This window comes from Streptomyces sp. RGM 3693 (genome assembly GCF_050471125.1).
Taxonomy (GTDB): Bacteria; Actinomycetota; Actinomycetes; order Streptomycetales; family Streptomycetaceae; genus Streptomyces.
This window is the reverse complement of record NZ_JBMPPQ010000003.1, coordinates 461,231-517,228: the sequence shown is the minus strand read 5'-3', so window position 1 is coordinate 517,228 and position 55,998 is coordinate 461,231. Positions and strand designations below refer to the sequence as shown.

General features: G+C 69.0%; 56 protein-coding genes and 4 pseudogenes (2 of these 60 only partly in view). 27 read left to right on the top strand and 33 right to left on the bottom strand.

The window, feature by feature from the left end:
- The 4 genes from ACO0M4_RS30945 to ACO0M4_RS30930 form a co-directional block, all read left to right on the top strand.
- Positions 1-560, top strand: the 3' portion of a protein-coding gene (locus ACO0M4_RS30945; RefSeq protein ID WP_430374376.1) for an EamA family transporter. Its footprint begins 277 nt before the window's first position; only the last 560 of its 837 coding nucleotides appear in the window; its start codon lies beyond the left edge, outside the window; its stop codon occupies positions 558-560.
- A 383-nt stretch (positions 561-943) separates the two neighbouring features.
- On the top strand, positions 944-1,651 hold the full coding sequence (locus tag ACO0M4_RS30940) for a B3/B4 domain-containing protein (protein ID WP_430374375.1): 708 nt from the start codon (positions 944-946) through the stop codon (positions 1,649-1,651).
- A gap of 138 nt (positions 1,652-1,789) precedes the next feature.
- Positions 1,790-2,503, top strand: coding sequence for an NADPH-dependent F420 reductase (locus tag ACO0M4_RS30935; protein WP_430374374.1), 714 nt, complete (start codon positions 1,790-1,792; stop codon positions 2,501-2,503).
- Positions 2,504-2,505: 2 nt separating this feature from the next.
- Positions 2,506-2,901, top strand: a complete 396-nt coding sequence (locus tag ACO0M4_RS30930; protein ID WP_430374373.1) for a VOC family protein — start codon at positions 2,506-2,508, stop codon at positions 2,899-2,901.
- A 109-nt stretch (positions 2,902-3,010) separates the two neighbouring features.
- Here ACO0M4_RS30930 and ACO0M4_RS30925 read toward each other — a convergent pair whose 3' ends face one another.
- The 5 genes from ACO0M4_RS30925 to ACO0M4_RS30905 all read right to left on the bottom strand — a co-directional run bounded on the left by ACO0M4_RS30925 (position 3,011) and on the right by ACO0M4_RS30905 (position 8,823).
- Positions 3,011-4,750, bottom strand: a complete 1,740-nt coding sequence (locus ACO0M4_RS30925) for a CASTOR/POLLUX-related putative ion channel (RefSeq protein ID WP_430374372.1) — start codon at positions 4,748-4,750, stop codon at positions 3,011-3,013.
- Positions 4,699-4,971: a hypothetical protein gene (locus ACO0M4_RS30920; RefSeq protein WP_430374371.1), complete on the bottom strand. Its 273-nt coding sequence runs from the start codon at positions 4,969-4,971 to the stop codon at positions 4,699-4,701. The genes ACO0M4_RS30925 and ACO0M4_RS30920 overlap by 52 nt, the downstream gene beginning before the upstream one ends.
- Before the next feature lie 216 nt (positions 4,972-5,187).
- Positions 5,188-6,093 carry a polysaccharide deacetylase family protein gene (locus tag ACO0M4_RS30915; RefSeq protein WP_430374370.1) on the bottom strand — a complete coding sequence of 302 codons (906 nt, stop codon included), beginning with the start codon at positions 6,091-6,093 and terminating at the stop codon, positions 5,188-5,190.
- A 74-nt stretch (positions 6,094-6,167) separates the two neighbouring features.
- Positions 6,168-7,316 (bottom strand): maleate cis-trans isomerase family protein, encoded by a 1,149-nt coding sequence (locus tag ACO0M4_RS30910; protein WP_430374369.1) that lies wholly within the window; start codon positions 7,314-7,316, stop codon positions 6,168-6,170.
- A 187-nt stretch (positions 7,317-7,503) separates the two neighbouring features.
- A complete protein-coding gene (locus ACO0M4_RS30905; protein ID WP_430374368.1) occupies positions 7,504-8,823 on the bottom strand; it encodes an MFS transporter in 1,320 nt (439 codons plus the stop codon).
- 165 nt (positions 8,824-8,988) lie between these two features.
- Between ACO0M4_RS30905 and ACO0M4_RS30900 the strand changes: the two genes are divergently transcribed.
- The 4 genes from ACO0M4_RS30900 (at position 8,989) to ACO0M4_RS30885 (ending at position 12,797) form a co-directional block, all read left to right on the top strand.
- On the top strand, positions 8,989-9,696 hold the full coding sequence (locus tag ACO0M4_RS30900; protein ID WP_430374367.1) for a GntR family transcriptional regulator: 708 nt from the start codon (positions 8,989-8,991) through the stop codon (positions 9,694-9,696).
- Between the two features lie 190 nt (positions 9,697-9,886).
- Complete coding sequence (locus tag ACO0M4_RS30895; protein ID WP_430374366.1) at positions 9,887-10,444, top strand: hypothetical protein; 558 nt, start codon at positions 9,887-9,889, stop codon at positions 10,442-10,444.
- On the top strand, positions 10,441-10,707 hold the full coding sequence (locus ACO0M4_RS30890) for a hypothetical protein (RefSeq protein WP_430374365.1): 267 nt from the start codon (positions 10,441-10,443) through the stop codon (positions 10,705-10,707). The genes ACO0M4_RS30895 and ACO0M4_RS30890 overlap by 4 nt, the downstream gene beginning before the upstream one ends.
- Positions 10,708-10,733: 26 nt before the next feature.
- Positions 10,734-12,797: a M48 family metalloprotease gene (locus tag ACO0M4_RS30885; protein ID WP_430374364.1), complete on the top strand. Its 2,064-nt coding sequence runs from the start codon at positions 10,734-10,736 to the stop codon at positions 12,795-12,797.
- Between the two features lie 55 nt (positions 12,798-12,852).
- On the opposite strand, the gene ACO0M4_RS30880 is transcribed toward ACO0M4_RS30885, so the two are convergent.
- A complete protein-coding gene (locus tag ACO0M4_RS30880) occupies positions 12,853-13,278 on the bottom strand; it encodes a nitroreductase family protein (RefSeq protein WP_430374363.1) in 426 nt (141 codons plus the stop codon).
- Between the two features lie 37 nt (positions 13,279-13,315).
- Here ACO0M4_RS30880 and ACO0M4_RS30875 point away from each other — a divergent pair, with 37 nt between their 5' ends.
- Positions 13,316-15,697 carry a molybdopterin cofactor-binding domain-containing protein gene (locus tag ACO0M4_RS30875; RefSeq protein ID WP_430374362.1) on the top strand — a complete coding sequence of 794 codons (2,382 nt, stop codon included), beginning with the start codon at positions 13,316-13,318 and terminating at the stop codon, positions 15,695-15,697.
- 45 nt (positions 15,698-15,742) lie between these two features.
- Positions 15,743-16,219, top strand: coding sequence for a (2Fe-2S)-binding protein (locus ACO0M4_RS30870; protein WP_100601953.1), 477 nt, complete (start codon positions 15,743-15,745; stop codon positions 16,217-16,219).
- A gap of 141 nt (positions 16,220-16,360) precedes the next feature.
- Here the strand turns inward: ACO0M4_RS30870 and ACO0M4_RS30865 are convergent, their stop codons facing one another.
- Complete coding sequence (locus ACO0M4_RS30865) at positions 16,361-18,091, bottom strand: serine/threonine-protein kinase (RefSeq protein ID WP_430374361.1); 1,731 nt, start codon at positions 18,089-18,091, stop codon at positions 16,361-16,363.
- 329 nt (positions 18,092-18,420) lie between these two features.
- Between ACO0M4_RS30865 and ACO0M4_RS30860 the strand changes: the two genes are divergently transcribed.
- Positions 18,421-18,579, top strand: coding sequence for a hypothetical protein (locus ACO0M4_RS30860; RefSeq protein WP_430374360.1), 159 nt, complete (start codon positions 18,421-18,423; stop codon positions 18,577-18,579).
- Positions 18,580-18,583: 4 nt separating this feature from the next.
- Here ACO0M4_RS30860 and ACO0M4_RS30855 read toward each other — a convergent pair whose 3' ends face one another.
- Positions 18,584-19,774, bottom strand: coding sequence for a PucR family transcriptional regulator (locus ACO0M4_RS30855; RefSeq protein WP_430374359.1), 1,191 nt, complete (start codon positions 19,772-19,774; stop codon positions 18,584-18,586).
- Positions 19,775-20,025: 251 nt separating this feature from the next.
- On the opposite strand from ACO0M4_RS30855, the gene ACO0M4_RS30850 reads away from it, so the two are divergent.
- The gene (locus ACO0M4_RS30850) at positions 20,026-20,925 is read left to right on the top strand and encodes an SGNH/GDSL hydrolase family protein (RefSeq protein WP_430374358.1); all 900 of its coding nucleotides are present in this window, start codon (positions 20,026-20,028) and stop codon (positions 20,923-20,925) included.
- Between the two features lie 446 nt (positions 20,926-21,371).
- Here the strand turns inward: ACO0M4_RS30850 and ACO0M4_RS30845 are convergent, their stop codons facing one another.
- A complete protein-coding gene (locus tag ACO0M4_RS30845) occupies positions 21,372-21,974 on the bottom strand; it encodes a hypothetical protein (RefSeq protein ID WP_430374357.1) in 603 nt (200 codons plus the stop codon).
- A gap of 253 nt (positions 21,975-22,227) precedes the next feature.
- Here ACO0M4_RS30845 and ACO0M4_RS30840 point away from each other — a divergent pair, with 253 nt between their 5' ends.
- A complete protein-coding gene (locus ACO0M4_RS30840; protein WP_430374356.1) occupies positions 22,228-23,685 on the top strand; it encodes a hypothetical protein in 1,458 nt (485 codons plus the stop codon).
- Between the two features lie 240 nt (positions 23,686-23,925).
- Here ACO0M4_RS30840 and ACO0M4_RS30835 read toward each other — a convergent pair whose 3' ends face one another.
- Positions 23,926-24,465, bottom strand: coding sequence for an adenine phosphoribosyltransferase (locus tag ACO0M4_RS30835; protein WP_430374355.1), 540 nt, complete (start codon positions 24,463-24,465; stop codon positions 23,926-23,928).
- Between the two features lie 426 nt (positions 24,466-24,891).
- The gene (locus ACO0M4_RS30830) at positions 24,892-25,566 is read right to left on the bottom strand and encodes an HdeD family acid-resistance protein (RefSeq protein WP_430374354.1); all 675 of its coding nucleotides are present in this window, start codon (positions 25,564-25,566) and stop codon (positions 24,892-24,894) included.
- A 963-nt stretch (positions 25,567-26,529) separates the two neighbouring features.
- Here ACO0M4_RS30830 and ACO0M4_RS30825 point away from each other — a divergent pair.
- Positions 26,530-27,732 (top strand): hypothetical protein, encoded by a 1,203-nt coding sequence (locus ACO0M4_RS30825; RefSeq protein WP_430374353.1) that lies wholly within the window; start codon positions 26,530-26,532, stop codon positions 27,730-27,732.
- 197 nt (positions 27,733-27,929) lie between these two features.
- Here the strand turns inward: ACO0M4_RS30825 and ACO0M4_RS30820 are convergent, their stop codons facing one another.
- The 3 genes from ACO0M4_RS30820 to ACO0M4_RS30810 form a co-directional block, all read right to left on the bottom strand.
- Entirely contained in the window at positions 27,930-28,142 is a 213-nt protein-coding gene (locus ACO0M4_RS30820; RefSeq protein WP_430374352.1) for a DUF1330 domain-containing protein, read from the bottom strand.
- Entirely contained in the window at positions 28,117-28,425 is a 309-nt protein-coding gene (locus ACO0M4_RS30815) for a DUF1330 domain-containing protein (protein WP_430374351.1), read from the bottom strand. The genes ACO0M4_RS30820 and ACO0M4_RS30815 overlap by 26 nt, the downstream gene beginning before the upstream one ends.
- A 104-nt stretch (positions 28,426-28,529) precedes the next feature.
- Positions 28,530-29,561, bottom strand: a complete 1,032-nt coding sequence (locus ACO0M4_RS30810; protein ID WP_430374350.1) for a zinc-binding dehydrogenase — start codon at positions 29,559-29,561, stop codon at positions 28,530-28,532.
- 634 nt (positions 29,562-30,195) lie between these two features.
- On the opposite strand from ACO0M4_RS30810, the gene ACO0M4_RS30805 reads away from it, so the two are divergent.
- Positions 30,196-30,438 (top strand): hypothetical protein, encoded by a 243-nt coding sequence (locus ACO0M4_RS30805; protein ID WP_430374349.1) that lies wholly within the window; start codon positions 30,196-30,198, stop codon positions 30,436-30,438.
- On the top strand, positions 30,431-31,528 hold the full coding sequence (locus tag ACO0M4_RS30800) for a response regulator (protein ID WP_430374348.1): 1,098 nt from the start codon (positions 30,431-30,433) through the stop codon (positions 31,526-31,528). The genes ACO0M4_RS30805 and ACO0M4_RS30800 overlap by 8 nt, the downstream gene beginning before the upstream one ends.
- Positions 31,529-31,645: 117 nt before the next feature.
- Here the strand turns inward: ACO0M4_RS30800 and merB are convergent, their stop codons facing one another.
- From merB to ACO0M4_RS30730, 14 genes and pseudogenes are all read right to left on the bottom strand, one after another.
- The gene (gene merB / locus ACO0M4_RS30795; RefSeq protein WP_430375327.1) at positions 31,646-31,882 is read right to left on the bottom strand and encodes an organomercurial lyase; all 237 of its coding nucleotides are present in this window, start codon (positions 31,880-31,882) and stop codon (positions 31,646-31,648) included.
- 234 nt (positions 31,883-32,116) lie between these two features.
- Entirely contained in the window at positions 32,117-32,500 is a 384-nt protein-coding gene (locus ACO0M4_RS30790; protein WP_430374347.1) for a hypothetical protein, read from the bottom strand.
- 25 nt (positions 32,501-32,525) lie between these two features.
- A complete protein-coding gene (locus tag ACO0M4_RS30785) occupies positions 32,526-33,302 on the bottom strand; it encodes a GNAT family N-acetyltransferase (RefSeq protein WP_430374346.1) in 777 nt (258 codons plus the stop codon).
- Positions 33,303-33,368: 66 nt separating this feature from the next.
- On the bottom strand, positions 33,369-33,446 hold the full coding sequence (locus ACO0M4_RS30780; protein ID WP_430375326.1) for a 50S ribosomal protein bL37: 78 nt from the start codon (positions 33,444-33,446) through the stop codon (positions 33,369-33,371).
- Between the two features lie 63 nt (positions 33,447-33,509).
- On the bottom strand, positions 33,510-34,319 hold the full coding sequence (locus ACO0M4_RS30775) for an SDR family NAD(P)-dependent oxidoreductase (RefSeq protein ID WP_430374345.1): 810 nt from the start codon (positions 34,317-34,319) through the stop codon (positions 33,510-33,512).
- Between the two features lie 366 nt (positions 34,320-34,685).
- Positions 34,686-35,219 carry a DUF1648 domain-containing protein gene (locus tag ACO0M4_RS30770; protein WP_430374344.1) on the bottom strand — a complete coding sequence of 178 codons (534 nt, stop codon included), beginning with the start codon at positions 35,217-35,219 and terminating at the stop codon, positions 34,686-34,688.
- Between the two features lie 40 nt (positions 35,220-35,259).
- Positions 35,260-36,066: an alpha/beta hydrolase family protein gene (locus ACO0M4_RS30765; RefSeq protein ID WP_430374343.1), complete on the bottom strand. Its 807-nt coding sequence runs from the start codon at positions 36,064-36,066 to the stop codon at positions 35,260-35,262.
- 122 nt (positions 36,067-36,188) lie between these two features.
- Positions 36,189-37,733, bottom strand: coding sequence for an FMN-binding glutamate synthase family protein (locus ACO0M4_RS30760; RefSeq protein ID WP_430374342.1), 1,545 nt, complete (start codon positions 37,731-37,733; stop codon positions 36,189-36,191).
- Positions 37,734-37,888: 155 nt separating this feature from the next.
- A pseudogene (locus ACO0M4_RS30755) lies at positions 37,889-38,065 on the bottom strand (IS5/IS1182 family transposase); the annotation flags it as partial.
- Positions 38,066-38,259: 194 nt separating this feature from the next.
- A complete protein-coding gene (locus tag ACO0M4_RS30750; protein ID WP_430374341.1) occupies positions 38,260-39,465 on the bottom strand; it encodes a cytochrome P450 in 1,206 nt (401 codons plus the stop codon).
- 39 nt (positions 39,466-39,504) lie between these two features.
- Entirely contained in the window at positions 39,505-40,899 is a 1,395-nt protein-coding gene (locus ACO0M4_RS30745) for an NAD(P)/FAD-dependent oxidoreductase (protein WP_430374340.1), read from the bottom strand.
- Positions 40,889-41,116 carry a ferredoxin gene (locus ACO0M4_RS30740; protein WP_430374339.1) on the bottom strand — a complete coding sequence of 76 codons (228 nt, stop codon included), beginning with the start codon at positions 41,114-41,116 and terminating at the stop codon, positions 40,889-40,891. The genes ACO0M4_RS30745 and ACO0M4_RS30740 overlap by 11 nt, the downstream gene beginning before the upstream one ends.
- Positions 41,117-41,543: 427 nt before the next feature.
- On the bottom strand, positions 41,544-42,059 hold the full coding sequence (locus ACO0M4_RS30735; protein WP_430374338.1) for an alpha/beta fold hydrolase: 516 nt from the start codon (positions 42,057-42,059) through the stop codon (positions 41,544-41,546).
- Between the two features lie 120 nt (positions 42,060-42,179).
- Positions 42,180-42,812 (bottom strand): HD domain-containing protein, encoded by a 633-nt coding sequence (locus ACO0M4_RS30730; RefSeq protein WP_430374337.1) that lies wholly within the window; start codon positions 42,810-42,812, stop codon positions 42,180-42,182.
- Positions 42,813-42,883: 71 nt separating this feature from the next.
- Here ACO0M4_RS30730 and ACO0M4_RS30725 point away from each other — a divergent pair, with 71 nt between their 5' ends.
- Positions 42,884-43,825 carry a GlxA family transcriptional regulator gene (locus tag ACO0M4_RS30725; protein WP_430374336.1) on the top strand — a complete coding sequence of 314 codons (942 nt, stop codon included), beginning with the start codon at positions 42,884-42,886 and terminating at the stop codon, positions 43,823-43,825.
- Positions 43,826-43,876: 51 nt separating this feature from the next.
- On the opposite strand, the gene ACO0M4_RS30720 is transcribed toward ACO0M4_RS30725, so the two are convergent.
- On the bottom strand, positions 43,877-44,089 hold the full coding sequence (locus tag ACO0M4_RS30720; protein ID WP_430374335.1) for a hypothetical protein: 213 nt from the start codon (positions 44,087-44,089) through the stop codon (positions 43,877-43,879).
- A 151-nt stretch (positions 44,090-44,240) separates the two neighbouring features.
- Between ACO0M4_RS30720 and ACO0M4_RS30715 the strand changes: the two are divergent.
- The 6 genes and pseudogenes from ACO0M4_RS30715 to ACO0M4_RS30690 form a co-directional block, all read left to right on the top strand.
- A pseudogene (locus tag ACO0M4_RS30715) lies at positions 44,241-44,602 on the top strand (IS5/IS1182 family transposase); the annotation flags it as partial.
- A gap of 141 nt (positions 44,603-44,743) precedes the next feature.
- Positions 44,744-45,270, top strand: a pseudogene (locus ACO0M4_RS30710) (transposase); the annotation flags it as partial.
- Between the two features lie 453 nt (positions 45,271-45,723).
- The gene (locus ACO0M4_RS30705) at positions 45,724-47,019 is read left to right on the top strand and encodes an MFS transporter (protein ID WP_430374334.1); all 1,296 of its coding nucleotides are present in this window, start codon (positions 45,724-45,726) and stop codon (positions 47,017-47,019) included.
- A 52-nt stretch (positions 47,020-47,071) separates the two neighbouring features.
- The gene (locus ACO0M4_RS30700) at positions 47,072-47,689 is read left to right on the top strand and encodes a hypothetical protein (RefSeq protein ID WP_430374333.1); all 618 of its coding nucleotides are present in this window, start codon (positions 47,072-47,074) and stop codon (positions 47,687-47,689) included.
- Positions 47,690-47,764: 75 nt separating this feature from the next.
- Entirely contained in the window at positions 47,765-48,955 is a 1,191-nt protein-coding gene (locus tag ACO0M4_RS30695) for a hydroxymethylglutaryl-CoA reductase (RefSeq protein WP_430374332.1), read from the top strand.
- 60 nt (positions 48,956-49,015) lie between these two features.
- Positions 49,016-49,232, top strand: a pseudogene (locus ACO0M4_RS30690) (helix-turn-helix domain-containing protein); the annotation flags it as partial.
- 5 nt (positions 49,233-49,237) lie between these two features.
- Here ACO0M4_RS30690 and ACO0M4_RS30685 read toward each other — a convergent pair.
- On the bottom strand, positions 49,238-49,681 hold the full coding sequence (locus tag ACO0M4_RS30685) for a transposase (RefSeq protein ID WP_430374331.1): 444 nt from the start codon (positions 49,679-49,681) through the stop codon (positions 49,238-49,240).
- Between the two features lie 83 nt (positions 49,682-49,764).
- A complete protein-coding gene (locus ACO0M4_RS30680; RefSeq protein ID WP_430374330.1) occupies positions 49,765-50,262 on the bottom strand; it encodes a transposase in 498 nt (165 codons plus the stop codon).
- Positions 50,263-50,411: 149 nt separating this feature from the next.
- Here ACO0M4_RS30680 and ACO0M4_RS30675 point away from each other — a divergent pair, with 149 nt between their 5' ends.
- The 3 genes from ACO0M4_RS30675 (at position 50,412) to ACO0M4_RS30665 (ending at position 52,959) form a co-directional block, all read left to right on the top strand.
- Positions 50,412-51,149, top strand: coding sequence for an alpha/beta fold hydrolase (locus tag ACO0M4_RS30675; RefSeq protein ID WP_430374329.1), 738 nt, complete (start codon positions 50,412-50,414; stop codon positions 51,147-51,149).
- Positions 51,150-51,336: 187 nt separating this feature from the next.
- Positions 51,337-51,948, top strand: coding sequence for a hypothetical protein (locus ACO0M4_RS30670; RefSeq protein WP_430374328.1), 612 nt, complete (start codon positions 51,337-51,339; stop codon positions 51,946-51,948).
- A gap of 105 nt (positions 51,949-52,053) precedes the next feature.
- Complete coding sequence (locus tag ACO0M4_RS30665; protein ID WP_430374327.1) at positions 52,054-52,959, top strand: NADP-dependent oxidoreductase; 906 nt, start codon at positions 52,054-52,056, stop codon at positions 52,957-52,959.
- 728 nt (positions 52,960-53,687) lie between these two features.
- Here ACO0M4_RS30665 and ACO0M4_RS30660 read toward each other — a convergent pair.
- On the bottom strand, positions 53,688-54,320 hold the full coding sequence (locus ACO0M4_RS30660; protein ID WP_430374326.1) for a M15 family metallopeptidase: 633 nt from the start codon (positions 54,318-54,320) through the stop codon (positions 53,688-53,690).
- A 333-nt stretch (positions 54,321-54,653) separates the two neighbouring features.
- On the opposite strand from ACO0M4_RS30660, the gene ACO0M4_RS30655 reads away from it, so the two are divergent.
- A complete protein-coding gene (locus ACO0M4_RS30655; RefSeq protein ID WP_430374325.1) occupies positions 54,654-55,403 on the top strand; it encodes an alpha/beta hydrolase in 750 nt (249 codons plus the stop codon).
- A 15-nt stretch (positions 55,404-55,418) separates the two neighbouring features.
- Here ACO0M4_RS30655 and ACO0M4_RS30650 read toward each other — a convergent pair.
- Positions 55,419-55,998 (bottom strand): IS5 family transposase gene (locus ACO0M4_RS30650; RefSeq protein WP_430374203.1); it runs 352 nt beyond the window's last position. Within the gene, positions 55,419-55,998 belong to an annotated coding region that runs on past the window's edge; the region does not span the whole gene.

The window sequence follows — 55,998 nt, the reverse complement described above, 5'->3', positions numbered from 1 at the left end:
TGACCGCGCTGGTTTCCGCCGCGCTGCCCGTCGGCGTGGGGCTGCTACAGGGCGAGCACCTGGCCGCCGCCGGACTGGTGGGCCTACCGCTCGCACTGGTGGCGGTGGTGCTGGTCAGCGCCGGGCACGGCGCGGGTTCGGCGCGCCCTTCCCGTACTGCGCTGCTGCTGGCATTCGGTGCGGGCGGCGCCATCGCCCTTCAACTGGTCTGCCTGCACCAGGCGCCGTCTGACAGCGGGGTGGCTCCGCTGATCATGGGCCGGGCAGTCTCCTCGGCCGTCACCCTGGCCGCGGCGGGGCTCATGCGCCGCAAGCTGGGCTCCGAGCGGCCCGCGTACGGAGTCTCGGCAGCCGCCGGTGTGCTGGACTCCGTGGCCAACCTGCTCTTCCTGCTCGCCGCCCGCAGCGGGGACCTCACCGTCGTCGCCGTGGTCACCGCCCTCTACCCGGCCGGTACGGTCCTGCTCGCCCGCGGCGTACTCGCCGAGCGCATCCACCGCGGCCAACTCGTCGGCCTGGGCACCGCCGCCATCGCCGTCAGCCTCCTCGCCCTGACCTGAGGAAGCCCCCGGCCTGAGCAGGCCCTCGGACCTGAGGAAGCCCCCCGGCCTGAGCAAGTCCGCAGCCCACCCCACCACCGAACCAAGGAGAACAGCAAGGAGAACAGCACGGTGGTTCACCTGGGGGACGCCAGTCGGGACGAAGCTGCCGAACGGTAGACCTGGATCGCCGAAGGCCACGACGTCGGACGGCTGAGCGGCAACGCCCGCCCAGTCACCCGCCCCTCGCCGTCCTCACCCACTCCACCTCCCACCCACTCCACCTCCCGCGGATCCCACCTCTTCGCCTGCGACGGACCCCACCTCCGTGCTTGCGACAGACACCATCTCGGCGCCTGAAAGCCGTGCCACCCCCCCCATACACAGGAAACGGAACCCCGCCCATGCCTGCCTTCCGCCTCACGTCCGCCGTCGCAGACGCCTTCCCCGACACCCTCATCGCCCTGGTCACCGCCACCGGCCTGCGCGGCCGCGAATCCTGGCCCCACACCGCCGCCGCCCTGGAGGAACTGGAGCAACAGCTCGCCGACGGAAACTGGCGTCCGGCCGACGAGACCGACCCCCGCATCGATGCCTGGCACGCCGCCTACCGCTCCTTCGGTACCAACCCCCGCCGCATCCGCCCCAGCGTCGACGCGCTCGGCCGCCGCCTCGCCAAGAAGGGCACCCTGCCGCGCATCACCCCGGCCGTCGATGCCTACAACGCCGTCTCCGTCCGTCACGGCCTGCCTGCCGGCGCCTTCGACCTGGACCACGTCACCGGCGACGTCGTCATCCGCCACGCGGACGGCACCGAGTCCTTCACCCCGCTCGGCGAACCCGACACCGTCGAGCACCCCAAGCCAGGCGAGATCATCTACGCGGACACCACCGACGTTCTGACCCGCCACTGGAACCACCGCGACGCCCACCGCACCCGCGTTACCGAGGACTCCACCCACGTCACCTTCGTCCTGGAAACCCTCCACGCCACCCGCGACGGTCAGCTCCTCACGACCGCGGCGGAGGAACTCCAGACCCTCCTCACCCCGCACGCCGAACGGACCGCCGTGCACTACCTCAGCCCGGCAGACCCCCAGGTCACCGTCTGAGCCGCAGGGTGCGGGCGGTCATGTCGACGGCCGTGAATTCCAAGACGCCGCATTCCAGCGACGCACAAAGGACAGGGCCTGTCCTGAAATGCCCTTACGGTGGAAAACGTCCGCACGGGGCAAATCAGGAGGTTCTACATGAAAATCGCTGTTCTCGGGACTGGTGGCGGTGCCCGCGCCCATATCGCCAAGCTCGCCGAACTCGGCCACGAGGTGGCCGTCGGCACCCGCGACCCCCAGGCCACGCTGGCCCGCACCGAGCCCGACATGATGGGCAACCCGCCCTTCAAGCAGTTCCTCGCCGACCACCCCGGCATTGAGCTGCACACCTTCGGCGACGCCGCGGCCACCTCCGACGGCCTGGTGATCAACGGCATCGACGGCCACAACGCCGTGACCGCCCTGTCCGCCATCGCCGACCAACTCGCCGGCAAGACCCTGATCGACTACGCCGTTCCCTACATCTACAAGCCGGACATCGAGCGCCCCTGGCCCACCCCGTGGGGCGTGAACCCGATCCTCGACCCCTGCGACAGCGACAGCCTGGGCGAGCAGATCCAGCGCGCCCTGCCGCGGACGGACGTCGTCAAGGCGTTCGTCACCCAGGAGCAGGCCACCGTCGTCGCCCCGAAGGCCATCGGCGACGGCGACCACACGATGTTCATCGCGGGCGCGGACGCCGAGGCCAAGCAGCAGGTCACCGGCCTGCTGCGGGCCTACGGCTGGACCGACGTCCTCGACCTCGGCCCGCTGATCACCGCCCGCGGCATGGAGATGTACGCCCACATGCACGGCGCCATCGGCATGGCCCTCGGCTTCGGCACCCACTTCGGCATCAAGGTCGTGCGCTGACCATGACCACGCAGACCGACGGCCCCCTGAACGGCACGATCATGTGCCACGCGATGTGGGCCCGCGACGGCCGCGCCCTGGCCGACTTCTACGCCACCGCCCTGGGCACCACGGTGTCCCGGACCTACCCCGACGGGCAGGGCAACGAGGCCGCCTGCGCCTTCTACGTGAACGGCGCGATGTACCTCTTCTATACGTCCGAGTCCTTCACGGCCCCCACCTGGCCCGAGGAAGAACTGCCCTTCCACATGGACTTCGCCTTCCCCGATGTCGCGGCGGCGGAGCAGCGGCTGTTGGAGAGGGGCGCCACCAAGCCGGCCCACCAGCCAGGCGGAAAGCACTGGACCGTCCTGCTCGACCCGTCCGGCCAGCCCTTCTGCATCCACGGCACCCACTGACACCGCAGCACACCATGACCGTTCGGCCCGCCGGATCGATCTGGTACCCGGATGGCGGCTCCAACGTCCCCAGTCGGTAGACGCCCCCGACCAGCCGAGATCGCCGGCCCTATGCGCGTGCCGCCGCGTCCGGGCCCGCGTTCTCCACGACGGGGGCGTGCCTGTCTTCCGGGAGGCCGGTGTGCACGCGGCCGTCCTCGGCGAGCACCACGACGGAGTCGCCGGCGCTCAGCGACAGGGGTTCGGTCTTGGATGGATTGAGGACGACTCCGTACCTCGGCGGTACGTCGCTCTGCCCGGCGAGCCGGTACCCGAGGGCGGTCTCGCCGCGCTGCCGGGCGGCCTCGACGACCGTCGCGAAATTCACCGACTCGCCGGGAACGACGTAACTGACGGCCGGCTTGAGGTAGATCTCCGAACCCGCCGGGTCGAAGAGGTCGCTGAAGACGGCGTACAGTTCCCGGTCCTCGGTCAGCTGTGTCAGCAGGAGACTGATTATTTTGGTGCTGACGATGAAGTCGTCGGCCTTGGTCACCTGGGCGATCTCGCGGTTGGCGTCGCTGTTCATCTCGGTGACGATCGAGTACGGGCAGTCGGACCGGGTGGCGATGTCCCGTAGGTGAAGCAGCGTCACCAACGTGCGGTCATCGGACCGTTCGGGGTCGATGTCGTCATCGGTCAGGACGATGATGTGCCGGTAGCGGCCCAGGTCCAATGACTCCAGCGACGGGCGGAGCGTCGGCTCACAGGGTTTGAAACCCACCGTGAGGTTCTCCACGCCGGCGTCCTGGAAGTCTTCGGCGGGGCGGCGCGGGGCGGCGATGTCGATCAACGAGCCCGGCTCCACCAGGCAGTCCAACAGCGTGATGATCTTTGCCCCGCGGGAGTTCCAGCCGATCACCAGGGTCCGGTCCGGTTCCGGTGACCGGGCCGGAGTCGAGGTGATCGCCGACTTGATCAGGGTGGGCCGGGCGTTCGCCAACCGGATGACGAGGTCGTCCTCGGCGAGCACCAACACCTTGTCGGCGGGCCCGATGACCGTGTCCATCGGAGGGTTGACCAGGGTGTCGCCGGCGGCCGTGCGCAACCCCACCGGAGCGCCGAGGTCGAATGTGTTGAGCGCCTCCCCATAGGTGATGCCGTGCAGTGCCTTCGCGGCGAAGGGGTAGATCTCGTTGCCGGTGAAGCTGAGGATCTCGTCGAAGACCGTGGACAGGCCGGACTGGCGGTGCGACTGCACGATGAGCCGTACGGCGATGTCGTCCGCGTCGATCACCAGCGCGGTGTCGCCCGCCGCCAGTCGGGCCGCGGCGAGGTTGGGGGAGTTCTGTACTGCGGCGACGACATGGGGCCGCCGACTGCCCTTCCAGGGGCGGCTGTTGAGGAGCAGCAGCGCCTTGATGACGTCGGTGTCGCTGTCGTCCCCTACCGGCGGCAGCACCATGACCGACTTCGCCGAGTCCAGGCTCGTCAACTCCAGATCCGCCCGCTGGAGGGGGCTCCCGGAACGGCAGATCACCCGGGTGCGCCCGGTGTCCGGCACCCGGCGGCGGATCTCGTCCTCCATCTGGACCTTGTCACGGTCGGCGAGGATGACCACGCACGACCGGCGTTCGCTCTGGTTGGCCTCGACGAGCTCCGCGATCACCGTGAACACCTGCTCGGACCAGCCCAGCACGATGGTGTGCCCGCGCTCGATCAGTCGTGATCTGCCCTTGCGCAGCTCCTGGATCCGGGCTTCCAGTCCCGTCGTCAGCACACCGATGAGCGCGCTGACGATGAAGATCCCGCCGATGGTCACCAGGAGCATGAGCGCCAGGAACACCGGCCCGCCCGAGTCCCCGCCCATGTGCCGGGATCGAGCGTCCGCAGCAGACTCATCCAGGCGACGCCCGGCCAACCGCCGTTCTCCCCGGCGTCCTTGCGGGCAAACAGGGTCACCAGTGCGGTCACCGCGACGATCAACGCCACCGAGGCCAGGCCCAGCCAGCCGATGAGGGCCGGCGTCCCCCGGTCCATCGTGGCGTCGAACCAGTACCGTAACCGGTCCCGCAACCTCGTACGTGCCACCGAAATCCTCACCCTCTGCCGTAGGCGTGCTGCCTACCCGCACGCGTTCCCCGTCATCCACCAAGTGCAGAGCATTCAACCGTGGTGCGTGACGCCGTCGGCGTGGGGGTAGTGCCTGTCGCCCAGTCGGCCCGCATGTGGACGCAGTGCCATCGGTGCCTGCGGAGGGTACTCCGGCCCGGCGCATCATCGGCGCCGGGCCGGGTGGATCGGGGCTCAGCGCATGTCGGCCGGGCGTTCCGTGCCGGCGAACGGGAACCGGCGGCGGAAATCGTCGGCGGCGTCCTCAAGGGTGCAGAAGGTGACGCCCGCGTGGCCGCCGACGTACTCGATGAAGCGCTCCAGCATCAGCAGGACCTGGGGACGCCCGCTGACGTCGGGGTGGAGGGTGACCGGGAGGACGGCGTAGTCGAGTTCGCGGTGCACCCAGTCGAACTGGTCGCGCCAGGTCTGTTCCAGCTCGCGCGGGCTGACGAAGCCGTGACTGTTGTGGGCGTGCTTGTTGAACATCATCGGAGGGAGGTCGTCGACGTACCAGTTGCCGCAGAATTCCACCAGGTCGACCTCGCTGCCGTGGATGAGCGGCTTCATCCAGTCCTTGGCTTCGCGCGAGTAGTCGATCTTCGTCCAACTGTCGCCGACACGGGCGTAGAAGGGCGTGAAGTCACGGTAGTTCTGACTGTGGTCGTAGGAGAAGCCGTACTTGTGCAGCAGTTCCGCGGTGTGGGGGGACATCTCCCACCACGGCGCTACGTAGCCACGGGGGCGGCGGCCCGTGTACTCCTCGATCAGCTCGACGCACTTGGCCAGGACGTCCTCCTCCTGACGCGGCGTCATCGCGATGGGGTTCTCGTGCGAGTAGCCGTGCGCGCCGACCTCATGGCCAGCCTCGACGATCATCCGGGTCTGCTCGGGGAACGTCTCTATCGAGTGGCCCGGGACGAACCAACTGGTGCGGATCCCGTAGCGCTCGAAGAGCGTGAGCATGCGGGGGATGCCGATCTCGCCGGCGAAGACGCCGCGCTGGATGTCGTTCGGGGAATCCGCACCGCCGTACGAGCCGAGCCAGCCGGCGACGGCGTCGACGTCGACGCCGAGGCAGATCTTGATGTCCTTGGTCATGGGAGGACCTTTCGGTAGCACTGTGTGGAGCCGCAGCGAAGCGGGAGGGTGCAAAAGAGCAGGCGGGAGGCGGGTCAGGAGTAGCTGTCCAGGGCACTTCGGACCCGGGCGGTGGCTGCGGCGAGCGCGGTCCGGTCGCCGTCGGTCCACTCGCGCTCGTCGCGGCTGTGGACCGACAACCAGCCGGTCATGGCCCCTTCCCGGACGACCGGGCCGAGCAGTTGGGCGTGCACGCCGTACACGTCGATGAGTGCCTGTGGGGGGTGGGGGGCCGTGCGGAAGTGCGGCTGGACGAGTGGGGTCCGGTGCTGTTCCAACCACTCGACGGTGTTGAGTCGGCGTTGGTCGAGCGAGGCGTCGCGGCGGATGGACCGTACGCCGGGGCGCAGTGCCTCGGCCGCTGTGAGGTCGACGTGCAGGCCGTGTTCCGGTACGTCGAGACGTAGCGTGGTGCGGTCCGCACCGGTCGCGGAGAGCAACTCGCGTACGGCTTCTTGTAGTTGGGACCGTAGGCTGCCGGTGCGCAGCAGGGTGCCCCAGCCGGGCAGGGCGGGAGCGGCACCGACCAGGTCCAGGGTCTTCCACAGGGTCGCTGTGACGCTGTCGAAGACCGGGAGTTGGAGGGCGTCTTCGAGCGGCGCGGCGAGGTGGGCGCCGTGGACGTTGGTGCACACGACGGCCACCGCGTGGGTGCCCTGGGCGGCCGCCTTGATCTGGCGTGCGACCCGGTCCGACGGGACACGGGCGAAGGAGGCGTTGTCGTCGATGCCGAGCGGCTCGGCGACCAGGCATTCCACACCTTCGGCCAGGTAGGTGGCGGCGATGCGGTCGGCCACGTCCTGCGTGTAGGGCAGGGCCAGGCCGAGGCGGGTCACCCCGTACGCGGCACAGGCGTCGAGCAGGGCGAGCGTGGAGGTCGTCGCGGGGATGCCGGTCTCGGTGGTGATGGCCGCGCACAGCGCCCGGTCGCGCTCGGGGCCGAGCCAGGAGCCCGAGGTGCCGTTCCAGGCGATCACGTCGACCTCGGCGTCGCCGAGCAGCCGCGCCGCGGCGAGCATCGGCTCGATGTCGAACTGGGCGTCGGAACCGTTGTCCAGGGCGATCCGGGTGGCCGGGACCCGGGCGAAGTGGGCGCTCGCCAGTCCGCTCCCGTGCAGCAGCGCGGCGGTGACGGGTTCGAGGCAGGTGTTGGAGGACGGGGTGAGCATTCCGATGCGATACATGTCTGGGGGCCTTCTCCGCGTCTCCGGCGCTGTTCTGCGTCGGTGTCGCTGCGTCGGTGTCTTTGTGCCGGCGCCTTTGTGCCGGCGCCTTTGCGTCGGCGTCTTTGTGTTGGTGTGTTGGTGTCTCTGTGCCGGTGTCTTTGTGCTGGTTTCTTTGTGTCGGGATCGCTGCGTCTGTGGCTCGGCGTCAGACGGCAAGCCGCTTGCTGTAGTCGAGGAACAGGGACGCGGCCGTGAACAGCACTCCGGCGCCGACGAAGTAGAGCCGCGCCCAGGTGTAGGAGCCGGTGCCGCCGACGATGAAGCCGACCACGATGGGCGTGACGATCCCGGCGATGTTCCCGGCGAGGTTCATCGCGCCGCCGACCACACCGGCGTTGGCCCGTCCGGCGAGGATCGAGGGCAGCGACCAATACAGGCCGGCCCAGCGCAGGAAGAACAGCACCACGGAGAGCAGCGCGACCGCGGTCATCGCGTCCGGGACCAGGACGACACCGAGCATCCCGGCGACGACGGCGCATCCGGCGATGCCCATCAGGGTGCGCATCACGGTGTCGACCCGTCCGCCGCGTGCCTGCCAGCGGTCGGAGAGCCAGCCACCGCAGAGTTCCCCGACGAAGCCCGCCCCGAAGATCACCAGCGTGGACCAACCAATGGTCTGGATCTTGAAGCCCTTGGCCTCCGAGAGGTACAGCGGACCCCAGGTGAGCAGACCGTAGAAGACGCCGTTGAAGCCCATCCAGCCCAGGCACATGGCCCAGAACGCGCGGTGGCGCAGGTACGGCAGCAGTCCCGTGCGCCGGTCGGTGGGGGCTGCCGCGTCCTCCTCGGCGTGCGCCTGCTCGACGTAGTCGGCCTCGGCGCGGTTGACGCGGGGATGGTCGGCGGGGCGGTTGCGGATGAAGTGGGCGGCGAACAGGCCGGCCGCGACGGTGGCGGCGCCCACGGCGAGGAAACTGATCCGCCAACTGCCGGTCCAGGCAATCAGCGTGGAGATCGTGATGCCGCCGATGGCGGCGCCGAGCGGGGCGCCGCCGTCGAGCAGGACCGCGCCCCGGCCACGCTCCCGGGCCGGCAGCCACTGCGCGTTGAGCTTGCCGCCGGCCGGCATCACCGGAGACTCGGCCGCGCCCAGCAACAGCCGGAAGCCGAGCAACGAGCCCATGCCGGAGGCGGCCGCGGTCAGTGCCTGGGCCGCTCCCCAGCCGATGCAGGAGGCGGAGACCATGGCGCGTGAGCCGAACCGGTCGACCAGCCAACCACCGGGGATCTGCATCAGCGCGTACGTCCAGAAGAACGCACTGAGGACGAGGCCGGTCGTCTGCTTGGACAGCCCGAGGTCCTTGGTGATCAGTGGGAGTGCGACCGAGACCGAGCCGCGGTCGATGTAGTTGAGGGCCACGATGCCGAGCAGGAGGAGGAACATCGCCCAGCGGGTCCGTGTGGGGCGGGAATCGTCGTGTCCGGTGGTTTTGGCGGCGGCCTTTCGCGCCGTGAACATACTCATGCCAAGCCCTCGATTCGCCTGGTCAGAAGGGGTGAGCAGGACACACAGAGGCGACGGCTCCGCGTTTTGGTATACCAAAGGATGCGGACGCCTCGGGGGCGCGTCAAGGGTTTGGTATACCGTGACACTTCCGAAACCTGGCGGCACATCAGACCTGGAGGGAACGTGGACCGGACCGAATCGGGGGCACGGAGGGCGGACGCCACCCCCACCAGCCCGATGTGGTTGCGAGATCAGGTCCTGGAAGAGCTACGCAACAAGATCGCCACCGGGCGGCTCAAGCCAGGCGACCGGTTGGTGGAGCGGGATCTGGCCGACGGCTTCGGGGTCTCCCGCGTCCCGGTCCGTGAGGCGATCCGTATTCTGCTCAACGAGGGCGTCCTGGAGGCCCTCTCGCCGCGCCGCATCGTCGTCAAGGAGATGTCCCGACGCGACGTCGAGAACCTCTTCGACATGCGCGAGGCCCTGGAGGTGCTCGCCACCCGGCGCGCGACCGAACGCGCCACACCGGAAGGGCTCAACGAACTCACCCGGCTACTGGAGGCCGCCCGCAAAGCCACCCTGACCGGCCGGGCCGACCGCATCAACCGGGCCAACCTCGCCTACCACCACCAGATCGTGGAACTCGCGGGCAATGAGTTGCTCGCCGCCACGCTGGAGTCCCTTGAGGGCCGGCTGCGTTGGCTCTTCCAGCAGATCGACGACCCGGGCGCCTTGTACGAGGAGCACCGTGCCCTCACCGAGGCGATCGCCTCGCGCGACATCGAGGCGGCGGCCGACGCGTCACTGCGCCACGTTCGCCACTACCGCGCGGTGGCCCTGCGCCTGCTGTTCGACGAGGGCCAGGGCGAGAGTGCGGGCGGGGCCGACTGAGACCCGGGCCGTCTGAGCTCGATTCCACCGGGCAACGATCGCGTTGTTCCGCCGCTACGGCGCGCGGCACTCCGGGGGCGGCGGACGGTGCCGTGGGTGCGGCAAGAACGGCCAAAAGGCTTGACCGCGCGGTGAGTTGGGGGTCGATACTCGTACGGCGGGGCTGGCGAAGAGAAGACGGGGGCTGCCGGTGGGCGCGTGGGGGGACGGCGAGACACAACGGGCCCGGGAGTTGGCCCGGGAGGCCGTGCGGCGCCTGGCGCCGGAGGAGTTGGCGCTCTTCGAGGAGACGGCCCAGGCATACTTCGACGATCCGAGGCGGGAGCACCGGAAGGCCCGGCAGGAGCCGCTGGGGATCGGCATCGATGCCGTCGTCATCGGGACGCTGACGCAGTTCGCGCTGCCGGTCGCAGCGGCCGTTGCGGGGAACATCGCCACCGATGTCATGCGCCAGGAGCGGCAGCGGGGTTGGTGGCGGCGCCGGGCGCGGCGTGACGCCGGCGAGGCCGGCGGTGCGGACAACCCGTTCGCCGCGCCCGGCGCCGCACGCGCCGTGGAACAGAACGGGCAGCGGAACGGCCGGGAGGCCCCCCGCGCCGAGGATCTGGAGCGACTGCGGCGGATCGCCTATGACCGTGCCACCGCCCTGGGACTGCCGCCCGCACAGGCGACGCTGCTGGCGGACGCCATCCTCGGCGGGGTACAGGCACCGCCGCCGGCCGCAGACGGGGAGGAGAACACCTCATGAGCGGTGCGCCGCCTTCCGGGGTCGGCGCTCCCGTGGGCATGCCGCATCCCTTCCGGATGCCGTCGGGGACTTCGTTGCGGTTCGCGCTGCTCATCTTGAGCACGACCACAGCCATGGCGGCGGCCTTGGGCGGGGTCGCCGGCACAGCCGCCTACTTCGGGCTGGGCGGCGATCTGGGCAGCATGACCGAAGCCGTCACCTGCGCAGCAGCGAACTTCCACGACACGGCCACCCACCCCGGCGACCCATCCGCAAGTGCCTGATGCCGAACTTCGGCAACGAAACCGCCATGGAATTGTCGGCCCTGGGGGCACTGTGGCTGGCCGTCGGCGTCGTCTACTGGTTGCTGCCGGTCTACCGGCTCCGCCGGCGCCGACTGCGGCCCTTGCCGACCACGGGATGCACCGACATCCGGGGAACGCTCGACGAGCTGGTGGCACTGGCAGAGCTGCGGTGCCGGGTGTGCTTCGTCGTCGACTGGCGCAACCCTGCCCCCACCGGGCTCGCCTTCGGCCGGGTCGGTCGGCGCTACGTGATGCTCAGCGCCGGACTGCTGCAACTGCACCGGCGGGATCCCGGGGCCTTCCGCGCGATAGTCCTCCACGAACTGGCGCACCTGCGCAACCGGGACGTGGACATCGCCTTCCTCACGCTCATCTGCTACCGGCCGTTCGTCGCAGCCGTCGCGGTTCCCCTTGCCGTCACCGCACCCTTCGCGCTACTGGTCGGGTGGCTGCTGCTGCCCACGAGCCTGCTCTACCAACTGCTGCACGTCCTCACCCAGTGCGCACTCGCGGCCACCGTCGTCCTCACCAGCACCGCGGTGCTGCGCAGCCGCGAACTGTACGCGGACGCCCGGGTCGCCGTCTGGACCCGCGGAGCCCCCTCACTACGACGCGTGCTCGCAGCTCAGTACGGCCTCGAACGGCCTGGGCGCCGCCTCCCCGCCTTCCTGCGCCCGCATCCCACCGCCGCAAAGCGGCTGGCGGCACTGAGCGACCCGCGGCTGCTGTTCGGTTTCGGTCCCCGGGAAGCGTTCGGACTGGCCCTGACCTGCTCTCTCGTCTACCAGCAGGTGGTGGAGTGGACCGAGGCGGCCACCCGGCTCGTCGACCGCGGCGGCCCGCTGACCGCCGTCGTCCCCTCCGTCTTGCTGGGCGGCGGCGTGGCGATGGGCATCTGGCGCGCGACGCTGGCCGCACGCCTGAACCACAGTCGGTGGAAAGACGCCCATCGCACCGGGCTCGCCATGTCGGCCGGGCTCATCGTGGGCACCTTCGGGGACAAGATCCACAACACCGCGCTGGCCCTCGGCGTCGCCGACTCGCTGCCGGTCCAGCTGGCGTGGTGGCTGCTCCTCGGGGTCGCCGGCTACGGATTCGTTCGGTGGAACGAGGCGACCGCACGGGTGTGGGCACCCGTGATGCTGGCCCGCCGGCGTCCCCGGCTGGTGGCCGTCGGCGGATGCGCGGCCGGCGTGGCGTTGCTGAGCGTCTGGCTGGGACAGGCATACGCCGCCGGTGCTCCGGGCTTCGAGCTGCTGTCGCTGCCGCGCCCGCTGAACCTCCTTCCAACGCCGTTGAACTACCTGGGTTTTGTGTTCTCCACGACCGCCGTGCTCACACCGCCGCCTTGGGTCATCGCGCTGGTCGTGGCCACGGTCGGGATCCCGCTTGCCGCACGGCTCGGCGTACGGCTCTCCGAGCGCACTCGCGCCGAGGCGCCCACCGCAGGGCCCGAACGGTTCCTGCTCCAGGCCGTCTCGGCCGAGACCTCGGCGACGCTCCTCGCTCCGCCGCGACTGCGCCCCCTGCAAGCCCTGACACAGGGCGTCGCCTTCGGTGCCGCTGCCGGGCTCGGACTGTGGCTGTGGCATCTGGCCTGTGCCGTGGCCTTCCCCTGGGCCATCGAACGGGTCGGCGCGGTCTTCGCCCTCTATGCGGTGGCGTTCGCGGTGTTGCTGCAACTCGCTGTCGGTTTCGTCGTCGCGTGGCGCCAGGCGTGCGGCGAACTGCGTGCTCTGCACGGAATCCTCGGCACCCTCGGTGCGGGGCTGCTGCTGCCGCTGGCCGCCTTCACCGCACGCGAGCACTTCGCCTGTGTGCGGTGGGGCACCGACCACGTGGCCTGCCGAGTGCCGCCCGATCTGGCGCTGGCGGTGACTGCGGCACCGAGGATCACGGCCTGGACCGTGGCCCTGGCCTTGCTGCTCATCCCGGCCTGGGTCGGCCTGCGCGACCGCGCGCCGCATGCCGACCGCCCCACCGGCACCGGCGCGGGCACCAGCACCGGCACAGGCACCGGCGCCGGGACGGGCAGCAGCACTGGCACCGGCCCGGCCACGGAAGGCTGACCGAGAGCACTCAAGCACGGCCACGATCCGGCGATCTGAAGGCGGTTCTGTTCCGTCAGCTGTGTCGTCCCCAGTGCCCGCGGTGGACGACTTCGTCCGCAGCACGTCGGCGTTCGGAGCCCCGGGCACTCTGCGCCGGGAGGTCGTCGGCGCGGTAGCCGACCGTGATCCCGCCGATGGGGTCGTACTCGTCGGGAACCCCGAACTCGACTCGGAAGGGCTGTAGTTGTTCGGGCATGACGCCGAAGAAGCAGGCACCGAGTTCTTCGTCGACGGCGGTCAGCAGCATGAGGAGTGCGGCCATCCCCGTGTCGATGTGCCGGCAGATCTTGCCACCAACCCGGCTCCGCCAACCAGGGTTGGCGGATGCTGACGGATCGACACTCCGCGTGCGTACCGGCGGCAGAGATGTGCCTGGGCGCACCGAAGTCAACGACTTGCCGCCCCCGCAGTTTTGTCGTGCGCATGCTTTCGCTACCATCCGGTAGGCCGGTCAATGATGCTCCGCGAGAGGACAGATGATGGACGTTCACGATCGTCTGACACAGGAGCACGCCGAGGCCGCTGCCCCAGGCACCCAGGACACTTTGGGCGAGCAGCGCACCCAAGGCGGGGTCGGCCGCCGGAGGTTCCTCGGCTACGTCCTGGCGGCGCCGACCCTCGCGGTCGCCGCTCAACTGGGCGAAGCGGCGATCGGCACCACTCCGGCGCACGCCGCGACCGCCGCACTCCCCGAGCTGACCGAAATCTTCGACCTCAACGACATGCTCACCGCTGCGGCGCTGCCGACGGCCGCCCTCATCACCATCCACGTACACGCCGACGGCACGGCCTCGTTCGCCCTGCCGCGCGCCGAGGTGGGCCAGGGCATCACCACCTCCACCGCAATGCTGATCGCCGAGGAACTGGACCTGCCGCTGGAGAAGATCCGCGTCACCCTCGCGGACGCACGCCCGGAGCTGCTCTTCAACCAGCTCACCGGCGGTTCCAACACCACCATCTCCACCTACACACCGATCCGCGTCGCCGCGGCGATCGCCAGGAAGCGCCTCCTGGAGGCCGCGGCCGACCTGCTCGGCGCCGGGATATCCACGCTGACCAGCAAGGCCGGTGTGATCAGCGCCCCGAACGGCAGGAGCGCTACCTACGGTTCGCTCGCGGAGAAGGCCGCGAGCCGGACGACCGTACGGGTCGCCACCGACCTCAAACCGCGCTCCGACTTCTCCGTCATCGGCACCGCACGCAACCGGGTCGACGCGCGGGAGAGCGTGACCGGCCGCAAGCAGTTCGCCATGGACCTGCACGTGCCGGGCGCATCGCCGGCCATGGTGTGCCGCCCGCCCACGATCAACGGCACGGTGCGGTCGGTGCAGAACCTCGCGGCGGTACGGGCGATGCCTGGCGTCACCGACGTCGCGACCATCTCGACGGGCGTGGCGATACGCGCCCGCACGTTCGGGCAGTGCATCGACGCGGTGCGCGCGCTCAAGGTGGACTGGGGCCCGGGGACGGCGGAACGGGCGTCCGACGACACGGTCCTGCGTGAGCTGAAGGCGGCGGAAGTCCCGCTCGTGGTACCGAAGTTGGACCCGCTGGCCAAGACCGTCGAGGGTTCCTTCACCTTCCACTTCGCCAGCAACAGCGCACTGGAGCCCAACTGCGCGGTGGCCGACGTGCGGTCGGACCGGGCCGAGATCTGGGCGGCTCTGAAGTCACCGATCGTCGCCCAGGAGACCATCGCGGCGAAGCTCGGCCTGTTGCCGCATGCGGTCACGGTGCATGTCACCGAAGGCGGCGGCTCGTTCGGCCGCAAGCTGTTCTCCGATGCCGCACTCGAAGCCGCCGAAACCTCCAAGGCGATGGGCAAGCCGGTCAAGCTCATGTGGCACCGCACCGATGAGTTCCGGCAGGGGCGTACGCATCCGATGGCCACCTCGCGCGTACGGGCGACGTACGCCCTGGGCAAGGTGCTCACGTACGAACAGCGGCACACCTCCGTGTCCACCGACTTCGGCCACGGACTGGGAGAGATCATCACCGCGTCGGCCGCCAGGCTGCCGGTGGGCGACCTCACCTTCTCCGAGACCATCTTCACGCTCACCCAGCAGTCGCCCTACCACCTCGGACTCACCACCCAGCTCCTCAACGAGGTGGACAAGGGCTTCAACACCGGCAGCATGCGCAACATCTACTCGCCCAACGTCCGGTGCGCGCAGGAACTCATCATCGACCGGCTCGCGGACGAGATGGGCAAGGACCGCCTCCACTTCCGCCGGCAGCTCGTCAAGGACGACCGGGCCAGGGCCGTACTGGACAAGGTCGCGGAACTCGGTGACTGGGGACGGCAGCTGCCGGCCGGCATGGCGCAGGGCATCGCCGTACACCCCGAATACCACGGGGTGGTCGCCGTACTCGCCGAGATCGACTGCCGCCCGGAGACCACCGGTCGGCACGTCCCCGACGCCTACACCGGCCCACGCGTCACCAAGGTCGTCTGCGCCGTCGACGTCGGCCTCGCCGTCAATCCGAAGGGCCTTGAGGCCCAGATGATGGGCGGAATCATGGACGGCATCGCCATCACGCTCACCTCGGGTCTGCACCTCAAGGACGGAACGTTCCTGGAGGGCAGTTGGGACAACTACTTCTACACCCGCCAGTGGAACACCCCGCCGGAGCTGGAGATCGTGGTCATGCCGCCGACCAGCGGCAAGCCCGGCGGCGCGGGGGAGTTGGCGGTCGGCGCCGCCTCGGCCGCGGTCGCCTGCGCGTACGGCGCGGCCACCGGCACCATGCCGACGACGTTCCCCCTCAACCACTCCGGCCCGCTCGGCTTCGAGCCGCTGCCGACCGTCCCCCCGATCCCGCAATCGCCGACCGACGGCCTGGACCGCGCCTACTAGAAGCGGCCCGTTGGAAGCGGCCTACTAGGAGCGCAAGGAGCGACCGTGCCCGAACACACCTTCATCCTCAACGGCAAGCCCGTCACGGCGGACGTCGAGGACGATGTGCGGCTGCTGTGGGTGCTGCGCGACGTCCTGGGCGTCACCGGACCGAAGTACGGCTGTGGCCTCGGCGTCTGCCAGGCATGCACCAGCCACATCAACGGCAAGGCGTTCAACCCCTGCTCCGTACCGGTCAAGAACGTCCGACCGGACGACGAGATCACCACCATCGAGGGGCTGCCCGCCACCGTCGGCAAGGACCTGCACCCCATGCAGGAGGCATGGCTGGAGTACGACGTCGCCCAGTGCGGGTACTGCCAGCCCGGCCAGATCATGGCCGCGGTCGCCAAGGTCAAGCAGGCCCGTGCCGCCGGCCACGAGATCACCGAGGCCGACCTGGACGAGATACGCAACGTCTGCCGCTGCGGCACCTACCACCGCATCCGCGAGGCCATCGCGGAGGGGGCCAAGCACTTCTAGCCCAGTCACAGTCCACCGTGGCAGTGGGGGCTGGGTCCGCGCTTCGCGCTTCCGGAAGGATCAGGTTCGGGCGGTCCCAGACACAGTGCAGGCCCGGCGGAAACCGGGCCTGCACCGCGTCGACGGACCCCTGTCGGTCTCTCAGGCGGATGGCTTCCACAGGGTGAGCCGACCCATGTAGCCGGGCGGGTCGAACGGTTGCCCGGTGGGCGTCACTTTGGTGATCTTGAGCATCGCGAGATTGCCCTTGGAGGTGACCGTGCACAGCACGTCGCCCGGCGTAACGGGGTTCTCCTTGATCAGAGCCGTATTGCTGAGTTCCGAGGGCAGCGGAGCGGTGTCAACCGCTTCCCGGCATGCTTCCGGCGTCGTACCCGGGCTCTTGGCAGTGGGGGTCTGGAAGGTCAGATACTGCTGAATGTAGGTGAGTTCGGCGTCGTGGTCGCCGATCTCGCCGTTCGGTGACACCTTGGGTGCGTCCAGGTCGACGGTAATCAACTCGCCAGTGGCAGGCGGGCCGATGACCAATGGGCGGTCCCTGAAGACCGGTTCGTACGGCCGTTTCGGGACCCCGGCCCCGGCCTTCGGGTGCTTCGGGCTCGGCCCGGTGTCCGTGGCCTTGCCGCTTGCGCCGTGGCTCGCACCCGCATGGGCCTTGGCGCCGTTCCCGGACGCATCGTTGCCGGACATTGCCCACACCGCGCCGGCCGCGACGACCAGGGCCACAGCCGCAGCCATGGCCAGCGGGGCCCGTCGACGCCACAGGGGCACGGACGGGGCGGCTTCAGGAGGGACCGACCTGGGCGCGCTCGCGGCCTGAGTGGGTGCGGTGTGAACGGAGCCACCCGGTCCGCCGTCGGAGGGCCCTGATGCCTGTGTGGGCACATAGGTGGCCGGCCGCCGGGGCATGGCGTCCGGCCGGGCCGGCGCCGACTCCGCCAGCGCGCGGTCCGCCTGGCGTTTCCGGTGGGCGATCGCCGCTGCCAGCTCGGTCGGCAGCCAGTCCTTCAGGTCACGTGAGGTGCCTGCCAGCGCCCGCTCGCACAACTCCGCAACCTCGCCCGGCGTGGGACGGGCCGCCGGTTCCGCGGCGAGAGTGCGTGCCAGCAACGTCCGGAGGGCTTCCGGGTAGCCGGACAGTTCCGGCGGTCGCTGGGCGGTGTTGGCGATCTGAGTGGCCATGGTCAGCGCGCCGCCCGCGCCATAGGGATGCCGGCCGGTAGCTGTGACAGCGGCGATCAGGCCGAGGGAGAACACATCGGTGGCCGGGGTCAGTTCGGCCCCGAGGCCGTGCTCGGGCGACATGAACTGCGGGGTGCCGATGAAGCCGCCGCTCCGCGTGAGCTGGGTGGCTTCGGCGGCCCGGGCGATCCCGAAATCGATCACCCACGGCCCGTTCGCGTCGAGCAGAATGTTGCCGGGCTTGAGGTCGCGATGGATGACACCGGCGGAGTGCACGGTCTCCAACGCCCGTGCCACCCGTGCCACCAGCTGGAACGTGGTCGGCAGCGACAGCGGGCCATGTGAATCCAGCACGTCGTCCAGCGCCAGCCCCGGTACGTACGTCGTGGCCAGCCATGGCTGCTCACCGTGGGCGTCGTGGTCCACCACCGGAACCAGGTGATTGCCCCGAACCTGCTGGGCCACCTCCACTTCCCGCTGGAAACGGCGGCGGAACTCCGCGTCGCCCGCGTACTCGCGGCGGATCACCTTGAGGGCAACGGGCTGGTTGCCGCGCGTCTGCGAGAGATAGACGGAGCCCATGCCGCCCTCGCCGATCCGAGCGAGCAGTCGGTAGCCGGAAATCTCCTGTGGTTCGTCCGCCGCCAGCGAGCGCAGTGCGTCGCTGTTGCTGCCTTCGATGGAACCCACCCCCGTTTTACGTGATCACGAACAAGATCGAAATCTTAGCGAACGGTGTGCCCAGGTCCGCCGTGGGCCGTGGTGACCTCGCCTCGCCGCCTGTGAGACAGGACAGACAGGAGAAACAGGGCAGGCAGGACACCTGATGCTCAAGCCTGATAGAGCGCTCAGTTACGCTGACCGCCGCCACATGGCAAACGGGGTCCACGGTTCAGGGTGAAGCCCCCTAGGCCGAATCGACCGTTGCCTGGATCCGGCGCCCCTTCCGTGAGCCCCTTCCGTGAGCACTGTCTGTCGATCGCGAGCGCCGTCCGTGTCTGTCCACACAGGAGGGGTGCGTGTTGACGGCCGACGCGATGGGGAATGCGGTGGTGGTGGGAGCCGGGGTGTCCGGTTTGCTAGCCGCTGAGGTGCTGACGAGGCGGTTCGCGCACCTAGCGGTGGTCGGGCGGGACGAATTCGGTCTGGTGGTGGTCGGTGGCGGTCCGGGGCGGTGACGAGCTACTCGCCGGGTGTCAGCCGCAGCGCATGCAAGGCGACCGAGAGGTCGGCCACCGCCCGGGGATCGCGCAGCGAGCGCCCCGTCAGCGCCTCCAGTCTGTGCAGCCGGTAGCGGACGGTGTTGCGGTGGCAATACAGGAGCTGCGCCGCCGCGGCCGCCGAGCCGGCCGCGGCGAACCAGCACTCCAGGGTCCCCAGCAGGCGGTCCCGCTCGCCGGCCGGCAGCCGCAGTACGCCTTCGAGGACGGCGCGGGCGATCCGCCCCGCCTCGTCCGGAGCCGCTGCCACCAGTAGCGCGGCCGGGCTGTTGTCGAAGCGTGCGATGCCCGAGGGGCGACCGCGTGCACCGGTGAGCGCCAGCCGCGCGAGCCGGAGGGCCCTGGGGGTCTCCCGTAGGTCTCGGTACGAGGGGCTGACGCCTACGCGGACGGCGAGCGATCGCTCCAGGACGCGCACCACCGCCTCATCGGCTCCCGGGTGCTGGACGGCGACCACGCCGACGTGCAGGTCCGGCAGTAGGCGCCAGGCCGACCGCAGTCGTTCGGCGTGGAGGTGTGCCTCGATTCCGGGCAGTGCCTCCCGGCCGGGGCCGGGGACTTCGGCGGCGATCACCACATAGGGTCCGCCGGTCGGCAGGCCCAGTACATCGCCGGCCTCCCAGAGCGTCGTACGGTCGGTGAGCAGGCCGGTGAACAGGGCCTCGACCATGGCCGACCGTTCCCGCTCGCGTTGCAGCACCAGCTCGGAGACCTCCTCGCGGTACGCATCGCTGGCCGCCGCGGCGAGACCTCCGTTCACCCACCACGCGGCCAGGGACATGATCGTTTCGGTGGTGAGGCCCTGGGCGGAGCGGGCTTCGGTGGCGATCGCGGACCACAGGACCTCGGACCCGACGCGGTAGGCGTGCAGCAGCTCGGCCAACGGGGTTCCCTGGCGCGCTCGTTCGCGGCCGGTCTCCTGCGCCGGCGCCATGTCCCCGCCGCGGCCGTCGACGAGCTGCTGGAGCACCTGCTCGCAGTTGCGTCGGCACGATGCCGTCAACTCCTCGAAGGAGACGTGCTCGTCGCCTCGGTAGTACGTCACCTGGGCGCGGATGCGGCGGGCCATTCGGGCGCCCACTTCCTCGGTGCGGGTCAGCAACGAAGCCGCTATGGGGGCGATTTCGGCGGGTGCGTCGGGCGTGCGGCTCATCTCCGCAGGTTACAAAGGGCCGGGTGGGGGAGGGGGTGAATTGTGCCCTGGGACAACAGGGGCAGGTGAGGTGCTGTGCGTCGGCACATGGCCCGCGAGGTGTCCGGCCGCCACGATACGAGGACGTTACCGGCCGGTATCGGGCCGAATTCCGTCGTGTTGCCTCCCCAGGAGGAACTGTGCTCAGAGCCGCAACAACCCGCACCACAAGCACTGCCGTTACCGCAAGCACTGCCGTTACTGCCGACGCCGTGCGCATTACCGGCACCGGGAGGTGCGCGTCCGTACTGACGGGCGCCGCGCTCCTCGCTTCAGCCCTGACCATGGCCACCACCCCCGCCCCCGCTCATGCCGCGACCCTGGCCCCGGCCGGGACAGGAAAATACGTGGCCCTCGGGGATTCCTACGCCGCCGGGGCAGGCGTACCCGCACAGTCCGCAGGACTGTGTCTGCGCTCCGACCACAACTACGGCCACCTCGTCGCCGCGGCCCTGTCCCCGTCCTCGTACGTGGACAAGACCTGCGCCGGCGCCAAAGTGAGCGCCCTGACCACGTCCCAGACCGATGCCGGGATCGTCGTCAACGGCCCCCAGCTCGACGCCGTCACGCCCGACACGTCCCTGGTCACCCTCACTCTCGGCGGCAACGACCTCGGCACCTCCGACGTCGGCTTCGTCGACGTCGTGGTCGCCTGCACGGCGCTGGCCGTGACCGATCCCTTCGGAGCGCCCTGTCGGGACTTCTACGGCGACACGCTCAGTAAGCGGCTCGACTCGGGGGCAGCGCAGCTGGCTGCGGGCCTCCACAAGCTGTCCGTCAAGGCTCCCAAGGTCAAGGTGGTGGTCGTCGGCTACCCAGCGGTGCTCCCGGACGACCCGATGAAGTGCTTCGGCAAGATGCCCGTCACGACCGGCGATCTCCGCTTCCTGCGCTCCGTCATCGGCGAGCTCAACGACAAAGTGGCCAAGACCGCGACCGCGGCGGGCGCCACGTACGTCGACACCCTCGGGCCGACCAAGGGCCACGACAGCTGTTCCGCGTCCCCTTGGATCGAGGGTCTCGTGCCGACCTCGCCGGCCGCGCCGCTGCACCCCAATGCCACCGGTGAACGCGCCATGGCACAAGCGGTGTTGAGGGCACTGGGCCGCTGAGCCACCCCACCGTCCGCTGCGCCATCCGCCGCCGCACGGTGGCAACGCCCGACCACGTCCCCCACGACGCGCAGTGACCTGGCGTAGTACCGGACGCTGCTGGCGCACCCCGCCCCGTTGGATCTCATCCGGCGGGGCGGGGCGCTGCGCGCACTCTTCGGCCCGCCCGGCCGGTCTGCGTGGGCGGGCCCTGCGAGCGAGCCCGCGGTCCGCACTTCTCTCACCACGCCGTACCGCATCGTGCACCCCCGTGATCGACTGTAGGCAACACGGTAGGGGTCGCGCGAAGATCCCGTGCGGACCTGTGGACAACTCACGATCCGAGGCGGCCGCCTCGGCCGAGTCGTAGGCCGGCCGGCGACACCTGCCGCCCAGACGTACGGCTGTCCGTCATAGCCGTAGCCGCAGCCATTGCCTGGTACGGCTCGGGTCGGGTCGGGTCGGCGTTAAGCGCCCGGGATGGCGGCGCGGAACTTCTTCGTCAGGTCGGCGCCGCGGATCACCCCGCCCTTGTGGTACTTCAGCCCCCAGGCGTCGATCACCGAGCCGTCGGCGAACATGCAGGAGGAGGTCGCCTTCGACGGGTCGGTCTCGTTCTTGGGTCCCCAGCCGCCGCCGTCCGTGGGCTTGTTCCCGAACATGGCGGTGCCGTTGATGCCCTGGCAGTAGGCGATGGACGGGTTGCCGGGGCTGCTCGGGCCGTCGGGCTTGCGGACATAGGCGAGCGCGGCCAGAGTCGGCTTGTCCGCGGCCAGCGTGTCCGCGGCGATCATGATCTGGCTGCCGTCGCCGGCGGCGAAGATGCACATCTCGCGCGCACCGCCCAGCGGGGTGATCTTGTTGCCGGTGCCGGTGTAATAGGGGACACGGGTCTCCGCCTTGCCGCCCTGCTGCTCGCACCAGGCCGCATCCGCGGACAGGGAATGCCGCGTGGGAGCGGCGACCGGGCCATCGTGGGCCGTACCAGCCGCGTTGGCAGCGTTGGCAGCCACGGCCGTACCGGAGACCAGGGCGAGAACGGACACGGCAAGGGCATGGGAGCGCTTCACGCTTCCTCCTCAAGGACAGTTGGTGGGGGCGACGTTGCCGGCCGGGCGCTGTGCACGCGCCTATCCTCAGCAACCCCTCGTCGCATCGTCAACGCACGTCACCCGACCTCTAGGCAGGCCCGCCGATGTTGACGCGTTCCCGCGGGTACGCCCGGGGCGACGTGCCCCGACCAGCGATCAGATCCGGCCAGTAACGCTGGCGTAACTCCCTTGCCCACCCCTCTGGTTCGGAACCAGTTAGAGTGTCCGGCTCATGAATCCCCCACTGCTGCGCATTCGCCTGCTCGGCGGGTTCGGGCTGGTACGGGAGGCCGGGGCGCCGCTCGTGGCGCGCTGGTCCCGGCCCGGCGCCCGGACTCTGGTCAAGCTGCTGGCCCTCGCCCCGGATCATGCGCTGCACCGCGAGCAGATCATGGCCGTGTGCTGGCCGCACGCCGAACTCCGTGCCGCTCTGGGCAGTCTGCGCGTGGCGCTGCACACCGCCCGGCATGCGCTGGAGCCCGAGCTGCCACCGCGCGGCACCTCCGCGTATCTGACCGGCGACGGCGACCTGCTGCGACTGGCGCCCGACACGGTACGCGTGGACACCGACGAGGCCGAAGCCCTCGCCCGGCGGGCCCTGAGTCGTGGCGGACGCCGCGAACTGGTCCATGCGCTGGAGGCGTTGACCGGCGAACTTCTGCCCGAGGACCACTACGCCCCCTGGACCGAACCGGCCCGCCACCGGCTGGCGCGACGACGAGCCGACCTACGGCGCGCACTGGCCGAATACCGCGGGTCCCACGGGGGCGGGACGCTGCGGCCCGAGGCGGACGCGGCGCGGGTACGGCTGGACTGGGCGCTGCATCTGGACCGGTCGGGGCGGTACGAAGAAGCCGTCACCCTGGTGCGCGAGGCACTCCACTCCTACGAACGCCAAGGGCTGCACGATGCCTGTACCCTCGCCGCCGCCCGGCTGGCAGAGGTGCTCGGCCGCGGAAGCGGTGCGGACGAGGCGCTGGCGGTCCTGGGCGCCCATCCCCCCGGCCCCGGCGCCCCCGACGACATCCGGGCGGCGCATCACATGGCACGCTCGGCGGTACTGTCCTACCGCGGTCGCTACGACGAGGGCCTGGCGGCCGCGCGGGCGGCGGAACACTGTGCGGAAGCCGCGCAGGGGGCCGACCATCCGGTACTGCTGGCCCGATCGCTCGCGCAGCAGACCGTCTGCCTGGGGCTGTCCGGTCTCGCCGACGAGGCGGTCGGCCCCGCCGAATCGGCGCTGGCACCGGCCGAGGAGTCCGGTGACTGGGCGCTGCTGGCCACCGTACTGTCCGTACTGCGTGAGACCGAGCGCCGAGCGGGGCGGCACGGGGACGCGCTGGCGTACGGGCGCCGCGCGCTGGCCCTGGCCGAACAGGCGGGCCGTCCCACGGCAACCGCCTTCGAGCGCGCCAACCTCGCGGAACTCCATCTGCTGCTCGGCGAACGGGCGGACGCCGAGCGGCTGGCGCTGGCCTCGGTCGAACTGGCCGAGCCGTTCGGCGGTACGGCGCTGGCGTTCGCACTGACTGCGCTGGCCCGCGTACGGGGCGGGGTGGCGCGGAAGGAGGCAAAACGGTTGCTGGAGCGGGCCGGACGCTGCGCGAAGGAAGGCGGGCACCTTCAGGCCATCGACGAAGTGCGGTTGGCCTGGGCGGAGATGGTGGAGGCGCGCCAGGTGCTGCCGTGACTTCGCGGACTGGGTGACCTCGCGAACCTGACCGTTCGGCGTCAGCGCGAGTCCGGGCTCGGCGGGGTGTGACGGGGGCGTTCGCGGCGGCAGCGAGGACTCGCCCGGACCGCCGCCAGTTCGGATCGCCTGCCGTGCACCACAGCAGCGCGCACTTCTCCGCCCCGGCGGGCAGAGTGTGGTGCGGCAACGATGACGGCCGGCTGCCCTGCGGCATGCGGGGCGGCCGGCCGACGTGGTTCAGGCTTGTTCGGGTATGACGGAGAAGACCCGTGCAGGGGCGAGGCGGGCCGTACCTCCGAGCCTGTCGATGGTCGTGACGACGCCGAACCCTGCGACCTGGGCCCGACTTTCGGCGATGAGCGCAGCTGCGGCGGCGAGGGTGCCGCCGCTGGCGAGAACGTCGTCGACCACCAGGACGCGTTCGCCGGGCGTCAGGGTGTCCTGCTGGAGTTCGAGGGTGGCGGTGCCGTATGCCAGTCGGTACTCGGTGCGGAAAACGGGTCCGGGCAGCTTGCCCTCCTTCCTGGCGAGGGCCAGTGGACGGTCTGCGACGGCTGCCAGGGTGGTGCCGAGGATGAATCCGCGGGCCTCGACAGCGAGTACTCGGTCGAACTGTCCGCCGAAGGCGGCGCTGATGTGCTCGGCTATGCGGTGCACCAGCTGGGGCTGCGCGAATACGGGGGTGAAGTCCTTGAACTGGATGCCTGGTTGAGGGAAGTCGGGGAAGATCCGGATGGCGTTGAGGAGGTCGTCGGCGAGCGTTGTGGGCTGCGGCATGGTGATGTCCTCTGCTGAGTTTGGCGACCTGCTGTGCGGGGGCACCACGGAGCCGGGTGGTGTCCGCTTCGAGGTGCTTGCGTGTAGTGGTGAGGTCACTGTGCCAGATGTCCGCCGTAGACCGGCAGGATGGTGTCAGTGAGGAACAATCCAGACGCGCCGCGGCTACTGCCGTACGGGGAGGGGTAGTTCGAGGGTCCCCGGGGTCCCCGGGGTCTCCGGGGCCTTCGTGGCCTTCGCCGCCGTCGGGGCCGGTTGGGCCGTCGGGCCCGTCGGAGGCATACACCCAAGTGATCGGCGAGTGCGAAGGGTCAAGCCGAAGGCGGGATGGAAAGGCGGGCCTCCGATCGCGATCGAGTCAGCGATCGGAGGCCCGCCGTTCAACTCTCAGGATCCGTGGGCTCCACGGATCCTGAGAGTGAATGGTCAGTGCTGTGGGTGGGGGTGCGCATGGAACAGGGACCGCCGCTGCTTGGGCGCGGTGCCATGGGTGAGCCGGCCGGCCTGAATGCGCAGTTGGACAGCGTGGAACACCTCCACCGCACCCAGGACGATGGCCATGATGCCCGTTACCAGGGCGAGCACAGCGATCGAGCCGAACGGCGAGACGATCAGCACGATGCCGGCGAGGAGGGTGATGATTCCCAGGAACAGTTGCCAACCACGTGTGGGCATGGCGGGAGACGAACCCGCGGCCGCCGTGATCATGATGCCGCGCATCAACCAACTGAATCCGATCCAGAGGGCGAGCAGCAGGATCGATTGCAGGGTGCCCCGGAAACATATGAGCCCGAGCAGTACGGAGACCGCACCTGCGACGAAGTGCAGCGCCCGCAGATGTCCAGGAACGTGCGCGCCGAAGGCCGCGGCCAGCTGGAAGACACCGCTGGCCAACAGGTAGATGCCGAAGACCACGCCGACGACGTGGAGCGTCTTGCCCGGCCACGCCAGGACGACCACGCCCAAAGCGATCGATGCCAGGCCGATGGTGATCAGTGCCTGCCAGCCGAGGTTCGCCAAGGCGCCCAAGGCTTCGCCTCCCGGGGAGGTGTCACGGGGGTGTGGCGAGCTGTTGCCCGCGGCATCGGAGGGGGATGACATGCCGCCCACCTCTCTCATGGAACAACACGATCAAGTGAGGACACCTTCATCGTCACCCATTCGGCCCCGTTTCGCTCGGGGAAGGGCATGGCAGTACGGCGCAAGAAGCGGTTCGTACCCTCCGGCAGCCTCCCGCAGGTCACTCCGCCATGCACCGCGCCGCCTGCCACGGGCCCGCGCGACCTGTCGGGTATGGCCTCGCGCTGCAATGGTTGTTAGTGAGGCGTTATCGGTGCGCTAGTGATCTCCGTCAGAGTCATCTCTGTCCAAGGGCCGAAGGGCGTTGGTTGAGGGCCGCTGCGGCCTTCAGCTTCCTGTCCGCCCATCGATCGGGGGAGCACGACATGCAGAAGACGGACAACGATGGTTGCGCCGGGAGGGCCGGGACGGCCGCGAGGAATCAAGAGCCAAGAACGAAGAAGGGCAGGGGCTGCGGGGGCCGCTCCTTACCTAGGGGTGCCGCTCGCAGTCTGCGGGGCGCTGGCCACAGGAATGGGGACGGACGCATGCCGTAGCCGACTTCGACTGCGACTTCTTTTTCTGCTTCTGCTTCGGCTCCGGCTCCGGCTCCGGCTTCGACATCGACGTTGACTTCGGCGTTGCGCTCGGGCAAAGGCATGGCGGACCATGCCGCCGATGCTCTCGACCTCTGCGTCTTTGGGTACGCGGTGGCTTCGGTGAAGGACAGGCTCAGCCGCGCTGGGTAGGCGCGATGGGCTATCAAGGGCTCCCAGGGACCATTCGACCCCGGGGAATTCCACGGGGGTATTCAGGGGCACTCGGGGCTATTGGGGGGCGTTCCGAATGACTTCGGAGCGTAGTCTGTCGCCCACTCTCCGTTGAGAGTTCCCTTCTCGGGGTCGAAGCGGAACATCAGGTATCCGCCTCCCCATCTCTCTGGGCGTCCCACTTCTCGGGGTGTCCCACACGCCAGAACTATGAACGAATGCGATGGGTACCGTTATGCGTGAATTCAGCCGCCGGCACATATTCGGACTCGGTGTCGGAGCGGCCGCCGCGCTTTCCGTAGCCGGCTGCTCATTCCCCGGGTTGGCGTCCTCCGACAAGGTCGGAACCCAGTCCGGAAAGGGGGCGCAGGGCAAGCCGATAGGAGACGGCTCGACCGCGTACACCGGAAAGCAGCCCAACCAGCCGCCCGCACCGCAGAAGCTGGAGCCTGGCCAGAAGCCACCGCAGTTCGTCGTCTTCTCCTGGGACGGCGCCGGCGAGGTGGGCAACGGCCTCTTCCCGCGGTTCCGCAAGCTCGCCCAGGACCATAACGCCTCGATGACCTTCTTCCTTTCCGGGCTGTATCTGCTGCCCGAATCGAAGAAGCGCATGTACCGCCCGCCGAACAACCGCGTGGGCGCCTCGGACATCGGTTACCTCAACGACGACCACATCAGGGCGACGCTTACGAACGTGCGCGCGGCGTGGTTGGAGGGCCACGAGATAGGCACCCACTTCAACGGCCATTTCTGCGGCACCAGTTCAGGCTCGGTCGCGCACTGGACCCCTGCCCAGTGGGACGACGAGATCGAGCAGGCCATGTCCTTCGTCACCAAATGGCGGACCAACACCGGCTTCACCGACCTCGACCCGCTGCCCTTCGACTACAGCAAGGAACTGGTCGGCGGCCGCACGCCGTGCCTGCTCGGCCAGGACAACTTGCTTCCCACGGCGCGCAAGCGCGGCTGGCGGTACGACGCCAGCTCGCCCGGCGGTCTCCAGGTCTGGCCCGACAAGAAGCAGGGCGTGTGGAACTTCCCGCTCCAGCAGATGCCCTTCCCCGGCCACTCCTTCGAGGTGCTCTCGATGGACTACAACATCCTGGCCAACCAGTCCAAGAACTCCACCAAGGCGCCGCCGGCCAACTACCCGGGCTGGCGCAAGCAGGCCACGGAGGCGTACATCTCCGGATTCCGCCGGGCCTACGAGACCAACCGGGCGCCGTTCTTCATCGGCAACCACTTCGAGCGGTGGAACGGCGGCATCTACATGGACGCCGTCGAAGAGGCGCTCAAGCACATAGCCGATGACAGGCTCAAGGACGTCCGACTGGTTTCCTTCCGGCAGCTCTGCGACTGGCTGGACGCCCAGGACCCGCAGGTCCTCGCTGGTCTGCGCCGACTCGGGGTGGGGCAGCAGTTCACCGGAAGCGGCTGACGGCCCCGGTGTCCGTGTTAGGGGCGATCGGCCGTCGGCCTCCGAGCTGCCCCACCGCCCCGCTCGGTCGTGGGCAGATCCGGCGGTACGGGAATCCGGCAGGTACCTGCGAAGGCGGCGTGGTCGCGAGCGGCGTACCCGTCGGTCCGCTGGATGTGGGCAGTTGGGTGCGCCAGGCCCTTTCGTTCGATCACGCCTCAGGGCCGTCGCCCGGCCGCCCCTGTCTCCGACTCGGGTTCCGGTTCGGGTTCTGGCTTCGCCTCTGCCTGGAGCTTCTGCGACCGCTCACGCGGGTCATACTCCGGTCCAACGCCCTCGATCAGCAGCACGTCCCCCTCGACGTGGTCGGTCCGCAGTCGCAGTATCTGCTGATACGCGGGGGACTCATACCAGGCACGGGCCAGCCACATCGGGGAACTCGATCAGCACCATGCTGCCCAGCCAGACTCCCTCCAGCACCTCGGCCGGGGGGCCGTGGATGACGAAGCGCCCGTGGAAGGGGTCGAGGGTGGCCTGGATGCGCTCCAAGTACTCCAAGACATCGGAGTGATGACGACGGCTGCGTAGATGCGCGAAGCCATAAGCGGACACGTTGGGTTCCTCCACCGGTTCGTCCGCGTCCCCGTGTGGGACGACGAACCGAACGTAGAGGTGGGCGCCCGCGCGGGCGATTCCCTTCGAGGTAATCGCCACGGTCGCCAGTGTGTCCGTCCGGCGGGGGCGTAGCAAAGGCGACCGTGCCTGGTTGGTCGTTGGACATCGGTACCAACCAGGACGGCGCGCTGCGCACCAGGGAATCAGGGGCGAACGAGCACCTTGAGGGCCTCGCGTTCCGCCATCGCCCGGTAGCCGTCCGGGACGCCGTCGAGCCCGACGGTGCGGTCGAAGATCGCGGATGCGTCAAGACGTCCCGACAGCACATCCGGCAGGAGTTCTGGCGCGTATGTCCTCGCCGGAGCGGTGCCGCCGGCGAGGACCAGGTTGCGGCGGTAGAACCGTCGCGCATCGACGCCCTCGCCGTCCTGCGGCACCCCGACGTAGCCGACGGCGCCACCGGGACGGGCCATGTCCAAGGCGTCCCGCAGGGCCTCGCCGGTCCCGACGCACTCCAGGACCGCGTGCGCCCCGTGCCCACCAGTCAGGTCCCTGACCCGCTCGACGGCCTCCGTTCCGCGCTCCGGCACCACCTCCACGGCCCCGAACCGGCGCGCCAACTCCGTTCGCCCGGCATGACGCCCCAGCATGATGATGTGCTCCGCGCCCAGTCGGGCCGCGGCCAGCACACCACACAGGCCGACCGCGCCGTCCCCGACCACCGCGACCGTGACACCGGGCCGCACCCGCGCCGAAAGGGCGGCGTGGTGCCCCGTGCACAGCACATCGGACAGGGCCAACACCGCGGGGAGACGAGGATCGTCCGGCCCCATCGGAAGCGGCACGAGCGTGCCGTCCGCCTGCGGTACGCAGACCGCCTCGCCCTGGCCACCGTCCAGTTCCCCACCCCAGAACCCACCGTTCAGACAGGACGGGGGCAGGCCGTCACGACAGAACTCGCAGGTACCGTCGGACCACTTGAAGGGCGCAAGGACGAAATCACCGCGCCGCACGGATGCGACCTCGGAGCCGACCTCCTCGACCACGCCGATGAACTCGTGCCCGATCCGTATTCCGCCCGGGGACGCCGGCATCTTCCGGTAACGCCACAGGTCGCTACCGCAGATCGCGGCGTGGGTGACCCGCACCACCGCATCGGTCTGCCGCCCCAGCCGGGCGTCCGGCACCTCCTTCACCCGCACGTCCCCTGCCCCGAACATCACTGCTGCCCGCATCGTCATCCTCCTGACATAGTTCGCCACGGTCATCCGGCCCAGCACCGCCCAGGCGCCACCGCACCGCTCACCTACCGCGCCCCCATAGCATCCGCGCCCCCCAACACCCCCACTGGGGACGCCACTTCACGACCAACATCGTCGCCCCTACGTTGGCGATCAAGAATATCGTCACCTGGCTTGAAGTTAGTTGGCGAGCACAATGATTGGCGCATGGGCAGGATCTGATGAACCGACAAGAGTCCGCTCTGGAACCGCTGTTGGCTCAAGCGATTGACACGATCGGCTGCCAAAGCGGGCACGAAGACGATCGATCGAGGACATCTCCGGCGGGTACGGATCGGCGTCCCTTGGCGAGATGTTCCAGATGGCGCAGATGTCAAGCGTCAACACCACGTTCGCGGCCACGCGGGTGTTGCCGCAACACCTTCACCGGCAATGCGGCCCTGGGCTGCACATCTGGAGCGTTGCGGGGACGTCGGACGGTACCGCAACGGGTATCGGGTGTTGCCGGTTTCTCAGTTGCCTGGCGCAACGGGTTCGCCTGGCGCCATTGTGTGGCGCATGGCAAGGCGGGCCCACCCGGGGCGCGCCGTTCCGACCGCTCTGGGGCGGGTGAAGGAGGGCAGGTTCGATGGATCGTTCGCTTGTGTCGGTGCGGGCGGCGCTGGTGCTGCTGCTTGCGGCGCTGACCGGCGTGGGGGCCGGCATGCTGTCGGTGCTGGCCGGCAACGGAGTGGTGGCTGGCGTCCTTTCCGGACTTGCCGCTGCGGGCGGGGCCGTGCCGGTGTTCAACCAGGCCATCGCCCCGGATGCCGCCGCCGGAAGGCCGGTTGTGCGCAAGGAGCGGGCGAAGGGCGGGAGCATCCGTGGGTGAACTGCGCCCCCTGGGGCAGAGTTTGACGCCGGAGTCCCGTGCGCTGGCGAGGGCCCTGCGGGAGTTGTTCGAGGGCCTGGAAGTCTCGGTACGCCGCTACGCGGCCAGGCGCGTACGAGACGCCGGGACCTTCTCGCGCTACCTCAGCGGTAGCCGCGTCCCGCCGTGGGAAGTGGTGATGGACCTCTTCACCGACGTCGCTGAGCACCGCGGTATGGCCGCCACCCCGGACGCCATCGAACTGGTGCGGCGCCTGCACCGGGAAGCGGTCGAAACCAGCACCTCACCCCGTCACGCGGTCGAAGTTCTTGAGCAGCAACTCGCCGAAGCCGACCGCGTCTCACGCCGTTCAACCGCCCACGGTGACGCACTGGGTGATGCCCTGCTGGACCGCAAGCACCGCATCGCCGACCTGGAAGTACGCCTGAACCATTTGGAAGCCGAATGGAGCGCGGAGCGCGAACGAGCCGAGCGCCTGGCCGCGGCCAACCCCGACGTCACCGGGCTGTTGCACGAACGCGATCAGCTACAGGACGAAGTGACCGGCCTGTTGGCCCAGTTGCACGAAGTGCAACAGCGGCGCGAGGAGGCCGAGCAACGCTGCGCTCTGTTGGAACGCCAGTTGGAGGCGGTCGAACAGGTGCAGAAGGCCGCCGTTGCCGTGACACCCGCGGTGCCTCGGGCCATGCCCAAGGTCCTCATCGTCGACGATCAGCCTGACAACCTGCTGGCCATGACCGCGGTCCTGTCCACTCTCGATCAGGAACTGGTCGCGGTCCCCTCCGGCCGTGAAGCCCTCAAAGCGCTTCTCGATCACGACGACTTCGCGGTGATCATCATGGACGTCCAGATGCCGGACATGGACGGATACGAAACCGCCGCCCACATCAAACGACGCCCCCGCACCCACGACGTGCCCATCATCTTCCTCACCGCCATGGGCACCGACCCCGAGCACTCCGCCCGCGGCTATGCCGCCGGTGCGGTCGACTACATCGGCAAGCCCTTCGACCCTTGGGTCCTGCGAGCCAAAGTCGCCGTCTTCACCGGCATCTACCTCGAACAACGACGCCTCGCCGGAGACCAGTAACGGCCCATCGGGCATCGCCGGAAACCCGCACCGACGACGCCCGTAGAGCCCTCGCCGCCTGCGGTCCCCGGGCTCGACGAGGACGACGACGGAACCGGAGACCGAGCGCGGCGGCTGTCAGCCGGCCAGCAGCCGGCCGAAGGTCTGGATACCGATGTCCACGGCGTGGGCCTGGTCTGCGATCTGCCCCTTCACCTCAGGGTGCTCGCCCGTCCACCGCTCGGCGGAGGCGCGGGAGGCGAAGAAGTTCAGGGTGTCGCAGCACACCGAGGCCGCCGGGCCCTCGCCGTCACGACGGCCGACGAACACCACCGCCTGGGCAGGCTCCCGCGTTCGGCGGGTGCGCGGCGGCATCCTCACGCACCGAACCTGACGGTGCGGGCCTCGACCGGCAGGCTGCGGTGCGCCTTCTTCGCTGCGATGACGGAGACCGGTGGACCGGAAGTGCGCCGGCGAGCGTCACGATGACCAGGACGACGGTGGCGACCGGTGACAGCAGTCCGGCGGCCAGGGCCGCGATGCCCGCTTGGTAGCCGAGGGTGGAGGAGCACACCGCGGGCGTTGGCCGGACCGGAGGTGGGCGCGGCCTCAGCGGGCGCTGGCCGAGGTGCGCAGCGTCAGATGGCAGGGGTGCTCCTCGCCGTTGCGGAGGAAAACGAGCCGTACGCGGAGCTCGCCTGCCCTGGGCGCGAGGGCCGGCTGCGCGGAGATGCTGCCTTGGGTGTGCGTGCCGTCGGCGGCGGCTCCGTAGGCTCCGCCCCAGTCGACGTACTCGTTGCCGATGTCGTCCGTCGCCTCAAGGGACAGCAGCACGGGGATGGTGTCGCCGGCGTCCGGCAGGGGCGGGGCGATGGTGTAGTGCAGGGTGAAGGAATCCTCTCGCCGTTTCAGGTCGTGGACGGTCAGTTCGTGGCCGCCGTTGAGGATCTTCGCCGACGCGAGGGGGGCGCGGGCGGTGCGGCGTGGCTTCAAGAGGACTCCTCGACGTCGGTGGTGTTCAGGCGGCGAGCCCCGCGACGCGGCGCGCGGGCGGCCCGGTGCGGTAGTGAACGTACTCGTGCTCCAGTCGGAAACCGGCGGTCCAAGCCAGGAGCCGACTGGGGCGGTTGTCACGCGAACAGGTCCAGCTGGGGGTGTGGCCGCGAGCGGCGATGTCCTGGCACAGGGCGGTGACGCAGCCGAGCGCGAGGCGCTGACGGCGGTGTTCGGGGACGGTGAGGCAGGCGACGTCCTCGTATGCGCTGCCGCGGAAGTATGTGCAGGCCATGGCGAGGAGACGGTCCTTCTCGAAGGCGGCCCAGCCGTGTCCGGAGGCTGCGAGACCCGCCGGGCCTCCCCAACTGGCGTGAATCCAGGCCGACTCGGCGCCCAGCGCGGCAAGCGCCGGAGCATCCGCGGGCGTCAGCCGACGCACCGTCACCCCACGGGGCGGGCGTGGCGGCACCACGGGAACGCGGTGGACGTACCCCATGCGCTCCCACGGCGCGAGGCCGTCGAACGCGCAACCCAGCAGGGGGAGGAAGCGGGCCGGTGCCTGGACGTAGTGCGCGGCGAACGGGGCGAGTGCGAGCGGGGCCAGGGCGGTTGGTTCGCCGCGGAGCAGCAGATGGTCGGCGCAGGCCACGGCGACGGCTCGGGGGGCGACGGGGCGGTCGGCCCACCAGCGACCGGCTCCCGGGGCCAGCGCGTGTTCGGCCAGCGCCGTCGCCCCAGGGGGCCCGGCGGCGAACCAGTGGGACATTGCGGTGGCTTGTCTGGGGGAGAGCTCGATCACGGGGGCTCCTTGTGACGCTTGCAGGGTGCACGGGTGGGGCGACTGGGCGCCGCCCCACCCGGTGGTTCAGCTCTGGTTGGCCTTGCGGCCGTGGTTGGCCTTCTTTTTGCGACGGGCCTTCTTCTTGCGGGCGCGTTTGGACATGGGACGTACGGGCCTTTCGTTGTGCGGGAGGTCGCCTGACGGCGCCTCAACCGGTGGGGTGTCTCAGGCGTGCTGGCCGACGAGCTGGTCGGCGAGTTTGCTGAGGCGCTTGACGGTGCGGCCCTCGGTGGCGGCGGGTGCCGGGTCGACGCGCTGGTCGCGGTCGTAGTAGGCGCCGTTGACGACTTCGGTGGCCGGGTCGCACAGCCGGACCACGTGGGCCGCGCCCTCGGTCGCGGTGTCGCCGTGGATTCCGTACAGGGACAGCAGGTCCGTCTCGCAGACGCCCGGGTGGACGGAGACCGCCGTGACCCGGGGGTCGGCGGCGAAGACGGTGAGTGCCAGCTGTGACTGGGCGTAGGCGGCGAGCCGGGAGTAGCGACGGGCCCGCTGGGGGTCGTTCCACTGGATGGAGGCGGTGCGGTGCAGTGAGGAGGAGACATTGACGACGCGGCCGCCGGAATCGCTGGTGAGGGCCGGCTCCAGTAGGCAGGTCAGGAGGTAGTGGGCGAGGAAGTTGACCTGGAGGGCGATCTCGTTGCCGTCGGCGGTGAGGGTGTGGCGTTCGGGGGCGGCGGTGGCGGCGTTGTTGACCAGGACGTCCAGGTGGGGGTGTTCGGCGAGGACGCGACGCGCCATCGCCTCGACCTCCTCCAGGCGTGTGAAGTCCGCGGAGAACGTGCACAGTTGTGCGGCGTCGATGCCCGCGGTGGCGATGAGACGGTCGGCGGCTGCCTGCGCCTCCTCGGGGGTGCGGCCGTGCACGAGGACGGTGGCGCCGCGTTCGGCGAGCTGGCGGGCGGTCTCGAAGCCGATGCCGGAGGTGGCGCCGGTCACCAGGACGGTACGGGAGGAAAGGTCGAAGTCGGACATGATCCATTCAAGGGGAAGAAGGGTAAAAGGGGGCGGGTGCGCGGTACTGGCCGCTCAGGGCCATGGCGTACGGGCGCGCAAAGAGCGGGGCGCCTGATCAGGTCAGGCGCCCCGTCGGTATGCGGGAGAGGTCTCAGCGTGAGGCGGAGGTCTCCAGGCAGCGCGGCGCACGACACGGGGCCGTCGACCGTGACATGGCACGGCTTCGCCATGACGGCGGACGGTCGAGAAGGAGCCAGGCGCTGTTCACAGTCACCATCAAATTCTTCCCCGCACCCGCCTTCAAGAGGGCCGCACGGCTTTTGACGTCCCCCTGATGGACCCGAGGGCCCGGTCCCCGGACGCCTTCCCCGCCAGGCCGCTTGCTCAGTTCGCGGGCGTGCGTCGGTCGCGCATCGCGGCCACCACCGTCCCGGCGGTCCCGGCGAGGAGAGGCAGGAGCATCGCGGCGAACAGCCAGCCGGGAACCTCCCGATCGGCGGTGGAGCGCCACAGCACCCCGCAGCCGATCAGGAGGGAGACTCCCACGCAGGCGTTGAGCACCAGCAACGCCCGGGCGGCGGCGAGTGCCGAGGCGCGGGTGCGGGGCCGGTTGAGCGAGGACCCGACCAACCCGTTGCCGAACGGCGTCGCTTCCTTCGGCAGCTCGTCCTGTGGAGTCACCCGCAGTGTCAGCTCGGCGCAGGCGGTCAGCAGCACCGTCACCCCGATGTACACGAACACCAGCGAGAACGCGCTGCCGATCGACCGCTCTGTCCAGGCATCCACCCCGTCGATGCCGAGGTGCTGAGGTATCCGGCTCGGCAGATGTGGGTAGCGGAGGATGCCCCAGAGGAGCAGCGCGGCGAGCAGCGCGACGTTGGGAAGGAGCCACAGCCGGACGGGAGGTGAGAAGACCATGGGTCAATTCTCCGATGCCGACGACCCTGCCCCCCCACACCTATCCGAGCGAGCTCTTCAGCACCTGAGATGCCTTGTCTCCGGGCCGTGACCCGTGGATGTACTGGTCGGCCCAGGCGCTGATGATGTGCGCGGCTCGCTGTGCCTGTCCTCGTGCCGTCAGGAGATGGTCCGCTCCTTCGAGCGAGACGAAGCTTCGGGGGTGCCGTGCCTCGCGGAAGATCTCCCCGGCGTTGGCGACGTCGACGGTGGAGTCGGTGGGCGAATGCATGACGAGCAGCGGCAGGTTCAACTCGCCAATCCGGTCGCGCAGATGAGCACGCCGGACGTCTTCGACGAAGGCGCGCTTGAGGACCAGGGTCCGCCCGCCCACGAACCACTCGTGCGAACCTTCGCTGAGAACGCGATCCATCACCGCGTCGTACTGTCGCTCGACGTGGCTGGGCTCGACGGGCGCCCCGATCGTGGCGAGCGCGCGGACGCCCGTTGCCTCGGCCGCTGCGGCGAGGACGGCGGCGCCTCCCCACGAGTGCCCCACCAGCAGGTCGGCCGGAGTCCCGCGCTCCGCCATCAGGGCTGCGGCCCGGACCGTGTCCTGGACCTTGACGGTGAAGGAACCGTCCCCCCAGTCACCGTCGGAGTCCCCGATCCCGAGGTTGTCGAAGCGCAGCATTCCGATCCCCTCGCGCGCCAGCTGCTTGCTGACGCGCGAGGCGGCCGGCGAGTCCTTGCCCAGCGTGAAGCCGTGCACGAAGATCCCCCAGCCTCGGATCTCGCCCTCCGGCAGGTCGATCGCTCCGGCCAGTTCGGGGCCGACGACGCTCGGGAATCTCACTTTTTCGGTCATGTTGCGATCACCTAGGCAGGGGCTGTTCGTGGGCAGGGGAGACGGGGGCGACACCGGGCTGGTGCCCCGCGCGTCCTGCGAGCAGGAGGGCAGTGAGCGCGGCGCTTGTCGCTGTCGGCGCGTCAGCCGGTCGGCTTCTGGACGGAGGTCGGCTTGGTGGCGACCAGCGCAGTGATCTCATCGGCGAGGTGCGGGCCGAGCTCGCCCCAGCCGTCCTTGTAGCCGTAGACGCCGGCCAGGGTGCGGGCCTCGTAGTCGCCGTTCAGGATCTCGATGTCGGTGGCGGTGATGAGTGCCGGGTGGGCGACGCCGACGGCCGCCGAGACCTTTATCAGCTCCTTGCGCAGGGTGCGCAGGTAGACGGCGGCTCGGGTGGCCTTCGAGGTCGGGTCGAGACCGCGGGCCAGCCGCGGGTTCTGGGTGGCGACGCCGGTGGGGCACTTGTCGGTGTGGCACTTCTGCGACTGGATGCAGCCGATCGACAGCATCGCCTCACGCGCCACGTTGATCATGTCGGCACCCAGCGCGAAGGCGACCGCGGCGTTCTCGGGCAGGCCGAGCTTGCCGGAGGCGATGAAGGTCAGGTCGTCGGTCAGCCCCAGCTCGGCGAAGGTGCCGTAGACCCGGGAGAAGCCCATCCGGAAGGGCAGCGACACCGAGTCGCTGAAGATCAGCGGTGCCGCCCCGGTGCCGCCCTCGCCGCCGTCGATGGTCACGAAGTCGACACCACGGTCACCACGCGCCATCAGCGTGGCCAACTCATGCCAGAAGTCCATCTCTCCCACCGCGCTCTTGACCCCGACCGGCAGACCGGTCTCGGTGGCGAGCAGTTCGACGAAGTCGAGCATCGAGTCGACGTCGCTGAACGCGGTGTGCCGCGACGGGGAGGCGCAGTCCTTGCCGAGCGGGATGCCGCGGATCTCGGCGATTTCCGGGGTCACCTTCGCGCCCGGCAGCATCCCGCCCAGCCCCGGCTTGGCGCCCTGGGAGAGCTTGATCTCTATGGCCTTGACCGGGGCGCCGGCGACCACATCCTTGAGCTTGTCGATGTTGAAGCTGCCGTCCTCGTTGCGGCAGCCGAAGTACGCCGTACCGATTTGAAGGACGAGGTCGCCGCCGTTGCGGTGGTACGGCGAGAGGCCGCCCTCTCCCGTGTTCTGCATCGTGCCCGCCAGCGCCGCGCCCTTGTTGAGCGCCGTGATCGCCGCGCCGGAGAGCGATCCGAAGCTCATCGCCGAGATGTTCACCACGCTCGCCGGTCGGAACGCCTTGGCGCGCCCGCGCGGCCCGCCCAGCACCTTGGCCGAGGGCAGCGGGGCCTGCGGGTCGTGCGTGTCGGGAAGCGTGCCGGCGAACGTGCGCTGCTTCAGGTACGCGTGCCCCTGCATGTGCTCGATGTCGTTGTCGGTTCCGAACCCGAAGTAGTTGTTCTCCCCCTTCGCCGACGCATAGATCCAGGTGCGCTGGTCACGACTGAACGGGCGCTCCTCGTCGTTGGAGGTCACTATGTACTGCCGCAACTCCGGCCCGATCGTCTCCAACAGGTACCGGGCGTGGCCGATCACCGGGAAGTTCCGGAGCAATGCGTGCTTCTTCTGGACAAGGTCACGAGCGGCCACCAGCGCCAATGCTGTTGCGGTGGCTGCGGCGATGCTCCGGGCGCGCATGAACGTTCCTCTCCTCGATGCTCGACTCCATCGCCATGCGGTGGAGTCGTCGTGTCGTATCGGGCGTTAGGCGGCGGGCACGACCAAGCGGGCGTCAGCGTCCGTCGGAGAACGCGAAATGATATTAGGGGCTCGCTCGAACAGGCGTGGGGGCAGGGTCGTCGGGTGGGCTGGTCGTCCCAGCGGTGACTGGTCCAGGCGCGTCGGAACGGGCTACGCACGGTGATGACGGCATCCGCGCGGTCGAAGGAGGCGGTGCTGGCGCTGGTGCGGCGTTCGCAGCAGCGCGCGGCCGCGAACGTGACAGCGGCGCGGCGAACTCCCCAGGCACCGACTCCTCCAGGACCAGCACCGCGACATCAAGGAGGCCGGATTGCCGTCGTACCGTCACGGCCGGTCGGTCAGCCTCCGTGTGTCCGTCTCGCTTCGGCCGGCGTCACAAAGGGGTGGGAAGGCGGGGATGACCGAACGGGACGGCAGGCTCCGGCCGGCGCCGAACGCCGGCACCGCCGCGTCTCTCAAGCGCTCAGGCCGTCAGGCCCTCGATCGCCACGGGGAGGTGGCGGGGGCCGCGCAGCACCGCGTTGGCACGGTACGGCGGCGGGTCCTCAAGCAGCCGGGAGAATTTGACCCGGCGGAACAGTTCGGGCACGGCCACATGGAGTTCCATGCGGGCGAGCGGTGCGCCGAAGCAGTAGTGGATGCCGGTGTAGAAACCCAGGTGCTCGTTGTCCTTGCGGTCGGGATCGAATCGGTCGGGGTCCTTGAAGCGTTGGGGATCGCGGTTGGCCGCGGCCAGCATGAGCCAGACCGGCGAGCCCTTGGGGATCGTGGTGCCGGCGACGTCGATGTCGGCCAGGGCGGTGGTCCACGGGACGAACTGGACCGGGGGCTCGTACCGCAGCACTTCCTCGATGAGCGGGACGGCCAGGGCCGGCTCCTTCTGGAACCGCGCAAGGACGTCGGGATGGCGCAGCAGGGTCAGGGTCGTATTGGTGATCGCGTTGACGGTGGTCTCGTGGCCGGCGACCAGGAGCAGCACCGCGGTGGCCTCCAGGTCTGCCGGGGGCATCTCGGGGGCGAGCGCGCTGAGCATCCCGGGGCCGGGGTGGCGGCGTTTGGTCTCGATCAGATCGCTCAGGTAGGAGCCCAACTCCTGGCGTGCGCGCTGTGCCTTTTCCTGGCTGTCGTCGCCGGATTGGGGATCGAGTGACGACGCCAGGGCGTCGGCCCAGCCGTGGAAGCGCGGTTCGTCCTCGCGCGGCACCCCGAGGACCTTGCAGATGGCGGTGACGGGCAGGGGGTAGGAGAAGTCCTCGACGATGTCGACCTGGTCCTTGCCTTCGAAGGCGTCGAGCAACTCGGTGACGACCTTGGCCAGGTCTCCGCGCAGGTCGTCGAGGAATCTGGGGCTGTGCGGGGGACCGAACGGCCGGTTGACGGTGTCGCGCAGCCGGTCGTGCAGAGGCGGGTCGGTGAAGATGAAGCTGGGCGGCAGGCCGGTCTCCTCCGGCGGTTGCCCGACGCGGGCGTGGCCGGGTGGACGGTTGCTCGTGTCGTTGCTCAACCGCGGGTCGTTGGCCAGGCTCCGTACCTCGTAGTAGGTGCTGACCAGGTAGGTGCCGTCGTCTTCCCGCCTGACCGGTGTCCTGCGCAGTTCCGCGTAGAGCGGGTACGGATCGGCTCGGTTGGCGTAGTCGGTGATCCGCGCGGGGAGGGTGCCGAGCGCCATGGTGTCTCCTGAGGGCTCCGGGCGGCACAGGGTCGGTGTTCAGGCACGCGCCGGAACGAACTGCACGCGCCGCTCGCTCGGTGCGTGGCCCGACAGCGTGACGGTGGGCCCGTGCGTGGGCAGATGGGGGTCGGGGAAGTCCGGGTCGACGGGCTGCGGCGCCTCGGTGCGGCGGTCGACCGTCTGGTACTCCGGCGGGAACGGCGCGCCAGCGGCGATCTGTTCCTGGTAGAACCCCAGCCACTTGGCTCCGTCGAAGGACGCGGCGGCGATGACCCGGCCGCGGTAGCCGTACACCGCGACGAACCGATCCTCGGCGAGCGCCCCCTGCGCGACGACCAGTTGGTCGCCCAGCGGGGGCACACCAACGGACTTGATGTTGACGCCGAACTGGGAGGACCAGAACATCGGCAGCCACAGGTGCGGAATGCGCTTCGTCCCCGCACAGATCATGTTGTGGGCGGCGATCTCGGCCTGTTCGACCGCGTTGCCCCAGTGCTCCAGCGACAGGAACTGGTAGTCGAACAACGGGTGCGGGCTGCGGGCGACGTCACCGGCGGCGTAGATGTCGTCGGTGACGATGCCGTTGACGTCGAACACCCGGCACCCGGCGTCGCACGCGACCCCCCGGGGACCCGCGGCAACCCCCGAGCCAGCGAGCCAGTCCGTGTTCCGGACGGCACCGAGCGAGACGACCGCCACCTCCACATCCATCGCCGAACCGTCGGACAGATGGGCGCGTCTGAGCCGTCCCCCGTAGTCGCCCTCCAGGGCGGTGACGCTGACCCCGCAGCGCAGATCGACTTCCTTACTGCGCTGCAGCCGGTCCGCGGCAGCGCCGATCACCCCGCCGAGCGCGCCGACCAGCGGTGCCGGGCCGCGTTCGGCGACCGTGACCTCAAGGCCCAGCTCCCGGCAGGCGGAGGCGACCTCGGAGCCCGTGAAACCGGCGCCGATCACCAGCACCCGGGACACGCCCGCGGTCAGCTTCCGTTGCAGGCGGGCGGAGTCGTCGCGGGTGCGCAGCACGAACACCCCGTCCAGCGCGGCCTCTTCCGGATGGATCCAGGGCCTTGCTCGGGTCCCGGTGGTGATCAGCAGGCGGTCGTAGGGAACGGTGTCGCCGTTCGCCAGACGTACCCACTTGGCGTCCCGGTCCAGGCTCTCGGCGGCGACGCCCAGACGCCATTCGGCATCGATGTCGCGCCGCCGCGGCAGTGCGGTGTCCTCGGGTCGTGCCCGTCCGAGCAGCGCCTGCTTGGACAGCGGCGGCCGGTCGTAGGGTTCGTACGGCTCGTCGCCGATCATGGTCAGCGATCCGCTGAAGCCCTTGTCGCGCAAGGTTTCCGCCGCGCGCAGACCGGCCAGCGAGGCACCGACGACGACGATGCGGCCCTGGCGTCGTAGGGCCTCGATGTCCGTGTCAGCCGACATGGAGCTCCACACCCCTCGTCGGCTCGTCGGAGTAGTCGACGAGGATGGCCTGCACCGGGCAGGCCGCCGCGGCCTTCTCCACGCGGTCGCGTTGTTCCTCGTCGAAGCGCGGGGAGAACAACAGTGCTTCTTCGCCGTGCAGGGCGAAGACGTCCGGGGCGAGGAAGACGCACTGCGCGAATCCCTGGCACCGGTTGAGATCCACGACAAGCCTCATCTGGAACCCGCTTCCTGCTCAGGCTCCGGCGGCCGCAAGCTCCGCAGCCCTTGCGCTCGGTCCACCCGATCGGTTGGCATGCCTCTCCTTCAGGATCGACTCCTTCGGAACGGCTCGCAAACCGGATAAGGGGCGTGCAGACCCCGACGCTCCGTCGACTGAAATCGCTGAAGTGAGAGGTGGTGCCGGGAGTGTCGTAGCCGTTCTGGGACTCGCCGTGGAGGAGGAGCGGTACGCAGCCGGACACCCTCAGGGTTCGCGGCATTACACAGTGTTGCCCGAATGCCTTTGCCAGGGCTGCGGCTTCAACTGGCCATCGACTGGCCATCGACTGGCCTCGACTACGCGTGAAGCCGTGGACCAGGTGAAGAGCCCGCCTGAGCGGTACGTCGACGTTCCGGCCGCCCGATTGGTGCCCAAGGCCGAATCACTGGCCTTGGGCGTCGTGGGTGAGCGCTGCGGGGTCGGTTGAGACCGCGTGCTGGAGGTTGGCCGTGAACGTGCTGATGTGAGAGGCGATTTGGTCGGGCACCTCCAGCGGTGACAGGTGGCCGGTGTCGGCGAGCTCGGTGAGGGTGGCGGTGGGAATCAATGGGAGGAGGTGTTCGCGCAAGACCTGCGGCGGGTCCACCTTGTCGTCGCTGCCGGCCAGCACCTGGGCTACCTTCCCGCCCATGGAATGGCCCACCACTAGGTACTCGTCGTAGTTGAGGCCGTTCATGACACGCTCGGCGTCGTCGGCGAGCTGCTCGATGCCGTAGGGGCCAGGCACGTCCGCGGACTCGCCCCAACCACGGTGGTCGTAGGCGACGTATCCCTGCGCGGGGTCGAGGTTTTCGATGACGCGCTGCCAAGTGCGGTGGGAACCACCCCAGTAGTGGAGGAAGACCAGCGCAGGGCGGGCACCCTCGCGGACCTGTCCGTAGATCCGCCCGTTCTCCACGTCGAAGTGCCTTGCGATCGGGGGTGTGGGGCCATGGCAGTCGGTTTCCTTTCCCGGGGTCGTGCGGACTCTTCCTTCGGTGCCAGTCGGCTCGTCGCGGCGTGGGACCTCGGCGGTCTCTCACTCTCCCCAGGGGGAGGTGGCGGCAGCACTTTCCAGGCTGGTCACGCCGTCGGCCCGGCGTTCGCGGAGGAGTTCTCCGCCGATCGAGTAGCGGGGAGCCGCGGCGTCTGACCGGGCGGCGCGCTCCACGATCGCGTCGACGAGCGAGCGGACCATGGCCAGGCGGGGATAGGCGGCGTGGATCTGCTTCTCCCACCGGGAGACGACCTCCGCGTTGCGCCCGAAGTCGATGCCCACTCCCTCATGGGTGAGGTAGCACAGCAAGCCGCGGCGCTCGGCGATACCGGGCGAGGTGTGCAGGGCGATCGCCTCCCACACACGGTCGACGTCTGCTTCGGGGACCTTGTGCCGCCGCAGCAGATTCGCCGCCAGGTCGGCACCTTCCACCTCGAAGCGTGCCTCGCCCGTCGCGAGGTCGCCCGCGCCCAGGTCGTGCAGAACGGTCGCGGCGAACAGCCGGTCACGGTCGTAGGCGGCGTCCTCCAGGCATCCTTCGTGGGCGGCGAGGAGCTGGGCGAAGAAGAAGCTGCGCACGCTGTGATTGACCACCGACGGGGTCTCGGAGGTCCGCACGGTGGAGAGGACGGCCTCGACCAAGGGGCCGGCGGGCAAGTCGAGCGAGAAGTCCATGGACGCAGGCTACGAATCAGGCCCTGGCCCTCGATAGTGGCACGCGGGTCATGCAGCGCTAGGATCGTGCCATGTCGACCATCGAAGGGCACCGCGTCGCCGTGCTGGCGCTCCCGGGGGTCCTCCCGCTCGACCTCGGCATACCGGTACAGACCTTCGGGACGGACCCGCACTACCAGGTCACCGTCTGCGCCGATCCGTCAGCCGGGCCGGTCCTCAGCGGTGGGTTCACCGTCGTCGCGCCCGCCGGGTTGGAAGGGCTGCGGGACGCCGACACCGTCGTCGTCCCCGGGTACGAGGATCCGGACGCCCCGCCTCCCGCCACGGCGCTGTCGGCGATCCGCTCGGCGCACGCCTGCGGAGCCCGGCTGGTGTCGATCTGCACGGGAGCCTTCGCGCTGGCGGCCGCCGGGCTGTTGGACGGGCGCCCGGCGACGACCCACTGGCGGGAGACCGCTGCGCTGCAACGCCGGTACCCCCTCATCGACGTCCGGCCGAACCAGCTCTACGTCGACGACGGCGACATCCTCACCTCCGCGGGAGTGACCGCAGGCGTCGACCTGTGCCTGCACCTCATCCGCAGCGACTACGGCGCCGCAGCCGCCAACGCCCGCGCACGGGTACTCGTCGCCCTGCCCCAACGCGCCGGCGGCCAGGCACAGTTCATCGACCGCTTCCGCCCGGCCAGCCGCGGTGAGGATCTCGCGCCGATCCGCACCTGGATGCTCGACCATCTCGCCGACCGCCACACCGTGGACGAGTTGGCCCAGCGCGCGCACATGTCCCGCAGGACGTTCATCCGGCGTTTCCAGCAGGAGACGGACACGTCGCCGATGGCCTGGCTGACCGCCGCCCGCATCGACTGGGCGCGCGAACTCCTGGAAACGACCACGGCTCCCGTCGAACAGGTCGCCCGCCTCAGCGGCCTGGGCAGCCCCGCCGCCTTCCGGGCCGCCTTCCACCGCCATGTCGGCACTTCCCCCGCGGCCTACCGGGCCACCTTCCAGGCATGAGACCCGCGTGACCTTCCACCACCGTGACCTGCGGAAGGAGGCCACTGCTCGTCAGCGTTCCTCGGGGAAGGTGCCGCCGTGCACCGGCAGACCGCTCACGGACTGCTCCCGGGAGACTCCGCCTTCGAACACGTCCCAGCGCGCCACCAGGATGCCGTCCCCGACGCGGAGGAAGTCGACGGCGATCCACGGGACGGGCGGACCGTGTCCCGTGAAGCGCCCGCGCACGATGGCCAGGTCCCCTTCCGCGTGATCAGCTCCCACCCGTGCTTCAGCTCCGCCGGGAGGCTTTTGACCAGGTTGTTGCGGTCTTCGGTGGCTGGTGCTCCTTGCCGGCGACCACGCCTCGTCCGCGGGTGCTGCGGGGCTGATCGGGGCTGCTCGGTGACCCGGCGGTCGCAGGATGATCCCGCTCCTGGAACGCATTCGCGTGCCCCCGGCCAGCCGGCGGCCATCCCCGCACCCGGCCGGACCGCCTGAGCGGCGACAAAGCGTATTCATCACGCCGCAACCGCCAATACCTGCGGCGTCGGCAGACGAAGCACGCCATCCCCGAACGCCGTGACCAGCAGGCCCACCGCAGGCGCCGTGGCAGTAACGGCGGTAGGCCCGCCGGCTTTGACCCACCACGCTGCGCCCGCAGAAACGAAGTTGAGCGGCTGATCAACCGGTTGAAGATCAGCCGGCCGTGGCTACAGGCTTTGACGAGAGGTCCTACGTCTTTCGCGGCACCGTGACCGGACCATTGCTGCCTTACGTCTCTGGCTCCGCCCGTGACTCCCGGAGTCTCCTGTGGCTGCGTTCTGAATCACGCGAGAAGACACTGCCGGCCACCTGGGATCTAGGGCGCGTATTTGGTTGTGATCAATCTGCGGGTTTTGCCCTCGCGTCGGGGCGTGTTCCGGTAGATGGTCATGTATGACGCAGGTGCAACTGACGGACAGTGACTGGGAGTTCATCGAGCCCTACCTGCCGATAGGCAGGTTCGGCCCGTACCCCGAGCGGCTGCGGCAGCAGTTCGAGGGGGTGGGCTGGCGGTTCAAGACGGGCGGGTAGTGGCGGGAGATGCCGGCCGATTTCGGTGCCTGGACGACCGTCCACAACCGGTTCCGGCAGTGGAGGGATGCCGGCGTCTTCGAAGCCCTGCTGGAAGGGCTAATAGCGGAGGCCGCGAAACGGGGCGAGGTCGACTTGTCCCTGGTCAGCGTGGACTCCACCACCGCCCGGGCCCACCACGACGCTGCCGGGATGCACCTCGACGAAGACATCATGACCGCACTGGAGGAAGCCGCGGCCGAGGAGCACAAGGCCCGTGAAAAAGGGGCAGTCCGCAGGAACAAGACGGGCGGGCCTTCGAAGACGACCCCGAGCAGGAGGAACGGCGACGCGTCCGGCATCGACGCAGGCTCCGGCTGAAGGCTGCCCTGCCCAGCAGCTCGAATGGACGTCCGTCGCAGCGCGCCTGCTCTGCCGGATGATGTAGTGACGGCGCGCGCGTCTCGTCGGGCGCGCGGGTGGCGTGCTCCTTCACGGGAGTCCTCACCACTGGCGTTGGTTGTGGGGACGCAGGATAGTGACCGTAACGCGGCCGCAAAGCCGATCCACAGCAGGATTCCGTAGTAGGTCAATGCGAACTCAGCGCGGGGGATCGAGCGGTTCTCCCAGCTCGGCTACTCAGCCCCGATAGGGGTGTCGTGCGCGACAAGACAGGTGCCTGCGTCGGTGGGCTGCACGCAGGTGGTCGGAATCTTCTCTGAGGCTGTGGGCGGGTCCTGGCATCTATCTGGAGGTCGACGGTGGGACAGTGGGCGTCTGCCTCTGTGTCAACGGTTTCTTCGGTTTTCACGCGAAATCGGCGCAGTGGCCGGGCTTTTGCGTCGGAGGCCGTGCGCCGGGCGGTGATCGCGAGCCTGCTGGGCAGCACGTTGGTGTGGTACGACTTCTTCCTCTTCGTCAGAGCCTCCGGCATGGTGTTCGATCACTTGTATTTTCCGGCGGCTGTGCCACTGGCCGGCACTCTGCTTCTGTTGGGCATGTTCGGATCCGGGTTTGTGACAAGGCCTTTGGGCGGCTTGATCTTCGGCTATATCGGCGACCGATACGGCCGACGTCCGATGCTGGTCGGGGCTTTGGTGCTTACGGCGGTTCCCACCGGGATGATCCCGCTAGTGCCTCCGTACTGGACGATCGGGCTCATCGCTCCAATCGTTTTGGTCATCCTGCGTCTGGTGCAGGGCCTGGGTCTGGGTGGGGTCTGGGGTGCTGCCGTGGTCCTCTCATGGGAACACGCCCGCCCGAACCGACGGGGGCTGGTTGCAGCCTGGGCCCTGGTCGGGATGCCGGCCGGCTACTTTCTTGCGGCCGTGGCCCTCAACACGATGTCCACCGTCCTTCCCACGCACGACTACCTGGCTTGGGGCTGGCGGGTGCCGTTCCTGCTGTCTCTGGTTCTGGTGGCTGTCGCGTGGTGGACACAGCAAAACGTGGCGCAAGCCTCGGCGTTCGCCACACCCGCCGGTAGTCGCACGCAAGCCCGGCTTCCGCTGGTCGAGGTCGCGCGGCGTTACCCGCGACATCTGCTGGTCGCGATCGGCGTGACGATCGGCGTCGAGGTTGCGTTCTACACGTTCTCGTTCGGCTTTTCCCTGTCGTACTTCCTGAACGCTGCAGGTATGCCGCCCTCCGAAGTCATCATCTTCTTGACCGGTGGGCCGGTTCTCCTGGCGGGGCTGATCCCGGGATTCGCGACGCTGTCGGATCACTATGGGCGACGACGGGTCTGCCTGCTCGGCCTCCTCGCCACCGCAGTCCATGCGATGGTGTTCTTCCCTCTCGTCGACACCCTCTCCCGACCGCTGATGGTCGTGGTATTTGTCGTGGGTCTCGTCGCATTCGCCGCACTCTGCGGGCCTACAGCCGCGCTCCTGGCCGAACTGTTCCCTTTCTCGCTGCGCTGCACCGGCATCTCGGCCGGCTACCAGTTCGGGGCGCTGCTGGGGGGCACCCTCGTCCAATTCCTCCTTGTGCGAGGGAGTTTCCCCGGTCCCCATACGGTCGCGATCTACACCCTGGCCGCGTTGGCTGTCGCCGCACTTGCTCTGGCATTCGTCCGACCGGAAACGCCCCAGGACGCCCCTGCCGCAACCCCTGATATCCCCGGACCGACGGAGCACCGTCCGTGCTCCTCTCCCTGACCATCACTCCGCCATCCATCGGTCCCAGTCCCTTCGAATGGAGGAACGAACCATGACATTGCAGCCCACTCAAGGGTCACAGCGCGACCGCAAACCGCGGTGCCGGTGGCAAAGTCTGGCCGCGGTTTTCACCGTTCTCGCGGCAGTCGCCGGCTTCCTGGGATTTTCCGTAACCCAGGCCAACGCGGCTCAGGTCATCACCTGCAACATCACCTGGACACAGAACTGGAGTACCCCCGTTGGCGTTACTCCCAAGACCACCACGTTTTCGGTCGACCGAGCCCACAGCAAGATCTGGTCCTGCAGCGGCGATCCCCACCTGAACAGCGGCATCAACGCCGGTAACGCATTCCAGGCGGGAAGCGCGCCAACCAGCGCCAGTTGCCTGGCCGGCGTCTACGCGAACTCCGGCTCTCCGCAAGTATCCTTCTGGAACGCCTCCAGCGGTCCTACCACCAGCAACTACACCTGGGCCGAGCCCTCGTTGGCCGACCTGGTGAACGGGTCGAAGACCATCGCCGCGTCATACACCTCCGGAAGGTACCAAGGCGGCACCATCGCCATTGTCGTTGTCGGAACCCAGCCGGCAAACGCCCTGGCAGCATGTATGTCGCCGAGCGGCCTCTCCTCTCTAACGGTCACTGGAGTCATGACGATCGTCGTGCCATGACGTGACACCCGAGTGTGTGACCCGGCTGAGCTGGGCCGCACACTCGGTCCAAGCGATCCTGATGAGAGGTAGGCCGTGGGGTTGGGAAAGTACGTTCCCGCCAGAGGAATCTACACGGAGCCGGCTCGGCTTCAACGGCTCAACTGGATTCGCTCCATAACCGGGCTCGGCCTGCATTCCATGGAACACACCCGGCTCGACGCCGGCAGGCTGACCGGAAACATCGAGGGATTCGTCGGAAGCGTCGAGATCCCGGTCGGCCTGGCCGGGCCGCTGCTGTTCCGCGGGGAGAATGTACAGGGCGAGATCTATGCACCCATGGCGACCACAGAGGGCGCTTTGGTCTCATCGGTGACTCGTGGCTCGCTCGCTGTCAGCATGGCGGGGGGAGTCAGCACATGTGCCATCTCGCAACGTATGACACGTGCACCGGTTTTCGCCTTCTCCAGGATGTCGGCGGCCAGTCTTTTCGCGTCAACGGTAACCCAGTACTTGGGCGATCTTCGAGCAGTCATCCGGCAGGTCTCGAAGCATGCTGAGCTCATCTCGATCGAGCCCGTGTTGCTGGGCAGGACTGTCCACCTGAAGTTCACATACACCACTGGGGACGCGGCCGGCCAGAACATGACCACTATCTGCACCTGGCATGCCTGCCAATGGATCCTGGAACAGCCTCACCTGATCGACGGCCGGGAACTCGATTCCTTCATCATCGAGGGAAACACATCCGGCGACAAAAAGGCGTCTTCCCAGAGGATGACGGAAGGTCGTGGAATCAGAGTGACCGCCGAATGTGTCCTTCCCGAAGGCATCATCAAGCGGGTCTTGAACACAACCCCCGATGAACTGGTCATGGGATACCACCACATCGCATCCGGGGCGGTCCATGGCGGAGCTCTGGGTTCGAACGCGAACACCGCCAACATCGTGGCGGCAATCTTCGCCGCGACGGGTCAGGACATCGCATGTGTTCACGAGTCGAGCGTGGGTCAGTTCATCCTCGAACGGGCGTCAGCCGGCGTCTATGCCAGCATCACTCTCCCCGGCCTGGCGCTCGGGACGGTCGGCGGCGGCACCCACCTGCCCGCGCAGCACGAACTCCTGGAGATGATGGGCTGCACGGGAAAAGGAAGTGCCGCCCGCCTGGCCGAGATCATTGCCGGCTTTGCACTCGCCCTCGACCTCTCGACGGTCTCTGCAGCCGTTTCCGGACATTTCGCCAGCTCCCATGAACGCCTTGGACGCAACAGACCTGCCCGTTACTGATCCTGAACTCGTGGTGTCGTCGTGGCTGACAGACTGTGGTCCCTGCGGTGGGCCGAAGGTATGCGGTACGCACAGGGCGGTGGACTGACGGACGAGCAGCGGGAGTTCCGTGAAGAGCTGCGGCTCCAGGCGGCGGAGCGGTTCGCCCGGGGTGAGAAGAGTTCGCTGATCGCGAGGGGCTTAAGGATCCGTGCGCTCGGTGGAACGATGGCGCCAGGACTGGCAGGACGGTGGACCGAGGGCCTTGCGGCCGAAGGGACCGACCTCGCTGCCGAGGCAGGACTAGGGCGCGTATTTGGTTGTGATCGAGGGGTGGTTCGTGTGAGGTCCTTGATCCAGATCATTGAGGCGCGGAGGTGGAGGCCGGCGAGGTAGCTTCCCGGGGTCTTGTCGTAGCGTGTGGCGATGCCTCGCCATGCCTTCAGCTTGTTGATCGCGCGCTCGACGGTGTTCCGTTCCTTGTAGAGCTCGGTGTCGTGACTGACGGGCCTGCCGCCCCTGTTGCCCTTCTTCTTCCGGTGGGCGGCTTGGTCCCTTCTCCCGGATGACCGCCTTGATACGGCGTTTGCGCAGGTAGGCGCGGTTGCCGCGGGACGAGTACGCCTTATCGCCGGCGACCGCCTCGGGCCGAGTGCGGGGTCGGCCGGCAGGCCCGCGCACCCGCACTTTGTTCAGGACGGGGATGAACCGCGGGCTATCTGCCGCCTGACCGGCGGTCAGGAGCAACGCCAGTGGGCGGCATTTCCGGTCGGTGGCGAGGTGGATTTTGCTGGTCCGTCCTCCCCACGATCGGCCGAGCAGGGCAGCCTTCAGCCGGAGCCTGCGTCGATGCCGGACGCGTCGCCGTTCCTCCTGCTCGGGGTCGTCTTCGAAGGCCCGCCCGTCTTGTTCCTGCGGACTGCCCCTTTTTCACGGGCCTTGTGCTCCTCGGCCGCGGCTTCCTCCAGTGCGGTCATGATGTCTTCGTCGAGGTGCATCCCGGCAGCGTCGTGGTGGGCCCGGGCGGTGGTGGAGTCCACGCTGACCAGGGACAAGTCGACCTCGCCCCGTTTCGCGGCCTCCGCTATTAGCCCTTCCAGCAGGGCTTCGAAGACGCCGGCATCCCTCCACTGCCGGAACCGGTTGTGGACGGTCGTCCAGGCACCGAAATCGGCCGACATCTCCCGCCACTGCCCGCCCGTCTTGAACCGCCAGACCACCCCCTCGAACTGCTGCCGCAGCCGCTCGGGGTACGGGCCGAACCTGCCTATCGGCAGGTAGGGCTCGATGAACTCCCATTCACTGTCCGTCAGTTGCACCTGCGTCATACATGACCATCTACCGGAACACGCCCCGACGCGAGGGCAAAACCCGTAGATTGATCACAACCAAATACGCGCCCTAGGACAGCAGGTGTCCGTCATCGTGCCTAGCCTGGCGTCCGGCACAGCAGGGCAAGCATGAAATGAGGGTGGCCATGGCGGAGATCGTTCTGGTTCCCGGGTTCTGGCTCGGAGCGTGGGCATGGGACGAAGTGACACCGGCACTGAGAGCGGCGGGACATGATGTCTACCCACTCACGCTGACCGGCCTGGCCGACCGCGCAGCCGAGGCCACCCCCGATGTGGACGTCTACACGCATATAGATGACATCGTCCGTCTCGTGGACGACAACGGTCTGCGGGATGTGGTGCTGGTCGGGCACAGCGGAGCAAACCTTCCGGTGACTGGCGCCGCCGACCGGATCCCGGAGCGCATCGCACGGATCGTGTATGTGGACGCGGGGCCGTTGCCCGCTGGCATGGCTCTGATCGACTTCAACGAGCCCCAGAAGCAGGAGGAGTGGCGCAAGCAGGTAGCGGAGCAGGGGGATGGCTGGCAGCTGCCGGTACCGCCGTTCGACCCGGCAGCAGATCCGGACAACCTGGCAGGACTCGCGAGCGAACAGCTCGCGCGCATAGTCGAGTTGGCCACACCTCAGCCGTTCGCGACCGCCACTCGCGCCCTGGACCGTCCCACGCCGCCGCCGGACACGCGCTGCTCGGTGATCGCCTCGACATTCGCTCCCGAACAGGTGCGCATGCTGGCCGACAGCGGCAACCCAGTCTTCGAGCCGATGGCCAGAATGGACCTGTTCCACCTGCCAACCGGACACTGGCCGATGTTCTCCCGGCCGATCGAACTGGCCTCACTGCTGGCCGAGATCGCCCGCTGACCAGCGGCTACCCTCGTCAGGGGCCGCCCCGAGCCCTCGGGCAGCCGCGCGATTCACGCCAGGACCACCAGGCCATTCGTACGACCCGTCGGGAATCCGGTCGTGGCCCGACACTCTCGCGGGGGCCGCGCGGCTGTGGCTGTACCCCGGTGACTGGCTCGAGACATGCACCGGCCAGACCCGTCGCGTGCGGACCGTCGCGCTCTTCGTGCTCACCGCGGCCACCGGGCTGCTGCTGCCCTCGGTCGAACCCTCCACCACCCTGACGGCCGACATCCAGCACCCCGCCACCAGCCTGTGGCTTGCCCCGCTCCTGCTCGGCATCGGTTTCGCGGCACCGCTTCCAGCGCTGAACGGCGAAGCACTCCGCAGCCTGACCGCCTCGACGCTCCGCGCCCTTACCGCCCCGACCGCCGCAGTCGCGTCCCTGTGCCTGACGGCATGGAGTGGCATGGCCGAACACCTCGCCGGGTTCACCGCCGTCGCCGCGGTCACCTACTACTGGCTCACGCTCGGATTCGTCGCGCTCCGCCTGTGTGTCCTCGTCGCCCGCATCGCCCGGACCGCTCACCTGCCGACCACACGGCGACTGTCCACTACTCCGGAACCGGACCTGACCATCCTCGAAGTGCCCATCCGCTTCGAGGGACGCGTACCAGGGGCATCGAAGATGTGCCTGGGCGTACGGCGAGAATCCGCACTCACTCCATGGAAGCTCCGTTTCGGTGATGAGGATCCTTGGAAACGGCCAAGCCTGCTCTTGGGTCCGCACTCGGTTGCCGTGAGGAACAACGGCTGAAGCCACCTACGGGCCCAGCGTGCAAGCCGTCGCCGCAATCGGGAATCCCGTGATCAACTCAGGTGTTGGCCCTGCCGACAGCACCAGTCGTGTGAAGGGCTTTTCGTGCGCGCCATACAGTTCGATCGCTTCGGCACCCCCGACGTCCTCAACGTCGTCGACACTCCCGAGCCCGCACCGGGCACCGGGGATGTGCTGGTCCGAGCCGTCGCGACCAGCATCAATCCCGTCGACGACAAGACGCGAGAGGGGGCCATCGGCGAAGGAACACCGCCACTGCCGATGACGCTCGGCTGGGACCTGGCCGGCATCGTCGTCGACGGCGGCAGTAGTGGACTGCGCGTCGGGGAACGCGTCATTGCCATGTCGCACCAACTCAGCTCCGGCCGGGGCACCTGGGCCGATCTGGTCGCGCTTCCAGCACAGGCCGTCGCCGCTGCGCCGCAGACAGTCAGCCTGGCCGAGGCGGCCACCTTGCCGCTCCCCGGACTGACGGCCTGGCAGACCCTGGACTGGCTTGCGGTGAACGCCGGTGAGCGGCTGCTGATCGCCGGTGCCGCAGGTGCGGTTGGTGGGTTGGCACTGCAGATCGCCCGAGCACGCGGCGTCAAGGTCGACGCTCTGGTCTCCCGGGACGCGCAGGTCGCCTTCGCCCGCGAGCGCGGTGCCGACCTCGTCACCACCGACCGCCGTGCTCTTCAAAACCGTACCTATGACGCGGTCTTCGACACCTTCGGCGCGTTCGTGACCGAGGCAGTGGCGGATGGCGGCCGGTATGCCTCGATCGCCACCCAAGCAGGTCCGGTACCCGACCTGTCTTCCCGCGGTGTGCGCACCACCGTCAACCAGGTGCGCGAGGACGGCGCGGGACTGAACGAGCTCAGCAAGCTTGTCGACCGCGGCTCCTTGCAACTGCGTGTGCACTCCACCTACGGCCTCCACGAGATCCAAGCCGCGCACGCGCGCTTTCTCCAAGGCGGCCTGGCAGGAAAGATCACCGTGCTCTTTTGAGGAACCCCCGATCCTCCGGCGCTCAGGCCGGGCCGGGCGCCGGCGGCAGGTGGCTGTTCCCGACGGACAGCCCCTCTCCGCTCCTGACTGGCTATCGGGCAGCCCGTCCTTGTAACGCTCTCCCGTTCGTCAGCGGTCCGGTGCATGAGGAGACAAAGTGAGCAGGTCTGGGGAACTCCTGAGCGCAAAGTGGGGATATCAACGAGCACCATCATCCGGCAGCACTCGATGCCGAGGACGCCGATTTCTTCCCAGTCACGCAGGACGATCCCGGGCACGACTCTGGAGCAGACGGCGGCCAGGCTGACGCGAGCGGGGGCGCGTAGGTCATCTCTCTGCACGCGCACCGCCTGCCTGCGGAGTCGCGCCCGGCGCTGACTGACATGAGCAAGTACGACCGGCTGCCGTCGCCGGCGACACCCCCCCCGGCAGACCAGCACCGAGAAAGGGCACGGCGCCTGACCGCCATCACCGAGCCGACCACCGAACCTGGGGACCCGTCCGGTCCGCCAAGTTCCCGAGGTCCAGGCGGCTGGACTTCGACTTCGCCACGAACCCGAACGTCACCCGGGGGCCGTGGTCGACCTGAGGTCGCCAGGCTGGGTCCGCGAAGGTCGCCCGCTGGTGCTGATCGGCGAATCCGGCACTGGCAAGTCCCACCGCAGACCACCGCCGCCGAACGAGCCAAGTCCACAGGTGCATGAGCGGGTGACGTGGCCTGGCCGGAGTCAGATCGGTCCGTAGACGGCGGCGGGGGCACCGGCCATGAGCGCCCAGTAGCGGTCCCCGTATGACCAGTGCCACCATTCGCTCGGGTAGTTGACGAAGCCCTCCTCGCGCAGGCACTGGGCCAGCAGGTTGCGGTTGTCGCGCGCGGTCGGCGACAGACCCGGAGCGACGAAGGGACACCACCTTTCGTCGCCCGTGCGGTGCCCGTTCACCGCGCCGCCCATGTCCAGTTCCACGCCATCGCTGTCGATGAGCGTCAGGTCCACGGCCGCGCCGGCGCAGTGCGGGGCCACCTCGACCGGGGAGACGAAAGCGCTGGCCTGACGCCGAAGCTCTGCCGGGTCACTGATGCCCGAACGGCGAAGGCGATCCTCATACAGTGCGAACCGACGGGCCTGTTCGGCCGGGCTGCGATGGCCCTCGATCACCAGGAGCCTGATGTCGGCGGGGAGCCTCTCGGAGGCTGAGCCCAGGCGTTCGAGCACGCCGGCCCTGACTCGTCCGTATGCTCCGGGCTCGTCCCGTTCTCGCGGGTCCAGCGTTATGGCCGGAACGGTGGCGATCTCCGCAAGGGGTTCGCCGCAGTCTGCCACCGGAGTGTCGATCACTCGCGCATCACTCAGCAAGATCATGCTGACTGAGCCTAGCGCCCCGGACCAGCAGCTACCCGGGCAGACAGGGAGTCGGGCCCCGGACACTCCGCATCGCACCGGACGCCACCCGATAGGTGGCTCCCCATCTCGCCGGAGCGCACCGGCCACCGGGCACCGCGCAAGGTCGAGCTGGGCAACTGCGCTCGCCCCTATGGCCCGTCCTGCCGGTACGAACACGCCTGCTCCGATGCCCGATGCTGCAGGACAACCCGAAGGTGCTGCCCAGGCTTGCGGAGATCGAGAAGGACCTGATCCTCCGCCGCAAGCGAGCATCCCGAAAGACGGAGGCCAGGGCGTGAGTAAATGGAGGGCATGCTCTTCGACTTCAGGCACGACCACGACGGCGAACGGCTCTGCGGTGTGTACGGCGGTGATCCTTCCATCGGCACCGCCGTGCTGCTGCATGGCGCAGGCACCAGCAGCACAGAGCGACTGCTGCCGCTGGTACGGGAGTTCGTGGCCCACGGCTGTCGAGGGATCGCCTTCGACTTCTCCGGGCACGGCGAAAGCACCGGAATGCTTAGTGAGTTGAGCCTGCGGCGACGCTTCGAGCAGGCTGTCGCGGTGATCGACGGGTACGCGGGGACGGACGGGCCACTGGTCCTGGTGGGGTTCAGCATGAGCGGGCAGACGGTGGCCGATCTCGTCCGGCACTACGGGGATCGAGTGGTGGCGCTAGGGCTGTGCGCGCCGGCCGTGTACAGCGCCGAGGCGTGGGACGTGCCTTTCGGGGAAGGGAACGGCCTGTTCAGCGGCATAATCCGGCGGCCGGACAGTTGGCGGGAGGCGCCCGCGCTTCAGGTGTTGCGGGCGTACGAGGGTCGGGCGGTGCTCGCCGTGCCGGGCACGGATATGGTGATCCCGCCGGCGGTGACCGAGGCAGTACAGGACGCGCTGGCCTCGCGCGCCCAGTACACACGGTTCGACATTCCGGACGCAGAGCACCAGCTGGGGCTGTGGTTCCGCGAACACGGCGACGACCGGCGGAAGTTCGTGGAGGCGGTGCTGACCGGCCTCGACGCCCGGGGCTGGTCGGCCACGCGCGCGTGGTCGGCCAACTAGGACTTGTCCGGGCGATCATGTGCGGAGCCAGATGACGAGTGCTGCTGCGGTGGCGGTGCCGAGGAAGACGTAGCCGCGCTTGTCGTATCTGGTGGCTACCGCGCGGGACTGCTTGAGCCGGTTGATCGTTCGTTCTACAGTGTTGCGTTTTTTGTAGCGCTCTTCGTCGAAGCCGGGTGGCCGTCCACCGCGTGAGCCTTTGCGCAGGCGGGCGGCCTGGCTGTCGGTTTTCTCCGGGATGGTGTGCCGGATGCCGCGTCGCCGCAGGTACTGGCGGCACGGGCCGTTGCTGTATGCCTTGTCCGCGGCGAGGCTGTCGGGTTTCTTGCGTGGCCTGCCCGGCCCGGGTTTCGGGACGCGGATCTTGTCCAGGACGGGCTTGAACTGGGTGCAGTCCGCCCGCTGTCCCGGTGTGACGACCAGGGACAGAGGCCGGCAGTGGCCGTCCGCGCTCAGGTGGAGCTTGCTCGTGAACCCACCGCGCGAGCGGCCCAGGCCCTCACCTCCAGCACCACCTCCACCAGGCGGGCGTGCAGGCTCTGCCACGTGGTTTCGACCTGGTGTTCCGGCAGTTCGGCCCCCTTTGACACGGGGG

Coding starts and splice junctions, on each gene's coding strand:
- ACO0M4_RS30915 (WP_430374370.1), bottom strand. CDS start 6,093: ATGACCAAGGACATCAAGATCTGCCTCGGCGTCGACGTCGACGCCGTC.
- ACO0M4_RS30930 (WP_430374373.1), top strand. CDS start 2,506: ATGACCACGCAGACCGACGGCCCCCTGAACGGCACGATCATGTGCCAC.
- ACO0M4_RS30890 (WP_430374365.1), top strand. CDS start 10,441: ATGAGCGGTGCGCCGCCTTCCGGGGTCGGCGCTCCCGTGGGCATGCCG.
- ACO0M4_RS30660 (WP_430374326.1), bottom strand. CDS start 54,320: ATGATCTTGCTGAGTGATGCGCGAGTGATCGACACTCCGGTGGCAGAC.
- ACO0M4_RS30825 (WP_430374353.1), top strand. CDS start 26,530: ATGCGTGAATTCAGCCGCCGGCACATATTCGGACTCGGTGTCGGAGCG.
- ACO0M4_RS30700 (WP_430374333.1), top strand. CDS start 47,072: ATGACATTGCAGCCCACTCAAGGGTCACAGCGCGACCGCAAACCGCGG.
- ACO0M4_RS30730 (WP_430374337.1), bottom strand. CDS start 42,812: ATGGACTTCTCGCTCGACTTGCCCGCCGGCCCCTTGGTCGAGGCCGTC.
- ACO0M4_RS30810 (WP_430374350.1), bottom strand. CDS start 29,561: ATGCGGGCAGCAGTGATGTTCGGGGCAGGGGACGTGCGGGTGAAGGAG.
- ACO0M4_RS30910 (WP_430374369.1), bottom strand. CDS start 7,316: ATGTATCGCATCGGAATGCTCACCCCGTCCTCCAACACCTGCCTCGAA.
- ACO0M4_RS30740 (WP_430374339.1), bottom strand. CDS start 41,116: ATGAGGCTTGTCGTGGATCTCAACCGGTGCCAGGGATTCGCGCAGTGC.
- ACO0M4_RS30935 (WP_430374374.1), top strand. CDS start 1,790: ATGAAAATCGCTGTTCTCGGGACTGGTGGCGGTGCCCGCGCCCATATC.
- ACO0M4_RS30745 (WP_430374340.1), bottom strand. CDS start 40,899: ATGTCGGCTGACACGGACATCGAGGCCCTACGACGCCAGGGCCGCATC.
- ACO0M4_RS30905 (WP_430374368.1), bottom strand. CDS start 8,823: ATGAGTATGTTCACGGCGCGAAAGGCCGCCGCCAAAACCACCGGACAC.
- merB (WP_430375327.1), bottom strand. CDS start 31,882: ATGCCGCCGCGCACCCGCCGAACGCGGGAGCCTGCCCAGGCGGTGGTG.
- ACO0M4_RS30775 (WP_430374345.1), bottom strand. CDS start 34,319: ATGTCCGACTTCGACCTTTCCTCCCGTACCGTCCTGGTGACCGGCGCC.
- ACO0M4_RS30830 (WP_430374354.1), bottom strand. CDS start 25,566: ATGTCATCCCCCTCCGATGCCGCGGGCAACAGCTCGCCACACCCCCGT.
- ACO0M4_RS30840 (WP_430374356.1), top strand. CDS start 22,228: ATGAATCCCCCACTGCTGCGCATTCGCCTGCTCGGCGGGTTCGGGCTG.
- ACO0M4_RS30655 (WP_430374325.1), top strand. CDS start 54,654: ATGCTCTTCGACTTCAGGCACGACCACGACGGCGAACGGCTCTGCGGT.
- ACO0M4_RS30885 (WP_430374364.1), top strand. CDS start 10,734: ATGGAATTGTCGGCCCTGGGGGCACTGTGGCTGGCCGTCGGCGTCGTC.
- ACO0M4_RS30855 (WP_430374359.1), bottom strand. CDS start 19,774: ATGAGCCGCACGCCCGACGCACCCGCCGAAATCGCCCCCATAGCGGCT.
- ACO0M4_RS30765 (WP_430374343.1), bottom strand. CDS start 36,066: ATGACCGAAAAAGTGAGATTCCCGAGCGTCGTCGGCCCCGAACTGGCC.
- ACO0M4_RS30780 (WP_430375326.1), bottom strand. CDS start 33,446: ATGTCCAAACGCGCCCGCAAGAAGAAGGCCCGTCGCAAAAAGAAGGCC.
- ACO0M4_RS30820 (WP_430374352.1), bottom strand. CDS start 28,142: ATGTGGCTGGCCCGTGCCTGGTATGAGTCCCCCGCGTATCAGCAGATA.
- ACO0M4_RS30750 (WP_430374341.1), bottom strand. CDS start 39,465: ATGGCGCTCGGCACCCTCCCCGCGCGGATCACCGACTACGCCAACCGA.
- ACO0M4_RS30880 (WP_430374363.1), bottom strand. CDS start 13,278: ATGGTAGCGAAAGCATGCGCACGACAAAACTGCGGGGGCGGCAAGTCG.
- ACO0M4_RS30835 (WP_430374355.1), bottom strand. CDS start 24,465: ATGCCGCAGCCCACAACGCTCGCCGACGACCTCCTCAACGCCATCCGG.
- ACO0M4_RS30805 (WP_430374349.1), top strand. CDS start 30,196: ATGGATCGTTCGCTTGTGTCGGTGCGGGCGGCGCTGGTGCTGCTGCTT.
- ACO0M4_RS30925 (WP_430374372.1), bottom strand. CDS start 4,750: ATGGGCGGGGACTCGGGCGGGCCGGTGTTCCTGGCGCTCATGCTCCTG.
- ACO0M4_RS30875 (WP_430374362.1), top strand. CDS start 13,316: ATGATGGACGTTCACGATCGTCTGACACAGGAGCACGCCGAGGCCGCT.
- ACO0M4_RS30760 (WP_430374342.1), bottom strand. CDS start 37,733: ATGCGCGCCCGGAGCATCGCCGCAGCCACCGCAACAGCATTGGCGCTG.
- ACO0M4_RS30725 (WP_430374336.1), top strand. CDS start 42,884: ATGTCGACCATCGAAGGGCACCGCGTCGCCGTGCTGGCGCTCCCGGGG.
- ACO0M4_RS30680 (WP_430374330.1), bottom strand. CDS start 50,262: ATGACGCAGGTGCAACTGACGGACAGTGAATGGGAGTTCATCGAGCCC.
- ACO0M4_RS30940 (WP_430374375.1), top strand. CDS start 944: ATGCCTGCCTTCCGCCTCACGTCCGCCGTCGCAGACGCCTTCCCCGAC.
- ACO0M4_RS30675 (WP_430374329.1), top strand. CDS start 50,412: ATGGCGGAGATCGTTCTGGTTCCCGGGTTCTGGCTCGGAGCGTGGGCA.
- ACO0M4_RS30770 (WP_430374344.1), bottom strand. CDS start 35,219: ATGGTCTTCTCACCTCCCGTCCGGCTGTGGCTCCTTCCCAACGTCGCG.